Origin of the sequence: Klebsiella sp. 1SOBk10mer, assembly GCF_046602535.1 — a bacterium.
Taxonomy (GTDB): Bacteria; Pseudomonadota; Gammaproteobacteria; order Enterobacterales; family Enterobacteriaceae; genus Klebsiella; species Klebsiella quasipneumoniae.
Genome location: NZ_JBKIUP010000002.1, coordinates 1 through 57,671, shown reverse-complemented (window position 1 = coordinate 57,671; position 57,671 = coordinate 1). Strand labels below are relative to the sequence as shown.

The 57,671-nt window shown below is 57.1% G+C and carries 48 protein-coding genes, 1 tRNA gene and 2 pseudogenes; 28 read left to right on the top strand and 23 right to left on the bottom strand.

Features of this window, described 5'->3' with window-relative positions:
- The first annotated feature begins 78 nt into the window (after positions 1-78).
- From cmoM to ACLH1I_RS06035, 7 genes are all read left to right on the top strand, one after another.
- Positions 79-879 (top strand): tRNA uridine 5-oxyacetic acid(34) methyltransferase CmoM, encoded by an 801-nt coding sequence (gene cmoM, locus ACLH1I_RS06065; RefSeq protein WP_017899447.1) that lies wholly within the window; start codon positions 79-81, stop codon positions 877-879.
- On the top strand, positions 876-2,198 hold the full coding sequence (mukF, locus tag ACLH1I_RS06060) for a chromosome partition protein MukF (protein ID WP_002898189.1): 1,323 nt from the start codon (positions 876-878) through the stop codon (positions 2,196-2,198). The genes cmoM and mukF overlap by 4 nt, the downstream gene beginning before the upstream one ends.
- On the top strand, positions 2,179-2,883 hold the full coding sequence (gene mukE / locus ACLH1I_RS06055) for a chromosome partition protein MukE (RefSeq protein WP_004150840.1): 705 nt from the start codon (positions 2,179-2,181) through the stop codon (positions 2,881-2,883). Before mukF ends, mukE begins: the two co-directional genes overlap by 20 nt.
- Positions 2,883-7,331 (top strand): chromosome partition protein MukB, encoded by a 4,449-nt coding sequence (mukB, locus tag ACLH1I_RS06050; protein WP_023320073.1) that lies wholly within the window; start codon positions 2,883-2,885, stop codon positions 7,329-7,331. Before mukE ends, mukB begins: the two co-directional genes overlap by 1 nt.
- A 200-nt stretch (positions 7,332-7,531) precedes the next feature.
- On the top strand, positions 7,532-9,322 hold the full coding sequence (ldtD, locus tag ACLH1I_RS06045; RefSeq protein WP_064794439.1) for a L,D-transpeptidase: 1,791 nt from the start codon (positions 7,532-7,534) through the stop codon (positions 9,320-9,322).
- A gap of 303 nt (positions 9,323-9,625) precedes the next feature.
- Positions 9,626-10,177 carry a YcbK family protein gene (locus tag ACLH1I_RS06040; protein WP_004201403.1) on the top strand — a complete coding sequence of 184 codons (552 nt, stop codon included), beginning with the start codon at positions 9,626-9,628 and terminating at the stop codon, positions 10,175-10,177.
- A 13-nt stretch (positions 10,178-10,190) separates the two neighbouring features.
- Positions 10,191-10,838: an MBL fold metallo-hydrolase gene (locus tag ACLH1I_RS06035; RefSeq protein ID WP_004201404.1), complete on the top strand. Its 648-nt coding sequence runs from the start codon at positions 10,191-10,193 to the stop codon at positions 10,836-10,838.
- 66 nt (positions 10,839-10,904) lie between these two features.
- On the opposite strand, the gene ACLH1I_RS06030 is transcribed toward ACLH1I_RS06035, so the two are convergent.
- The 4 genes from ACLH1I_RS06030 to pncB form a co-directional block, all read right to left on the bottom strand.
- Entirely contained in the window at positions 10,905-12,095 is a 1,191-nt protein-coding gene (locus tag ACLH1I_RS06030; protein ID WP_004201405.1) for an amino acid aminotransferase, read from the bottom strand.
- A gap of 187 nt (positions 12,096-12,282) precedes the next feature.
- Positions 12,283-13,365 carry a porin OmpK35 gene (gene ompK35 / locus ACLH1I_RS06025; RefSeq protein WP_004201406.1) on the bottom strand — a complete coding sequence of 361 codons (1,083 nt, stop codon included), beginning with the start codon at positions 13,363-13,365 and terminating at the stop codon, positions 12,283-12,285.
- Positions 13,366-13,956: 591 nt separating this feature from the next.
- Positions 13,957-15,357 (bottom strand): asparagine--tRNA ligase, encoded by a 1,401-nt coding sequence (gene asnS / locus ACLH1I_RS06020; protein WP_017899452.1) that lies wholly within the window; start codon positions 15,355-15,357, stop codon positions 13,957-13,959.
- A 165-nt stretch (positions 15,358-15,522) separates the two neighbouring features.
- Positions 15,523-16,725, bottom strand: coding sequence for a nicotinate phosphoribosyltransferase (gene pncB / locus ACLH1I_RS06015; RefSeq protein WP_004201408.1), 1,203 nt, complete (start codon positions 16,723-16,725; stop codon positions 15,523-15,525).
- A gap of 326 nt (positions 16,726-17,051) precedes the next feature.
- On the opposite strand from pncB, the gene pepN reads away from it, so the two are divergent.
- Positions 17,052-19,667, top strand: coding sequence for an aminopeptidase N (gene pepN / locus ACLH1I_RS06010; protein WP_017899454.1), 2,616 nt, complete (start codon positions 17,052-17,054; stop codon positions 19,665-19,667).
- 204 nt (positions 19,668-19,871) lie between these two features.
- Here pepN and ssuB read toward each other — a convergent pair whose 3' ends face one another.
- From ssuB to ssuE, 5 genes are read right to left on the bottom strand one after another with little or no spacing between them, the layout of a single operon-like run.
- Positions 19,872-20,645: an aliphatic sulfonates ABC transporter ATP-binding protein gene (gene ssuB / locus ACLH1I_RS06005; RefSeq protein ID WP_004201411.1), complete on the bottom strand. Its 774-nt coding sequence runs from the start codon at positions 20,643-20,645 to the stop codon at positions 19,872-19,874.
- Positions 20,642-21,433 carry an aliphatic sulfonate ABC transporter permease SsuC gene (gene ssuC / locus ACLH1I_RS06000; protein ID WP_004201413.1) on the bottom strand — a complete coding sequence of 264 codons (792 nt, stop codon included), beginning with the start codon at positions 21,431-21,433 and terminating at the stop codon, positions 20,642-20,644. Before ssuC ends, ssuB begins: the two co-directional genes overlap by 4 nt.
- A gap of 10 nt (positions 21,434-21,443) precedes the next feature.
- Positions 21,444-22,589 (bottom strand): FMNH2-dependent alkanesulfonate monooxygenase, encoded by a 1,146-nt coding sequence (gene ssuD, locus ACLH1I_RS05995; protein WP_004201414.1) that lies wholly within the window; start codon positions 22,587-22,589, stop codon positions 21,444-21,446.
- Entirely contained in the window at positions 22,586-23,548 is a 963-nt protein-coding gene (locus tag ACLH1I_RS05990; protein WP_198080167.1) for a sulfonate ABC transporter substrate-binding protein, read from the bottom strand. Before ACLH1I_RS05990 ends, ssuD begins: the two co-directional genes overlap by 4 nt.
- Positions 23,541-24,116 (bottom strand): NADPH-dependent FMN reductase, encoded by a 576-nt coding sequence (gene ssuE, locus ACLH1I_RS05985; protein ID WP_004201416.1) that lies wholly within the window; start codon positions 24,114-24,116, stop codon positions 23,541-23,543. Before ssuE ends, ACLH1I_RS05990 begins: the two co-directional genes overlap by 8 nt.
- A gap of 248 nt (positions 24,117-24,364) precedes the next feature.
- Here ssuE and pyrD point away from each other — a divergent pair, with 248 nt between their 5' ends.
- Both pyrD and zapC read left to right on the top strand, forming a co-directional pair.
- Complete coding sequence (pyrD, locus tag ACLH1I_RS05980; RefSeq protein ID WP_004201417.1) at positions 24,365-25,375, top strand: quinone-dependent dihydroorotate dehydrogenase; 1,011 nt, start codon at positions 24,365-24,367, stop codon at positions 25,373-25,375.
- Positions 25,376-25,544: 169 nt separating this feature from the next.
- On the top strand, positions 25,545-26,087 hold the full coding sequence (gene zapC / locus ACLH1I_RS05975) for a cell division protein ZapC (RefSeq protein WP_002898308.1): 543 nt from the start codon (positions 25,545-25,547) through the stop codon (positions 26,085-26,087).
- Here zapC and ACLH1I_RS05970 read toward each other — a convergent pair.
- Positions 26,084-27,193 (bottom strand): YcbX family protein, encoded by a 1,110-nt coding sequence (locus tag ACLH1I_RS05970; RefSeq protein ID WP_064794438.1) that lies wholly within the window; start codon positions 27,191-27,193, stop codon positions 26,084-26,086. The genes zapC and ACLH1I_RS05970 overlap by 4 nt on opposite strands.
- 99 nt (positions 27,194-27,292) lie before the next feature.
- Between ACLH1I_RS05970 and rlmKL the strand changes: the two genes are divergently transcribed.
- The 6 genes from rlmKL to rmf all read left to right on the top strand — a co-directional run bounded on the left by rlmKL (position 27,293) and on the right by rmf (position 35,211).
- On the top strand, positions 27,293-29,398 hold the full coding sequence (gene rlmKL, locus ACLH1I_RS05965) for a bifunctional 23S rRNA (guanine(2069)-N(7))-methyltransferase RlmK/23S rRNA (guanine(2445)-N(2))-methyltransferase RlmL (RefSeq protein WP_049092771.1): 2,106 nt from the start codon (positions 27,293-27,295) through the stop codon (positions 29,396-29,398).
- Between the two features lie 12 nt (positions 29,399-29,410).
- Entirely contained in the window at positions 29,411-31,318 is a 1,908-nt protein-coding gene (locus ACLH1I_RS05960) for an ABC transporter ATP-binding protein (protein WP_032455795.1), read from the top strand.
- A gap of 14 nt (positions 31,319-31,332) precedes the next feature.
- The gene (pqiA, locus tag ACLH1I_RS05955) at positions 31,333-32,601 is read left to right on the top strand and encodes a membrane integrity-associated transporter subunit PqiA (protein ID WP_004201422.1); all 1,269 of its coding nucleotides are present in this window, start codon (positions 31,333-31,335) and stop codon (positions 32,599-32,601) included.
- Positions 32,591-34,228 (top strand): intermembrane transport protein PqiB, encoded by a 1,638-nt coding sequence (gene pqiB, locus ACLH1I_RS05950; RefSeq protein ID WP_004201423.1) that lies wholly within the window; start codon positions 32,591-32,593, stop codon positions 34,226-34,228. Before pqiA ends, pqiB begins: the two co-directional genes overlap by 11 nt.
- Positions 34,228-34,791 carry a membrane integrity-associated transporter subunit PqiC gene (gene pqiC / locus ACLH1I_RS05945; RefSeq protein WP_004201425.1) on the top strand — a complete coding sequence of 188 codons (564 nt, stop codon included), beginning with the start codon at positions 34,228-34,230 and terminating at the stop codon, positions 34,789-34,791. Before pqiB ends, pqiC begins: the two co-directional genes overlap by 1 nt.
- 252 nt (positions 34,792-35,043) lie before the next feature.
- The gene (rmf, locus tag ACLH1I_RS05940; protein ID WP_002898396.1) at positions 35,044-35,211 is read left to right on the top strand and encodes a ribosome modulation factor; all 168 of its coding nucleotides are present in this window, start codon (positions 35,044-35,046) and stop codon (positions 35,209-35,211) included.
- A 68-nt stretch (positions 35,212-35,279) separates the two neighbouring features.
- Here rmf and fabA read toward each other — a convergent pair whose 3' ends face one another.
- Both fabA and ACLH1I_RS05930 read right to left on the bottom strand, forming a co-directional pair.
- Positions 35,280-35,798, bottom strand: a complete 519-nt coding sequence (gene fabA, locus ACLH1I_RS05935) for a bifunctional 3-hydroxydecanoyl-ACP dehydratase/trans-2-decenoyl-ACP isomerase (RefSeq protein WP_004201428.1) — start codon at positions 35,796-35,798, stop codon at positions 35,280-35,282.
- 69 nt (positions 35,799-35,867) lie between these two features.
- On the bottom strand, positions 35,868-37,625 hold the full coding sequence (locus ACLH1I_RS05930; protein ID WP_048323579.1) for a Lon protease family protein: 1,758 nt from the start codon (positions 37,623-37,625) through the stop codon (positions 35,868-35,870).
- Between the two features lie 185 nt (positions 37,626-37,810).
- Between ACLH1I_RS05930 and matP the strand changes: the two genes are divergently transcribed.
- Positions 37,811-38,263 (top strand): macrodomain Ter protein MatP, encoded by a 453-nt coding sequence (matP, locus tag ACLH1I_RS05925; RefSeq protein WP_002898404.1) that lies wholly within the window; start codon positions 37,811-37,813, stop codon positions 38,261-38,263.
- A 183-nt stretch (positions 38,264-38,446) separates the two neighbouring features.
- On the opposite strand, the gene ompA is transcribed toward matP, so the two are convergent.
- The gene (gene ompA, locus ACLH1I_RS05920) at positions 38,447-39,517 is read right to left on the bottom strand and encodes a porin OmpA (RefSeq protein ID WP_004201430.1); all 1,071 of its coding nucleotides are present in this window, start codon (positions 39,515-39,517) and stop codon (positions 38,447-38,449) included.
- Positions 39,518-39,869: 352 nt separating this feature from the next.
- Positions 39,870-40,379, bottom strand: coding sequence for an SOS-induced cell division inhibitor SulA (gene sulA, locus ACLH1I_RS05915; RefSeq protein WP_017899460.1), 510 nt, complete (start codon positions 40,377-40,379; stop codon positions 39,870-39,872).
- 25 nt (positions 40,380-40,404) lie between these two features.
- On the opposite strand from sulA, the gene ACLH1I_RS05910 reads away from it, so the two are divergent.
- Together ACLH1I_RS05910 and ACLH1I_RS05905 are read left to right on the top strand one after the other, a co-directional pair.
- A complete protein-coding gene (locus ACLH1I_RS05910) occupies positions 40,405-40,710 on the top strand; it encodes a hypothetical protein (protein ID WP_158238036.1) in 306 nt (101 codons plus the stop codon).
- A gap of 70 nt (positions 40,711-40,780) precedes the next feature.
- Complete coding sequence (locus tag ACLH1I_RS05905; RefSeq protein WP_198080176.1) at positions 40,781-41,323, top strand: TfoX/Sxy family DNA transformation protein; 543 nt, start codon at positions 40,781-40,783, stop codon at positions 41,321-41,323.
- A gap of 10 nt (positions 41,324-41,333) precedes the next feature.
- Here ACLH1I_RS05905 and yccS read toward each other — a convergent pair whose 3' ends face one another.
- Together yccS and ACLH1I_RS05895 are read right to left on the bottom strand one after the other, a co-directional pair.
- Positions 41,334-43,469, bottom strand: a complete 2,136-nt coding sequence (gene yccS / locus ACLH1I_RS05900) for a YccS family putative transporter (protein ID WP_004201435.1) — start codon at positions 43,467-43,469, stop codon at positions 41,334-41,336.
- Positions 43,470-43,486: 17 nt separating this feature from the next.
- Positions 43,487-43,933 (bottom strand): YccF domain-containing protein, encoded by a 447-nt coding sequence (locus ACLH1I_RS05895; protein WP_004201437.1) that lies wholly within the window; start codon positions 43,931-43,933, stop codon positions 43,487-43,489.
- Positions 43,934-44,057: 124 nt separating this feature from the next.
- Between ACLH1I_RS05895 and helD the strand changes: the two genes are divergently transcribed.
- Entirely contained in the window at positions 44,058-46,112 is a 2,055-nt protein-coding gene (gene helD / locus ACLH1I_RS05890) for a DNA helicase IV (protein WP_048323587.1), read from the top strand.
- 11 nt (positions 46,113-46,123) lie between these two features.
- Here helD and mgsA read toward each other — a convergent pair whose 3' ends face one another.
- Positions 46,124-46,582 carry a methylglyoxal synthase gene (mgsA, locus tag ACLH1I_RS05885; RefSeq protein WP_004201439.1) on the bottom strand — a complete coding sequence of 153 codons (459 nt, stop codon included), beginning with the start codon at positions 46,580-46,582 and terminating at the stop codon, positions 46,124-46,126.
- 154 nt (positions 46,583-46,736) lie between these two features.
- Here mgsA and ACLH1I_RS05880 point away from each other — a divergent pair, with 154 nt between their 5' ends.
- On the top strand, positions 46,737-47,150 hold the full coding sequence (locus tag ACLH1I_RS05880) for a CoA-binding protein (RefSeq protein ID WP_004201441.1): 414 nt from the start codon (positions 46,737-46,739) through the stop codon (positions 47,148-47,150).
- A 28-nt stretch (positions 47,151-47,178) separates the two neighbouring features.
- Here the strand turns inward: ACLH1I_RS05880 and hspQ are convergent, their stop codons facing one another.
- Both hspQ and rlmI read right to left on the bottom strand, forming a co-directional pair.
- On the bottom strand, positions 47,179-47,496 hold the full coding sequence (gene hspQ, locus ACLH1I_RS05875) for a heat shock protein HspQ (RefSeq protein WP_198080170.1): 318 nt from the start codon (positions 47,494-47,496) through the stop codon (positions 47,179-47,181).
- Between the two features lie 59 nt (positions 47,497-47,555).
- Positions 47,556-48,731: a 23S rRNA (cytosine(1962)-C(5))-methyltransferase RlmI gene (rlmI, locus tag ACLH1I_RS05870; RefSeq protein ID WP_072140415.1), complete on the bottom strand. Its 1,176-nt coding sequence runs from the start codon at positions 48,729-48,731 to the stop codon at positions 47,556-47,558.
- Positions 48,732-48,948: 217 nt separating this feature from the next.
- Here rlmI and ACLH1I_RS05865 point away from each other — a divergent pair, with 217 nt between their 5' ends.
- From ACLH1I_RS05865 to yccX, 3 genes are read left to right on the top strand one after another with little or no spacing between them, the layout of a single operon-like run.
- Positions 48,949-49,503, top strand: a complete 555-nt coding sequence (locus tag ACLH1I_RS05865) for a YbhB/YbcL family Raf kinase inhibitor-like protein (RefSeq protein ID WP_048295781.1) — start codon at positions 48,949-48,951, stop codon at positions 49,501-49,503.
- Positions 49,504-49,520: 17 nt separating this feature from the next.
- The gene (locus ACLH1I_RS05860) at positions 49,521-50,309 is read left to right on the top strand and encodes an AraC family transcriptional regulator (protein ID WP_198080174.1); all 789 of its coding nucleotides are present in this window, start codon (positions 49,521-49,523) and stop codon (positions 50,307-50,309) included.
- 48 nt (positions 50,310-50,357) lie between these two features.
- Positions 50,358-50,639 (top strand): acylphosphatase, encoded by a 282-nt coding sequence (gene yccX, locus ACLH1I_RS05855; protein WP_004201446.1) that lies wholly within the window; start codon positions 50,358-50,360, stop codon positions 50,637-50,639.
- Here the strand turns inward: yccX and tusE are convergent.
- Both tusE and yccA read right to left on the bottom strand, forming a co-directional pair.
- Positions 50,636-50,965, bottom strand: a complete 330-nt coding sequence (gene tusE / locus ACLH1I_RS05850; protein ID WP_004201447.1) for a sulfurtransferase TusE — start codon at positions 50,963-50,965, stop codon at positions 50,636-50,638. The two genes, yccX and tusE, sit on opposite strands and share 4 nt — an antisense overlap.
- Positions 50,966-51,052: 87 nt before the next feature.
- Positions 51,053-51,712: an FtsH protease modulator YccA gene (yccA, locus tag ACLH1I_RS05845; RefSeq protein ID WP_002898458.1), complete on the bottom strand. Its 660-nt coding sequence runs from the start codon at positions 51,710-51,712 to the stop codon at positions 51,053-51,055.
- Between the two features lie 268 nt (positions 51,713-51,980).
- Between yccA and ACLH1I_RS05840 the strand changes: the two genes are divergently transcribed.
- From ACLH1I_RS05840 to ACLH1I_RS05825, 4 genes are all read left to right on the top strand, one after another.
- Positions 51,981-53,633: an ABC transporter substrate-binding protein gene (locus ACLH1I_RS05840; protein WP_048323594.1), complete on the top strand. Its 1,653-nt coding sequence runs from the start codon at positions 51,981-51,983 to the stop codon at positions 53,631-53,633.
- Positions 53,634-53,752: 119 nt separating this feature from the next.
- Positions 53,753-53,840 (top strand) — tRNA-Ser (locus ACLH1I_RS05835).
- Positions 53,841-54,141: 301 nt separating this feature from the next.
- A complete protein-coding gene (locus tag ACLH1I_RS05830) occupies positions 54,142-56,568 on the top strand; it encodes a glycogen/starch/alpha-glucan phosphorylase (protein ID WP_198080175.1) in 2,427 nt (808 codons plus the stop codon).
- Positions 56,569-56,632: 64 nt separating this feature from the next.
- Positions 56,633-56,974 (top strand): STAS domain-containing protein, encoded by a 342-nt coding sequence (locus tag ACLH1I_RS05825; RefSeq protein ID WP_004201450.1) that lies wholly within the window; start codon positions 56,633-56,635, stop codon positions 56,972-56,974.
- Between the two features lie 43 nt (positions 56,975-57,017).
- Here the strand turns inward: ACLH1I_RS05825 and ACLH1I_RS05820 are convergent.
- Together ACLH1I_RS05820 and ACLH1I_RS05815 are read right to left on the bottom strand one after the other, a co-directional pair.
- Positions 57,018-57,506: pseudogene (locus tag ACLH1I_RS05820) on the bottom strand (EAL domain-containing protein); the annotation flags it as partial.
- A gap of 16 nt (positions 57,507-57,522) precedes the next feature.
- Positions 57,523-57,671 (bottom strand): annotated as a pseudogene (locus ACLH1I_RS05815) (IS5/IS1182 family transposase); the annotation flags it as partial.

Genomic DNA, 57,671 nt, shown 5'->3' with positions numbered 1-57,671 from the left:
GGATCTTATAACAGATCGCTTCATTCTCGGCGTGGGTATGACAAAATAGCGGTTTTGTGTTGGCTTGTGGAGTCGCCCGTGCAGGATCGCAATTTCGATGACATTGCTGAAAAGTTTTCGCGCAATATTTACGGCACCACAAAAGGCCAGCTGCGCCAGGCGATCCTCTGGCAGGATCTGGAGCCGCTGCTGGCGCAGCTGGGGCCGGGGCCGCTGAGGGTACTGGATGCCGGCGGCGGCGAAGGGCAAACGGCCATTAAAGTGGCGCAACTGGGCCATCACGTGACGCTGTGCGATCTCTCCGCTGAAATGGTGGCCCGCGCCCGCCAGGCTGCTGTCGATAAAGGTGTGATCGACAACATGCATTTTGTACAATGCGCGGCTCAGGATATTGCGCAGCACTTGGAAAGCCCGGTCGATCTGGTACTGTTTCATGCGGTGCTGGAGTGGGTGGCGGAGCCCCAGGCGGTGCTGCGTACCCTGTGGTCGACGCTGCGTCCTGGCGGCGGCTTGTCGTTGATGTTCTACAATGCTAACGGCCTGCTGATGCACAATATGGTTGCCGGTAATTTCGATTACGTACAACTGGGCATGCCAAAAAAGAAAAAACGCACGCTGTCGCCGGACTATCCGCGTGAGCCGCAGCAGGTTTATCACTGGCTGGAAGAGATTGGCTGGCAGATTGTCAGCAAAACCGGCGTGCGGGTGTTTCATGATTATCTGCGTGAAAAACGCCAACAGCATGACAGCTATGCGGCGCTGCTGGAGCTGGAGACGCGCTACTGTCGTCAGGAGCCGTACCTCAGCCTGGGCCGTTATATTCATGTCACCGCGCTTAAGAGCCAGGCTCATAGCCGCAGATGCAAGGATAAAGTATGAGTGAATTTTCCCAGACAGTCCCCGAACTGGTTGCCTGGGCCAGGAAAAATGATTTTTCTATCTCGCTGCCGGTCGACAGACTCTCTTTCCTGCTGGCGATCGCCACCCTGAATGGCGAACGGCTGGAAGGGGAAATGAGCGAGGGAGAACTGGTGGATGCGTTCCGCCACGTGAGTGATGCGTTTGAGCAGACCAGCGAAACCATCAGCCAGCGCGCCAATAACGCCATCAACGATTTGGTGCGCCAGCGTCTGCTGAACCGCTTTACCAGCGAAATTACCGAAGGCAATGCAATCTATCGTCTGACGCCGTTGGGGATCGGGATCACCGATTATTATATCCGGCAGCGCGAATTTTCGACGCTGCGTCTCTCGATGCAGTTGTCGATCGTCGCCGGCGAGCTGAAGCGCGCGGCGGATGCTGCGGAAGAGGGCGGCGATGAGTTTCACTGGCATCGCAACGTTTTTGCCCCGCTGAAGTATTCGGTAGCGGAAATTTTCGACAGCATCGACCTGACGCAGCGCATCATGGATGAGCAGCAGCAGCTGGTGAAAGACGATATCGCGCAGCTGTTGAACAAAGACTGGCGCGCGGCGATTTCCAGCTGTGAACTGTTGCTGTCGGAAACCTCCGGCACCCTGCGTGAACTGCAGGATACGCTGGATGCGGCGGGGGATAAGCTGCAGGCGAATCTGTTGCGCATTCAGGATTCGACCATGGCGCGCGATGATCTCCATTTTGTCGACCGGCTGGTGTTCGACCTGCAAAGCAAGCTGGACCGCATCGTCAGCTGGGGCCAACAGGCGATTGACCTGTGGATCGGCTATGACCGCCACGTGCACAAGTTTATCCGTACCGCTATCGATATGGATAAGAACCGCGTCTTCGCCCAGCGTCTGCGCCAGTCGGTACAGACCTATTTTGATGAGCCGTGGGCGCTGACTTACGCCAACGCCGACCGTCTGCTGGATATGCGCGACGAGGAGATGGCCCTGCGCGATGAAGAGGTCACCGGCGAGCTACCGGCGGACCTCGAATTTGAAGAGTTTAACGAAATTCGCGAGCAGCTGGCGGCGCTGATCGAAGCGCAGCTGGCGGTCTATAAAGAGAAAGGAATACCGCTGGATCTCGGCCTGGTGGCGCGGGAGTTCCTGGCGCAGTATCCGCGCGGGCGTCACTTCGACGTGGCGCGGATCGTCGTGGATCAGGCGGTACAGCTGGGCGTCGCCCAGGCAGATTTCACCGGACTGCCAGCCAAATGGCAGCCGATTAATGATTACGGAGCCAAGGTACAGGCGCATGTCATTGACAAATATTGAACAAGTGATGCCGGTTAAGTTGGCGCAGGCGTTAGCCAATCCGTTATTTCCGGCGCTGGACAGCGCCTTGCGCGCGGGCCGACATATCGGCCTCGACGAGCTGGATAATCACGCATTTTTGATGGACTTCCAGGATTATCTGGAAGAGTTTTACGCTCGCTATAACGTCGAGCTGATCCGCGCGCCGGAGGGGTTTTTCTACCTGCGCCCGCGTTCCACAACCCTGATTTCACGCTCGGTGCTGTCCGAACTGGATATGATGGTGGGCAAAATTCTTTGCTATCTCTATCTCAGCCCGGAGCGCCTGGCAAACGAAGGAATTTTCACCCAGCAGGAGCTGTATGACGAGCTGCTGACCCTGGCGGATGAATCCAGGCTGCTGAAGCTGGTCAACAACCGTTCCACCGGTTCGGATCTGGACCGTCAGAAGCTGCAGGAAAAAATGCGCGCGTCGCTAAACCGCCTGCGCCGTCTGGGGATGGTGTGGTTTATGGGCCACGACAGCAGTAAGTTCCGCATTACCGAATCGGTATTCCGCTTTGGCGCCGATGTACGCGCCGGCGACGACCCGCGCGAGGCGCAGCGCCGCCTGATCCGCGACGGGGAAGCGATGGCCCTGGAAAATCACCTGCAGCTCAATGATGAGAATGAAGAGAACCAGCCGGATAGCGGGGAGGAAGAGTAATGATTGAACGCGGTAAGTTTCGCTCGCTGACGCTGGTTAACTGGAACGGCTTCTTTGCCCGGACCTTTGATCTTGATGAACTGGTCACCACCCTCTCCGGGGGGAACGGCGCCGGTAAGTCGACGACCATGGCGGCCTTCGTCACGGCGCTGATCCCCGATTTAACCCTGCTGCACTTCCGTAACACCACCGAAGCGGGGGCCACCAGCGGCTCACGCGATAAAGGCCTGCACGGTAAGCTGCGCGCCGGCGTCTGTTACTCAGTGCTCGACGTTATCAACTCCCGCCATCAGCGCGTGGTGGTCGGCGTGCGCCTGCAGCAGGTTGCCGGGCGCGATCGCAAAGTCGATATCAAGCCTTTCGCCATTCAGGGGCTGCCCACCTCTATCCTGCCGACCCAGCTGCTAACCGAAACGCTGAACGATCGCCAGGCGCGCGTAGTCAGTCTCAATGAGCTGAAAGACAAGCTCGAGGCGATGGAAGGGGTCCAGTTTAAGCAGTTCAACTCGATCACCGAGTATCATTCGCTGATGTTCGATCTGGGCGTGGTGGCGCGCCGTCTGCGTTCCGCCTCCGATCGAAGTAAATATTATCGCCTGATCGAGGCCTCGCTGTACGGCGGGATCTCCAGCACCATTACCCGCTCGCTGCGCGACTACCTGTTGCCGGAAAACAGCGGCGTGCGTAAGGCATTCCAGGATATGGAAGCGGCGCTGCGGGAAAACCGCATGACTCTCGAGGCGATCCGCGTCACCCAGTCCGATCGCGATCTGTTCAAACATCTGATTAGCGAAGCCACCAACTACGTGGCGGCGGACTATATGCGTCACGCCAACGAGCGGCGTATTCATCTTGATAAGGCGCTGGAGTATCGTCGCGATCTCTTTACCTCGCGTTCGCAACTGGCGGCGGAGCAGTATAAGCACGTCGACATGGCGCGCGAGCTGCAGGAGCATAACGGCGCAGAAGGCGATCTGGAAGCGGATTACCAGGCCGCCAGCGATCACCTGAACCTGGTGCAGACCGCGCTGCGTCAGCAGGAAAAAATCGAGCGCTACGAAGCGGATCTCGACGAGCTGCAGATCCGTCTGGAAGAGCAGAACGAAGTGGTGGCGGAAGCCATCGATCGCCAGGAAGAGAACGAAGCCCGCGCCGAGGCCGCCGAGCTGGAAGTGGATGAGCTGAAAAACCAGCTCGCCGACTATCAGCAGGCGCTTGACGTGCAGCAGACCCGAGCCATTCAGTATCACCAGGCGCTGCAGGCGCTGGAGCGCGCGAAGGCGCTGTGCCATCTGCCGGACCTGACGCCGGAGAGCGCCGACGAGTGGCTGGAAACCTTCCAGGCGAAAGAGCAGGAAGCGACGGAGAAAATGCTGTCGCTGGAACAGAAAATGAGCGTGGCGCAAACCGCGCACAGCCAGTTTGAACAGGCCTACCAGCTGGTGGCGGCGATTAACGGCCCGCTGGCGCGCAATGAAGCCTGGGACGTGGCGCGCGAATTGCTGCGCGACGGCGTGAACCAGCGCCACCAGGCCGAGCAGGCGCAGGGGCTGCGCAGCCGCCTCAACGAGCTGGAGCAGCGCCTGCGCGAGCAGCAGGACGCCGAGCGCCAGCTGGCTGAGTTCTGCAAACGCCAGGGCAAACGCTACGATATCGACGATCTGGAAACGCTGCATCAGGAGCTGGAAGCGCGCATCGCTTCGCTGGCCGACAGCGTTTCTAACGCTCAGGAACAGCGCATGACCCTGCGCCAGGAGCTGGAGCAGCTGCAGTCGCGCACTCAGACGCTGATGCGCCGGGCGCCGGTCTGGCTGGCGGCGCAGAATAGCCTTAACCAGCTGTGCGAGCAGAGCGGCGAGCAGTTTGAGTCCGGCCAGGAGGTTACCGAATACCTGCAGCAGCTGCTGGAGCGCGAGCGCGAAGCTATCGTTGAACGTGACGAGGTCGGCGCCCGCAAGCGCGCCATCGACGAAGAAATCGAGCGTCTCAGCCAGCCGGGCGGTTCGGAAGATCCGCGCCTCAACGCGCTGGCGGAACGGTTCGGCGGCGTTCTGCTGTCCGAGATCTACGATGATGTTAGCCTTGACGATGCGCCGTACTTCTCCGCGCTGTACGGTCCGTCGCGCCATGCCATCGTGGTGCCGGATCTGTCGCAGGTAGCCGAGCAGCTTGAAGGGCTGGAAGATTGTCCCGAAGATCTCTATCTGATCGAAGGCGATCCGCAGTCCTTTGACGATAGCGTATTCAGCGTGGACGAGCTGGAAAAAGCGGTGGTGGTGAAGATTGCCGACCGCCAGTGGCGTTATTCGCGCTTCCCGTCGCTGCCGCTGTTTGGCCGCGCCGCGCGTGAAAACCGCATTGAAACCCTGCATGCCGAGCGTGAATCGCTGTCCGAGCGTTTTGCGACCCTGTCGTTTGACGTGCAGAAAACACAGCGTTTGCATCAGGCTTTTAGCCGCTTCATTGGCAGCCATCTGGCGGTGGCCTTCGAGGACGATCCGGAAGAAGAGATCCGCAAACTCAACAGCCGCCGCGGCGAGCTGGAGCGCGCGCTGAGCGCCCATGAAAGCGATAACCAACAGAACCGCGTGCAGTATGAGCAGGCGAAAGAGGGCGTGTCGGCGCTTAACCGCCTGCTGCCGCGCCTGAATCTGCTGGCGGATGATACGCTGGCCGACCGCGTGGACGAGATCCAGGAACGTCTGGATGAAGCGCAGGAGGCCGCGCGCTTTATTCAGCAGCACGGCAATCAGTTGGCGAAGCTGGAGCCTATTGTTTCGGTGCTGCAGAGCGATCCGGAGCAGTTTGAGCAGCTGAAAGAAGATTACGCCTATGCGCAGCAGACCCAGCGCGATGCGCGCCAGCAGGCTTTTGCCCTGGCGGAGGTCGTCCAGCGCCGGGCCCACTTCAGTTACTCCGATTCGGCGGAAATGCTCAGCGGCAACAGCGATCTCAACGAGAAGCTGCGCCAGCGTCTGGAGCAGGCGGAAACCGAACGCAGCCGCGCGCGCGACGCGATGCGTGCCCATGCGGCGCAGCTTAGCCAGTACAATCAGGTGTTGGCCTCGCTGAAGAGCTCGTATGACACCAAGAAAGAGCTGCTTAACGATCTGTATAAAGAGCTGCAGGACATTGGCGTACGCGCCGATGCCGGCGCGGAAGAGCGGGCCCGTGCGCGTCGCGATGAGCTGCACATGCAGCTGAGCAATAACCGCTCCCGTCGCAATCAGCTGGAGAAAGCGTTGACCTTCTGCGAAGCGGAAATGGACAACCTGACCCGCAAACTGCGCAAGTTAGAGCGCGATTATTGCGAAATGCGCGAGCAGGTGGTGACCGCTAAGGCGGGCTGGTGCGCGGTGATGCGCCTGGTGAAAGACAACGGCGTCGAGCGTCGTCTGCACCGCCGCGAGCTGGCCTATCTTTCCGCCGACGAGCTGCGCTCCATGTCGGATAAGGCGCTCGGTGCGCTGCGTCTGGCTGTCGCTGATAACGAACATCTGCGCGACGTGCTGCGTATCTCGGAAGATCCGAAGCGTCCGGAGCGCAAAATTCAGTTCTTCGTTGCCGTTTACCAGCATCTGCGCGAGCGTATCCGCCAGGATATTATCCGCACCGATGATCCGGTGGAAGCGATCGAGCAGATGGAGATTGAGCTCAGCCGCCTGACCGAAGAGCTAACAAACCGCGAACAGAAGCTGGCCATCAGCTCCCGCAGCGTGGCCAACATTATTCGCAAAACCATTCAGCGCGAGCAGAATCGTATCCGGATGCTCAATCAGGGATTGCAGAGCGTCTCCTTCGGCCAGGTCAATAGCGTGCGTCTGAACGTCAATGTGCGTGAGACCCATTCGATGCTGCTCGATGTGCTCTCCGAGCAGCATGAACAGCATCAGGATCTCTTCAACAGCAACCGCCTGACCTTCTCGGAAGCGCTGGCTAAGCTCTATCAGCGCCTGAATCCGCAGATCGACATGGGGCAGCGCACGCCGCAAACCATCGGTGAAGAGCTGCTCGACTACCGCAACTATCTGGAGATGGAAGTGGAAGTTAACCGCGGCTCCGACGGCTGGCTACGCGCGGAGTCCGGCGCGCTGTCCACCGGGGAAGCGATCGGTACCGGGATGTCGATTCTGGTGATGGTCGTCCAGAGCTGGGAAGATGAATCCCGCCGGCTGCGCGGCAAGGATATCTCGCCTTGCCGTCTGCTGTTCCTCGATGAAGCGGCGCGTCTCGATGCCCGCTCCATCGCCACGCTGTTCGAGCTGTGCGAACGTCTGGAGATGCAGCTGATTATCGCGGCGCCGGAGAACATCAGTCCGGAGAAAGGCACCACCTATAAACTGGTGCGTAAAGTGTTCAATAATCACGAACACGTCCACGTGGTGGGGCTGCGCGGGTTTGCCGCGCCGCTGCCGGAAGCGCTGCCGGGAACGGCCGACGCCTCCTGAGGCTGCGGCTACATTCTGGCGGTTAAGCGGTGAAGAGGGCAACGTTAAGTTGCCCTTTTTTTCTATCCAGCCCGGCATGTCAGGGTGGTATAATCTTTAAACTTCTTTACATTAGGTAAGGCAAAAGTCTTTTCGTCTTTATATACTGAAAAAGAGCCCCAATTTTGTGGGCTGCAATGTGTGACAACAGGGGGCAAGGGATGTTGCTAAAGAAACGGTATGGTCGTCCATTGTCAGCGCTCAGCCTGAGCCTGGCACTGGCATTTGCTCCGCTGTTCAATGTCCAGGCCGAAGAGCCTGAAGTCGTACCCGGCGACAGTTCCGCGACGCCCGCTGAGGTCTCTGTCGCGCTGGCGCAAAGCGATGGGCAATCGCCGGCGGTCGCGAAGCTGGCCGGTGAGCAGCCGCTGTCGATGGCGACGGCGGCAAACAGTCGCGCCCAGATCGAGGCGCTGTTGCCGGCAGGGTATAAACCCGTCTTTATGAATCCGCTGGTGTCGCTGTACGCCGCCAGGGATATGAAACCGATGTGGGAAAACCGCGAGGCGGTGCAGGCGTTCCAGCAGCAGCTGGCGGAGATCGCCATCGCCGGTTTTCAGCCGCAGTTTACCACCTGGGTCAGTCTGCTGACCGATCCCGCCGTCAGCGGCATGGCGCGCGATGTGGTGCTGTCGGACGCCATGATGGGCTATCTGCACTTTATCAGCGGCATCCCCACCCAGGGGACCCGCTGGTTGTACAGTTCAACGCCGTACAAGATGGCGACCCCGCCGCTGTCGGTGATTAACCAGTGGCAGCTGGCGCTGGACAATGGCTCCCTGCCGGCGTTTATCGCCGGCCTGGCGCCGCATCATCCGCAGTATGAAGCCATGCATCAGTCGCTGCTGGCGCTGGTGGCTGATTCTCGCCCGTGGCCGCAGATGACCGGCAGCGGCTCGCTGCGCCCCGGCGAATGGAGCAATGATATCGGTGCCCTGCGCGAGATCCTCCAGCGTACCGGGATGCTGGACAATACCGCCAATATCGTTCTGCCTGGCGATGTGGTGAGCCCGTCGGCGAAGAAAAAGAGCAAACCCGCGGCGCGCGGCGTGTACGATCGCCAGCTGGTGGAGGGGGTTAAGCGCTTCCAGGCGATGCAGGGGCTGGGGGCGGATGGCGTCATCGGCCAGTCGACTCGCGACTGGCTCAACGTCTCTTCCGCGCAGCGCGCAGGGGTGCTGGCCCTGAATATTCAGCGTTTACGCTTACTGCCGGGCAAACTATCCACCGGCATTATGGTCAATATTCCGGCGTTCTCGCTGGTCTATTACCAGGACGGCAGCCAGGTGCTGGCCTCGCGGGTGATTGTGGGGCGTCCGGACCGCAAAACGCCAATGATGAGCAGCGCGCTGAATAACGTGGTGGTCAATCCGCCGTGGAACGTGCCGCCAACCCTGGCGCGCAAAGATATCCTGCCGAAGGTGCGTAACAATCCAGGCTATCTGGAGCAGCATGGCTACACCGTGATGCGCGGCTGGAACAGTAAAGAGACCATCGATCCTTATCGGGTTGACTGGTCGACCATCACCGAGAACAACTTACCGTTCCGCTTCCAGCAGGCGCCCGGGGCGCGTAACTCGCTCGGACGCTACAAGTTCAATATGCCGAGCTCCGATGCCATCTACCTGCACGATACGCCGAACCATAATCTGTTCCAGAAGGATGTTCGTGCGCTCAGTTCCGGCTGTGTGAGGGTGAATAAGGCTTCGGAGCTGGCCAATATGCTGCTGCAGGATGCGGGCTGGAATGACTCGCGTATTTCTGATGCCCTGAAGCAAGGGGACACGCGCTATGTCAATATTCGGCAAAATATACCGGTGAATTTATATTACTTAACGGCGTTTGTGGACGCTGATGGACATACACAATATCGAACAGATATTTACAATTACGATATCACTGCGCGATCCAGCGCACAAATTCTGACGAAAGCTGAACAATTAATCAGGTAAATGAAGTAGTTCAATGGATTTTGTTGTCCTAGCACTGGGTAAAAAAGGGCGCTGCTCCTCTGCAGCGCCCGATTTTCCTGGGGTGAGGCTGCCTTGACGTTGGCAATAATGCCCGGTAAGGTGCCTTTCGTGCGCCAGAAGTGCATATACATATCATTCCGCTCAATGCGTAGCGCGGTCAGCGCGAACGCTCTCTTTTGCCGGGCTGCATCAAGGCTGTGGCGAGCGATGGCGTGCTGAGGTTCTGCATCGCGCAAGGCGGAAAAAGTATATAACGATTCATTGACTGTAGACCTGATTATCATGGACAAATTTGACGCTAATCGCCGCAGATTGCTGGCGTTGGGTGGTGCTGCGCTGGGTGCTGCCGCCATTCTCCCTGCGCCGGCATTTGCCACCCTCTCGACCCCCCGTCCGCGTATTTTGACGCTGAATAACCTGCATACTGGTGAATCACTCAAGGCGGAGTTTTTCGATGGCAGAGGCTATATTCAGGATGAATTAGCAAGACTTAACCATTTTTTCCGTGATTACCGCGCGAATAAAATTAAGTCCATCGATCCAAATCTGTTCGATCATCTTTATCGGTTGCAGGGACTACTTGGCACCAACAAACCTGTCCAGCTTATCTCTGGCTATCGTTCCCTCGATACCAATGATGAGCTTCGCGCACGAAGCCGTGGTGTAGCAAAACACAGCTATCACACCAAGGGGCAGGCAATGGATTTCCATATTGAAGGTATTTCGTTAAGCAATATTCGCAAAGCGGCGTTATCTATGCGCGCAGGTGGTGTAGGATATTACCCACGTAGTAACTTTGTGCATATTGATACCGGTCCCGTAAGGCACTGGTAACGAAAGGAGCGTCATGAACTATCGTATTATTCCGGTTACCGCGTTCGCGCAGAACTGTTCTCTTATCTGGTGCGAACAAACCCGGCTGGCGGCGCTGGTCGATCCTGGCGGCGATGCTGAACGTATCAAAGCGGTGGTGACGGAGGCTGGCGTCACGCTGATGCAGATTCTGCTGACGCATGGCCACCTCGATCACGTCGGCGCCGCTGCGGAACTGGCGGAGCATTATGGCGTGCCGGTTATTGGTCCGGAAAAAGAAGATGAGTTCTGGCTGGAAGGCTTACCGGCGCAAAGCCGGATGTTCGGCCTGGAGGATTGCCAGCCGCTGCGTCCGGATCGCTGGCTTAATGAAGGCGACGTGGTTAATGTGGGGAATGTGGCGCTGCGGGTGCTGCACTGCCCAGGCCATACTCCTGGTCATGTGGTCTTCTTTGATGACGCTTCCCGACTGCTTATTTCCGGGGATGTGATTTTCAAAGGCGGAGTGGGGCGCAGTGATTTTCCACGCGGCGACCATGGGCAGCTGATCGCGGCCATTAAGGATAAGCTGTTGCCGTTGGGCGATGACGTGACCTTTATTCCCGGCCATGGTCCGCTGTCGACGCTGGGTGAGGAACGCCGCAACAACCCGTTCCTGCAGGATGAGATGCCGGTCTGGTAACCCACCTGACGCGAACATAAAAAAGGCCGCATTCGCGGCCTTTTTCTTGATATCGAATAATATTGCTTACAGCACGGCGACGATGGCTTCGCACAGCGGCGCCATGTTGTCAGGCGTCATGCCGGCCACGTTGATACGGCCGGACGCGACCGCATAAATGGCGAACTCTTCACGCAGACGCAGCACCTGCTCTTTCGTCAGGCCGCTGAACGAGAACATACCGTTCTGTTTGCTGATAAAGCTGAAGTCGCGGCTCGCGCCTTTCTCCTGCAGGGTGTTGACGAACAGCAGTCGCATGCGCTGAATGCGCTGGCGCATATCGGTCAGCTCCTGCTCCCAGATCGCCCTCAGCGCATCGTTGCTCAGAATGGTCGCCACCACGGACGCGCCGTGCGCAGGCGGGTTGGAGTAGTTAGCGCGGATCACCGACTTCATCTGGCTGAATGCGCGGTCTACAGTCTCCTGATCGGCGGCGACCAGAGTGCAGGCGCCGACGCGCTCGTTGTACAGGCCAAAGTTTTTCGAGTAGGAGCTGGCGACCAGCAGCTCTTTATGCAGAGCAGCAAAGGCGCGCAACCCTTCAGCATCTTCTTCCAGGCCGCGGGCGAAGCCCTGATAGGCGAAATCGAACAGCGGCAGCCAGCCTTTCTCGACCGACAGCTGCGCCAGCGTCTGCCACTGATCGAGCGTGGGATCGATACCGGTCGGGTTGTGGCAGCAGCCGTGGAACAGTACCACGTCGCCCGCCTGGGCTTCGTTCAGGCTGGCAAGCAGACCATCAAAGTCCAGCGCGTGGTTAGCCGCGTCGTAGTAGGCATATTCACGCACTTCCAGCCCGGCGGAGGTAAACACACTCTTATGGTTTGGCCAGCTCGGGTTGCTTACCCACACGCGTTTCACGTCGGTGTTTTCGGCGAGGAAGTCTGCGGCGACGCGCAGTGCACCGGTACCGCCCGGGGTCTGCGCGGTGCGGGCGCGTTTATCGGCGATAATCGCATTGCCTTTACCGAACAGCAGCTCCTGGGTGCAGCGACCAAATTCAGGAATACCATCGATGCCCAGATAGTTTTTAGTCGTTTCATTTTCCAGCAGGTACTGCTCTGCTTTTTTGACGCTGGTCAGAACGGGGGTTTTACCAGTTTCATCCTTGTAAACACCAATTCCGAGGTTAATCTTTTCAGGGCGGTCATCGGCACGAAACAGATCGGCCAGACCTAAAATCGGGTCGGCTGGGGCGGCGGTAATGTTCTCAAACATGACGAGGTTCCATTGTGATTACTGAAGGGAAATCCGCTATCAGGTTAACGGGAGAACAACGAATTGCCAACCGTTTGCGACAAAAAGCGCGAAGGTTTTCGAAAGATACGATCTTTGCCTCACGAATAGAGAAAAGCAGGACCGAAGTCCTGCTCTGAAGGCATATCACGAAGGGGTGTACTGCAAATTAGAACTGGTAAACGATACCCACGGCCGCCTGGTCGTCGGTCGCTACGCCAGCTTCACGCGTATAAGCGTTGTCGTCCAGTTGGTTGAACTTGTACGCCGCATAGACGTTCATGTTCTTGTTGAAGTAGTACCAGGTACCCACTTCGACGTATTTAACCAGATCCGCATCGCCGCCGGAGAAGCCGCCGCGCGCCTGCAGGTCTTTGCCTTTGGTCTGTACGTAGCCGATGGACGGACGCAGGCCGAAGTCGAACTGATACTGTACAACGGCTTCGAAGTTCTGGGTTTTGCCAGCGAAGTAGTTACCCTGGTTTTCCGGGGTCATGTTGTAAGTCTGGGAGTACATGACGGCCGCGTAAACGTTGTTGGCGTCATATTTTGCAGAGGTTGCCCAGGCTTCGGCTTTGTCGCCATTGCCGTCAGCTTTCTGATCTACGCTACGGTTGGAACCGGAGTAGCCAGCAGACAGCGCAATACCGTTGTCGAACGCGTAGGTCGCCGCGGTGCTGAAGCCGTCGCCATTCTGCTTGTGAATCGAACGGTCGTGGTCGTTTTTACCCTGGTACTGCAGCGCGAAGCTCAGGCCGTCAACCAGACCGAAGAAGTCAGAGTTACGGTAGGTTGCCACGCCGTTGGTACGGCCGGTCATGTAGTTGTCGGTGTAGTTCCAGCCGTCGCCGCCCCATTCAACCAGCATATCGGTTGCTGCTTCGACGTCGTAGATTGCGCCGTAGTTACGGCCGTAGTCGAATGAACCATACTCGCCCGCTTTCAGACCTGCGAACGCCAGACGGGTTTTGGTCGGCTGGGAACCTTCAACATTGGAGGCGTCCATGTTGTATTCCCACTGACCGTAGCCGGTCAGCTGATCGTTGATCTGAGTTTCGCCTTTCAGGCCGATACGGGCGTAGGTGGTATCGTCGCTGCTGGTGTCGCCATTGGTGGTCCAGACGTGCTCGCCGACCATTTTTCCATAGAAGTCCAGTTTGTTGCCGTTTTTGTTATAGATTTCTGCAGCGTTAGCTGCACCGGCTACCAGCAGGGCAGGGATCACCACTGCCAGAATATTGCGCTTCATCATTATTTATTACCCTCATTAATATTTTTTATATGAACACGTGCCACTGCCGTCAATAAGTTCTGTCAATAAAAACTTACAGAACCATTGATGAGAGTTTGGTGTCTGAAGGCATCTTTCCATCCGCGACAACGTTTCGCTAGCCGGAAAATGCTACTAATATCTCATATGAGTAACAAAACGAAAAAACATGTAACTAAATATGTATTTTGGGGAACTTTGTGAACTTAATCAAAATTCCGTTCCACATGGTGAGGTAAATCGCCCTTCCATATCTATCTATATGAAATATTTATGATTAATTTGGATAAAGGTAAATTTGCTCATTTTATGTGTTGAATTCGCCTTCTTTTTATTCAGCCTTTGTCTTGGCAAGATGTGCGGCGTATGGTTAAAAAATGAGCAAATTAATCAGGGGTTTTGCTCTGTTATGAACAAAAAGTGCGATCTGTATCACCAGGATGCACCGAAACAGTGCGTAACATAAATGTGAATTCGAGGCCTTGATGTTTAAGTTTGTTGAATTTTGATAACAGTAATTGACATAAAAAAAGGCCAGCTTGCGCTGGCCTTTCAGGTTTATGTCAGAAAAATTTAGAATGTCGCGTTGCGCGGGGTCCGCGGGAACGGAATGACATCGCGGACGTTCTGCACGCCGGTCACGTAGGCGATCAGACGCTCGAAGCCCAGGCCAAAGCCGGAGTGTGGAACGGTGCCATAGCGGCGCAGATCGCGATACCACCAGTAGTCTTCTTTATTCAGGCCCATCTCGGCCATACGCGCGTCAAGCACGTCGAGGCGCTCTTCACGTTGGGAACCACCGATGATCTCGCCAATACCCGGCGCCAGGACGTCCATTGCCGCGACGGTTTTACCGTCTTCGTTAAGGCGCATGTAGAACGCCTTAATATCTTTCGGGTAGTTTTTCACCACCACCGGCGCTTTGAAGTGTTCTTCAGCCAGGTAACGTTCGTGCTCGGAGGAGAGATCCACGCCCCAGTACACCGGATTCTCGAATTGCTTGCCGCAGTTTTCCAGAATGGTGACGGCGTCGGTATAATCCACCTGCGCAAAATCAGCGGTGATAAAGCGCTGCAGACGGTCGATAGCGTCTTTATCAACGCGCTCGGCGAAGAACTGCATGTCGTCCGCGCGCTCTTCCAGTACCGCTTTAAAGACGTACTTGAGCATCGCTTCCGCCAGGCCGGCAACATCGTTCAGATTGGCGAAGGCCACTTCCGGCTCCAGCATCCAGAACTCCGCCAGGTGGCGGCTGGTGTTGGAGTTTTCCGCGCGGAAGGTCGGGCCGAAGGTGTAAATCTTCGACAGCGCGCAGGCATAGGTCTCGCCATTCAGCTGGCCGGAAACGGTCAGGAACGACTCTTTACCGAAGAAGTCTTTGTCGAAATCGACTTTGCCCTGATCGTTACGCGGCAGGTTTTCCAGATCCAGCGTCGACACGCGGAACATTTCGCCAGCGCCTTCGGTATCGGAGGCGGTGATCAGCGGGGTGGAGACCCAGAAGAAGCCCTGCTCATCAAAGAAGCGATGCAGCGCCTGCGCCAGGGTGTGACGCACGCGGGCAACCGCGCCGATCAGGTTGGTGCGCGGACGCAGGTGGGCCACTTCACGCAGATACTCGATGCTGTGGCGCTTGGCCGCCATCGGATAAGTGTCCGGGTCTTCCACCCAGCCGGTCACTTCCACGTTGGTCGCCTGGATCTCAAAGCTCTGACCCTGGCCCTGGGAAGCCACGACTTTACCGGTGACAATCACCGAGCAACCGGTGGTCAGACGCAGCACTTCCTGATTGTAATTGGGCAGAGAATTATTAATAACGGCCTGTACAGGATCAAAGCAGGAACCGTCATAGACGGCGAGGAATGAAAAGCCAGCTTTTGAATCTCGGCGGGTACGCACCCATCCGCGGACCGTGACTTCGCTGTCAACGGCAACGCGGCCCTGGAGTACGTCGGCTACAGGCACAACGCTCATAATAATCTCTCTATATAGTCCAATAAAAAAGTCTCTTCCCCCTACAGCGGGGGGATATCTATGTTACCTGTCATCTTCCATCAGACAAGTAGATTTCGCATCATAAGCGGATAATTCGGCAATAAATAATAAAGAAAAAGGAGCCTGAAAGGCTCCTTAAGAAAATTAGCTCGCTTTTTTAATCGGCGGCAGGTCGAACGCTTCGCGCAGGGCGCGGACGAAGGCCTTATCGTGGCAGATGGTTTTCCCCGGGCTGTCGGAGAGTTTCGCCACCGGCTTGCCGTTACATTCCACCAGCTTAATCACGATATTGAGCGGTTTAACCTGCGGCAGATCGCAGGTTAAACGGGTGCCGATCCCAAAGCTCAGCTTCACCCGCGAGGCGAAGTGGCGATACAGGTCGACGGCTTTCGCCAGATCGAGATTATCGGAGAAGACCAGCACTTTGCTCAGCGGATCGATGCCCAGCTTCTGATAATGGGCGATGGCTTTTTCACCCCATTCCACCGGGTCGCCGGAGTCGTGGCGCAAACCCTGATAGCGGGTGGCGAACTCCGGACCGAAATCGCGCAGGAACGCATCCATGGTGATGCAGTCGGTCAGTGCGATGCCCAGTTGGTCAGGATACTCTTCCAGCCAGGCGGCGAGGGCCGCCCGCTGGCTGCTGGCCAGGTTCGGGCTGATCTGCTGATGAGCCTGGAACCACTCATGGGCCTGGGTGCCCATCGGGGTTAAGTTGAGACGGCGCGCCAGATCGTAGTTGCTGGTGCCAACAAACCATGGCTCCTGCTGCAGGCGTTGCACAATGGCTTCCTGCACCTCGCGTGAAAAACGACGGCGGGTGCCGAAATCCATCAGGCGGAAGGCGCTCATATCGAGGTCAGCGGTCATGGTGGCGAAGTCGCCTAGCTTATGTTCAAGCGCGTTTAGCGCTTGTTCCACGCCCGTCTCGGGTGAACGGTAGCGATGGACCAGCTCGCTTATCACCGCCAGCAGGGGGACTTCCCACATGATGGCTTCCCGCCACGGGCCGGTGAGGCGAATGTTCAGCTTGCCGTTGTCATTGGTGACCGTGACCTGGCGTGGGTCATAGCGAAAATCGCGCAGCCAGTCGAGGTAATCCTGGCGAAAAAAAGGAAGGGTGGACAGCCAGCGATATTCATCATCCCGCAGCCTCAGGTCGCGCATGGACTCCACCTGCTCGCGGATCGCGTCGGCATAGATGCCGAGCAGGTCGTCTCCGCGGCAGCGAAACTCCGCCGCCACATGTACATCGCCGTAGCGGTGGAAGACAGCCTGCTGCATGTGCAGCTTGTAGGCATCCGTATCAAGCAGCGAGTGCAGTACAGGAGAAGTGAATTGTGTCATGGTGCGCAGTAGCATCCTCTCACTGGAGCGTTCCATCGAAACCAACGCGGAAAAAGGAGGCGGAGTATACCTTTATTACCCGGCTCTGTCCCGCGATGGCGAGCAATGGCGACGCTGACGGTCATTTGCGAGGCCTAGTTTAATATATTGAACATGGATCACACCACAAGCTTTGCGTCGGGTCGAGGGCATTTCGTGCCGCGAGTGTTAACAAAATGTAGCGATTTCCGTGTTTCACGTTGAAAAGATGAAGATTCTGCATAGCGCGATTGACACAACGGGAATAGACTGGGACGACACTTTACCGAAGATGCGAAAGGTTTTTTATGACACAACAGCCCCAAGCCAAATACCGCCACGACTATCGTGCGCCGGAGTATCTGATTAGCGATATCGATTTGACCTTTGACCTGGATGCCGCAAAAACCGTTGTTACGGCCGAGAGCAAGGTCTCCCGCCACGCGGCAGCGTCTGATGTGCCATTGCGCCTGGACGGCGAAGATCTGACTCTGATTTCGCTGCAGGTGAACGGACAGCCGTGGAGCGACTATAAAGAAGAAAACAATCAGCTGGTGATCGGCGGCCTGCCGGAGCATTTCACCCTGACCATCGTCAATGAGATCAGCCCGGCGGCGAACACCGCGCTGGAAGGCCTGTATCAGTCAGGCGAAGCGCTGTGCACCCAGTGTGAAGCGGAAGGTTTCCGCCACATCACCTGGTATCTGGACCGTCCGGACGTGCTGGCGCGCTTTACCACCAAAATTATAGCCGATAAAGCCAAATATCCGTTCCTGCTCTCCAACGGCAACCGTATGGCGGAAGGGGAACTGGAGAACGGTCGTCACTGGGTACAGTGGCAGGATCCATTCCCGAAACCGTGCTACCTGTTTGCGCTGGTGGCCGGTGATTTCGACGTCCTGCGCGACACTTTTACCACCCGCTCCGGGCGTGAAGTGGCGCTGGAGCTGTACGTCGATCGCGGCAATCTCGACCGCGCGCCGTGGGCGATGACCTCGCTGAAAAACTCCATGAAATGGGATGAGGAGCGCTTTGGCCTCGAGTATGACCTCGACATCTATATGATTGTCGCCGTCGACTTCTTTAATATGGGTGCCATGGAGAACAAAGGGCTGAACGTCTTTAACTCCAAATATGTTCTGGCCCGTACCGATACCGCCACCGATAAAGACTACCTCGATATTGAGCGCGTGATTGGTCATGAATATTTCCATAACTGGACCGGCAACCGCGTCACCTGCCGCGACTGGTTCCAGCTCAGCCTGAAAGAGGGGCTGACCGTGTTCCGCGATCAGGAGTTCAGCTCCGACCTCGGCTCGCGGGCGGTGAACCGCATCAACAACGTGCGCACTATGCGCGGGCTGCAGTTTGCCGAAGACGCCAGCCCGATGGCGCACCCGATCCGTCCGGATATGGTTATCGAGATGAACAACTTCTATACCCTGACGGTCTATGAAAAGGGGGCCGAAGTGATCCGCATGCTGCACACCCTGCTGGGTGAAGAAAACTTCCAGAAAGGGATGCAGCTCTATTTTGAACGTCATGACGGCAGCGCCGCCACCTGCGACGATTTCGTCCAGGCGATGGAAGATGCCTCGAACGTCGATCTGTCGCACTTCCGCCGCTGGTACAGCCAGTCCGGTACGCCGATTGTCACCGTCCATGACGACTATAATCCGGAGACCGAGCAGTATACGTTGACCATCAGCCAGCGTACGCCGCCGACCGCCGAGCAGGCCGAGAAGCAGCCGCTGCATATCCCGTTTGCCATCGAGCTGTACGATAACGAAGGTAAGGTGATCCCCCTGCAGAAGGGCGGCCATCCGCTGCACCCGGTGCTTAATGTGACTCAGGCTGAGCAGACCTTCGTCTTTGATAATGTCTATTTCCAGCCGGTACCGGCCCTGCTGTGCGAGTTTTCAGCACCGGTGAAACTGGAATACAAGTGGAGCGATCAGCAGCTCACCTTCCTGATGCGCCATGCGCGGAATGATTTCTCGCGCTGGGATGCGGCGCAGAGTCTGCTGGCGACCTACATCAAGCTGAACGTTAACCGTCATCAGCAGGGACAGCCGCTGTCGCTGCCGGTGCACGTGGCGGACGCCTTCCGCGCGATTCTGCTCGACGAGAAGATTGACCCGGCGCTGGCCGCCGAGATCTTAACCCTGCCGTCGGCCAACGAAATCGCCGAGATGTTCGCCATTATCGATCCTATCGCCATCGCCACTGTGCGCGAGGCGCTCACCCGCACCCTGGCGAACGAGCTGGCGGACGAATTCCTCGCGGTATATAACGCCAATAAGCTCGACAGCTACCGGGTGGAGCATGCCGATATCGGTAAGCGCGCCCTGCGCAATACCTGCCTGCGCTATCTGGCATTCGCAGAACCGACGCTGGGCGATAAGCTGGTGGCGGCGCAGTATCACCAGGCGGATAACATGACCGACGCGCTGGCCGCGCTGTCGGCGGCGGTTGCCGCTGAGCTGCCGTGCCGCGATGCGCTGATGCAGGAGTATGACGACAAATGGCATCAGGACGGCCTGGTGATGGACAAGTGGTTTATCCTGCAGTCCACCAGCCCGGCGGCCAATGTGGTCGAAACGGTACGCGGTCTGCTGAACCATCGTTCGTTCAGCATGAGCAACCCGAACCGCGTGCGGTCGCTCATCGGCGCTTTCGCCAGCAGCAACCCGGCGGCGTTCCATGCGGAAGACGGCAGCGGCTACCAGTTCCTGGTGGAGATGCTGACCGAGCTTAACCAGCGCAACCCGCAGGTCGCATCGCGACTGATTGAGCCGTTGATTCGCCTGAAGCGTTACGATGAGAAACGCCAGGCGCTGATGCGCGCCGCGCTGGAGCAGCTGAAGGGTCTGAAGGATCTCTCAGGCGATCTGTACGAGAAAATCAGTAAGGCGCTGGCGTAACCGTGGCGTAAACCCGGATTGCGGCGCACATTGCGCCCTGTCCGGGTTACCTGGTGCCGCAGTGATGTTGTCGGGTGGCGCGATGCTTACCCGGTCTGGAATACGCGGCAGATTTGTCGTTGGTCGCCCGGCTGAGCAAAGCGCGAGCCGGGGACATGTCGGATGACGATATGCCCCCGTTCTGACAGCAGACCGTTACTCCGGTCAGCCATGACTAAATAAACGCGGCACGCTCTCGCTCTTGCCGCGCTTCATCACCCGATCCAGTACCTCCGCCTCCAGCTCGGCCAGCTTCGCCGAACCGGTGCGCCGCGGTCGCGGAATATCCACGTTCAAATCGAGACCGATCTTCTTCTCTTCAATTAACAGCACCCGGTCGGCCATCGCCACCGCTTCGCTGACGTCGTGGGTCACCAGCAGGACCGTAAAGCCATGCTCCTGCCACAGGGAGACGATCAGCTCCTGCATCTCCAGACGGGTGAGGGCGTCCAGCGCCCCCAGCGGCTCGTCCAGCAATAGCAGGCGCGGGCGATGGATCAGGGCGCGGGCCAGCGCAACGCGCTGCTTTTGCCCGCCCGACAGCGCCGCCGGCCACTCCTGGGCGCGGCTCTCGAGTCCGACGCTGGCCAGTGCCTGCAGGGCGGCTTCGCGCCAGGCGCCTTTTAACCCCAGCCCCACGTTATCAATCACCGTTTTCCACGGCAGCAGGCGTGCATCCTGAAACATCATCCGGGTGTCGTCCTGGATCGCCGCCAGCGGCGTTGCGCCCGCCAGCAGCTCGCCAGCGTTCGGGGTTTCCAGGCCCGCCAGCAGGCGCAGCAGGGTACTTTTGCCGCCGCCGCTGCGGCCCACCACCGCCACAAACTGGCCGCTGGGGATATGCAGATCCAGCTCGTTAAGAATGGTGTTGTCGCCATAGCGTTTAGTCACCCCGTTCAGCAGCAGCGGGATACCTGGGTTTAGACGGGCAGTGTTCATGCGTTCGCCTCCTGAAGATGATACGCCGGGTTCCAGCGCAGCCAGAGCCGCTCCAGCAGCTGGGCGCTGACGTCGGCCAGTTTGCCAAGAATGGCGTAAAGAATGATGGCGACCACCACCACGTCGGTTTGCAGAAATTCACGCGCATTCATCGCCAGGTAGCCGATACCGGCGTTCGCCGAGATGGTTTCGGCGACAATAAGCGTCAGCCACATCAGACCGAGGGCGAAACGCACGCCGACCATAATCGAGGGTAGGGCGCCGGGCAAAATCACGTGACGGAAAAGAGCAAAGCCGGATAAACCATAGCTGCGCGCCATCTCCACCAGTCCACGGTCGATATTGCGGATCCCGTGCCAGGTGTTGATATAGATCGGGAACAGGGTGCCCAGCGATACGAGGAAGATCTTGGCGGTCTCATCGATGCCGAACCACAAGATCACCAGCGGGATCAGCGCCAGATGCGGCACATTGCGCAGCATCTGGATCGACGTGTCCAGCAGGCGCTCGCCCCAGCGTGACAGACCGCTGATCAGGCCTAGCACCAGCCCTATGGAGCCGCCGATGGCGAAGCCGACCAGCGCCCGCCACGAGCTAATGGCCAGATGCTGCCACAGCTCACCGCTGGCCGAGAGGGTCCAGAACGCTTTCAATACGCCCTCCGGCGAGGGCAGCACCCGCGTCGACAGCCAGCCGACGGACGAGGCCAGCTGCCAGACAATGACCGTTCCCACCGGCAGCAGCCAGGGGGCGAGGCGTAATAACAGGGGATGGGTTGATTTTGCCATCACGACCTCCTCAGCTCTGCGCCACTTTACGCGGGATAAACTCGTTAGCGACGGCTTCTCCCTGCAGGCGCAGGCTTTGCGGCTGCGGGACAGACGGCACCGCGACGTCGAGCAGCGGGAACAGCAGCTCGCCGACCCGATACGCCTCTTCCAGATGCGGATAACCGGAGAAGATAAAGCTATCGATACCCAGCGCGGCGTACTCATTGATCCGTTCGGCCACGGTGGCGGCATCGCCCACCAGCGCGGTCCCGGCGCCGCCGCGCGCTAAACCGACGCCAGCCCACAGGTTGGGGCTGATTTCCAGCTTATCGCGTCGGCCATTGTGCAGGGCCGCCATCCGCTGCTGGCCGACGGAGTCGGTTCTGGCGAAGGCTGCCTGGGCGCGGGCGATAGTCTCATCATCAAGATGAGAGATAAGGCTGTCCGCTGCCTGCCAGGCTTCCTCATTGGTTTCCCGCACGATCACATGCAGGCGGATGCCGAAACGCACCCGGCGACCGTGCCGGGCGGCTTTCTCCCGCACCTGAGCAATTTTCTCTGCCACCTGGGCCGGTGGTTCCCCCCATGTAAGATAGAGATCGACCTGCTCAGCGGCCAGATCCTGCGCCACCTCAGACGAGCCGCCGAAATAGAGCGGCGGACGCGGCTGCTGGAGCGGCGGAAACAGCAGTTTAGCGTCGCGAACGCGCTGATGCTTACCGTTAAAGGTGACAGTTTCCCCTTCCATCAGCTTGCGCCAGATGTGGGTAAATTCAGCCGAGGCCTCATAGCGCTCGGTGTGGTCGAGGAAGACACCGTCGCCAGCCAGCTCGGCGGGATCGCTGCCGGTGACCAGATTGAACAGCGCCCGGCCGTTTGACAGTCGGTCCAGGGTCGCCGCCTGGCGCGCGGCCACCGTCGGCGACACCACGCTTGGCCTGAGGGCGACAAGAAATTTCAGCCGCTGCGTTACCGGGATCATCGAGGCCGCAACCAGCCAGGCATCTTCACATGAGCGCCCGGTCGGGATCAGCACGCCGGTGAACCCCAGCCGATCCGCCGTCTGCGCGATTTGCTGCAGATAGCCATAATCGACCGGACGGGCTCCCTCTTCGGTACCCAGATAACGACCATCACCATGGGTCGGTAAAAACCAGAACATATTCAGACTCATGATTTCGCTCCTTGTGCGGCGGCGGGCTGCCAGATGCGGGCCCGGATATCAACTTTTTTCGGCACCAGCTTGTTCTCATAGAACAGGTCGGCCGTCTGCTGCTGGCGAGCGGCGGTTTCGACGCTCACCGGGGTAACCGAGGTGGGGGGACGATGGTCCAGGTAGCTGGCGATCACCGCCTCCGGTAACCCCATCGTTTTCGCCAGCAGCGTAATGCTTTGCGCGCGCTGGCTATGGGTCAGGGCATCGGCCTGCGTAAAGGTATCGAGTACACCCTCAATAAAGGCGCCATTGCGTTCAGCGTAAGGGCGGGAAGCGAGATAGAAGGATCCTGTCTGTTTCAGGTCGGTTCCGTCGGTTAGCACCAGGGCGCCGCCCTGCAGCAGCGCGGCGGAGTAATACGGATCCCAGATCGCCCAGGCGTCGACATTGCCCTGCTGGAAGGCGGCGCGCGCATCGGCGGGGGCGAGATAGACCGGCTGAATGTCGCTAAACTTCAAACCTGCCAGCTGCAGGGCGCGCAGCAGCAGATTGTGGGAGCTGGAGCCTTTCTGAAAAGCGACCTTTTTTCCTTTCAGCTCAGCAACGTTATGAATCGGGCTGCCCTGCGCCACCAGAATCACTTCCGCTTTGGGCTTGGGCGGTTCCGAACCGATATACACCAGATCGGCGCCCGCCGCCTGCGCAAAGATAGGCGGAATGTCGCCAGTGCTGCCGATATCGATGCTGCCAACGTTCAGCGCCTCCAGCATCTGCGGACCGGCCGGGAATTCTATCCACGAGATATGGGTCTTTGGGTAGCGCTGCTCCAGCAGCTGATGGCTTTTCGCCAGCACCATGCTGACGCTGCCTTTCTGATAACCGATGCGCAGGGCGTCAGGCGCCGCCGGGGCGGCGTGGCCCAGGGTGGAAAAGAGCAGCAGTCCGCCGAGGGTCAGAGCGCGGAGAGGATTAAGCATGTTCCACCCCACGCAGAGACGTTAATGACGGCGCGCGGCTGCTGGGGCGGTGCAGCGCCTGCCAGAAGGTCTCGAGGGCTTCATCGAGGCGCCGCTGCAGGTTCGGGGTAAACTGCGGCTTGTGCTGGTAATCGGTCACCTGGCTGTCGTCGGCGAAGACGCCGTGGAGGATCTCCTGAGCCTTGAGGGCATTCAGCACCGGCTTCAGGGCGTAGTCCACCGCCAGCATGTGGGCGATGGTGCCGCCGGTGGCCAGCGGCAGTACGATTTTGCCCTCCAGCGCCCGCTCAGGAAGCAGGTCGAGCAGCGTTTTCAGGGCGCCGGAAAACGAGGCTTTATACACCGGCGTGGCGATGATCAAGCCGTCAGCCCCGGCCAGCTGCTCATTGAGCGTCTGCAGCGCCGGGTTGTCAAAGCGAGCGTAGAGAAGGTCTTCCGGGGCAAAGTTCTGCAGATGCCAGTGGCAGACTTCGATATCGGCGGCGGTGAGCGTCTCTCTGGCATATTCCAGCAGGGCGCTGGAACGGGAAGGGTAACGCGGGCTGCCCGCAAGCGTAATGACGCGCATCTCTCTCTCCTTATAACTAAATGTTTGCATTTATCTATAATTGATAACATTTATAGTGAGTGTGACAGAGGGCCATTATTTCCCTAAATGATTTATCCACCGTTAGATAGCCGAAAAGCGCATAACGGCGCGCGGGGAGGTAATCGTTTGCGCTGATGGGGGATTTTTTGTCGCAGGTCAATTCCCTTTCCGCAACAGATCGCACATAATACGCCCCCGGTTTGCACACCGGGAATCCAGGAGAGTTCATGTACTACCCCTTCGTTCGTAAAGCCCTTTTTCAGCTCGATCCTGAGCGCGCTCATGAAGTTACTTTTCAACAATTACGCCGTGTCACCGGGACGCCGCTGGAAATCCTGGTTCGCCAGAAGGTGCCGGCCAGGCCTGTCACCTGCATGGGGTTGACCTTTAAAAACCCGCTGGGTCTGGCGGCCGGGCTGGATAAAAACGGGGAATGCATTGACGCGCTGGGCGCGATGGGTTTTGGCTCCATTGAGATCGGCACCGTGACGCCGCGTCCGCAACCGGGCAACGATAAGCCAAGGATCTTCCGTCTGGTGGATGCTGAGGGGTTGATCAACCGCATGGGCTTTAATAACCATGGCGTCGATAACCTGGTCGAGAACGTGAAAAAGGCGCATTTTGACGGCGTGCTGGGCATCAATATCGGTAAAAATAAAGATACGCCGGTTGAGCACGGGAAAGATGATTACCTGATTTGTATGGAAAAAGTCTATCCCTACGCTGGCTATATCGCCATTAATATCTCCTCGCCGAACACCCCGGGGCTGCGCACGCTGCAATACGGCGAAGCGCTCGACGATTTACTCTCCGGTATTAAAAATAAGCAGCTTGAGCTGCAGCAGAAGCATCAAAAATATGTTCCGGTCGCCGTGAAGATCGCGCCGGATCTTTTGCCTGAGGAATTGATCCAGGTTGCCGATAGCCTCGTGCGTCATAATATTGATGGGGTGATTGCCACCAATACTACTCTCGATCGTTCTCTGGTCCAGGGAATGAAACATTGCGATGAGACCGGCGGGCTTAGCGGTCGTCCATTACAATTAAAGAGTACCGAAATTATTCGCATGCTCTCCGCAGAGTTGAATGGCCGTTTGCCTATCATTGGCGTGGGCGGTATTGATTCCGTGATTGCCGCGCGGGAAAAGATGGCCGCTGGGGCATCGCTGGTGCAGATTTATTCCGGATTTATTTTTAAAGGTCCGCCGCTGATTAAAGAAATTGTTACCCACATCTAATCTTTTCCCCCTTTGAATCCCACCCAGGGCTTTATTTCCGGCCCTGGTGGTTTTATATTTCCTCACTGTTGCTTATTTAAACATTTTAGACTTTTCTTAATTTTAGAAAATATTCTGCGGTAAGTCGCAACAGCTTTGCAGAGGCGTATGAAAGGGGACAGGGGGAAAAATGCGGATTAAACCTGACGATAACTGGCGTTGGTATTACGATGAAGAGCACGACCGCATGATGCTCGATCTGGCCAATGGCATGTTATTTCGCTCGCGCTTCGCCCGGCGCATGCTGACGCCGGACGCCTTTGCCCCATCGGGATTCTGCGTTGATGACGCCGCGCTCTATTTCTCTTTTGAAGAAAAATGTCGCGATCTCGAGCTATCGAAAGAGCAGCGTGCGGAATTAGTCCTTAACGCGCTCACCGCCATCCGTTTTCTCAAACCGCAGATGCCGAAAAGCTGGCACTTTATCGCCCATACCCATCACTGGCAGCCGAGCGGCGGCGACGCGGCCTGCGTCTGGCTGAGCGATACCGGCGAGCAGGTGAATTTACTGGTGGTGGAGCCGGGCGATAATGCCGCGCTCTGTCTGTTGGCTCAGCCGGGTCTTACGCTTGCCGGCCGGGTTATGCAGCTGGGCGATGTCATTAAAATCATGAACGACAGGCTGCAGCCGGCGCAGAGCGCGGTCAGCTACAGCCTGGGGCAGGCGGTTTAAGGCGCCAGGCGCAGCGCCGTTTTCGGCACGCAGCTGCAGGCGAGAATGGTGCCATCTCCGGCGACCGCGTTTTTCTTTAACGGACTCACTTCCCCCTCTTCAAGACGGATGCGGCAGCTGCCGCAGATCCCCGCCCGACACGAGTAGGGTACGCGAATGCCCTGTTGCTCCAGTTGTTCCAGCAGCACCTGCTGGTTATTGCCGGTAAATTGTTGACCCTGCCATTCAATGGCAACCGTGGCCTGCTGCTGCGCCTCGGGAGCCGGGGTATCGTCGCTTTCGCCGGCGCCGTAGGCTTTCGCCGGGCCGCGGGCGAGGATTTCCACTTCATCCCCCACCCGGATCACGCCGCTGTTACGGGCAATCAGGTTCTGACCAAAGTCGACATCGCCATTATCCTGCGCGGTGCGGAAGCGCTTTAAGGTTTCCAGCGGCTCTCCGCTGGGATGCTTCTGCCCGCGCTCCGGACTGACGGTGGTAAAAATGCAGCGGCTGCACGGTTTGGCGACGTCAAATACCACCTCGCCGACGCGGATCACTTTCCAGCTGTCTTCATCCCAGGCCGCCGCGCCGGTGACCACGAGATTAGGGCGAAACTGTTCTATGCATACGCTGGCCGGGCAGCGCTGCTGCAGATCGCGCAGGGAGGCCTCGTTCGCCAGCAGGTAAGGGTAGCCGTCGGCGAAGGAGAGCGGTACCGCATCGTGGCGCTTCACCCGGCGGGTTAACTGTGGCCCCAGCCAGCGCAGCTGGACGTCGCGATTGAAAAAGCCGCTGAGCCACTGATTAACCGCTGCGGGCGCTATAAGGGCGGTAAAATGGTTGCCCCAGACTTCTGTCGGTTCGGCCTGAGGGGCGAAATCGTTAAAACGCACCACGGCGCTGCTGCCGTCCGGTGCGGTCAGGTGAAGGCCATCATGCAGCGGCGCCGGAATAAATTTCACCATTTGCGGAAACTGACGGGCGGTAATAAAGGTGCCGTCGGTTTCGGTGACCATAAACAGGCGATCGAAGGCCAGGCCGCTGATATCGGCAAAGGCGTGGGTCAGGCCCATGCCGCGCATGGATTTAACGGGATGAATAAAAAGACGCGAGAGCGTTACCATACGCTGCCTCCGGGTTCCAAAAATAAGCCTATAACTTTATGACATAGGGCACATATTGGCTATAATGCGCACCAATTTTCTTTAAGTAAAAGTGACGATATGAATTCTCTGTTTGCCAGTACGGCTCGTGGGCTGGAAGAGCTGTTAAAAACTGAACTGGAAGGGCTTGGCGCGACGGACTGCCAGGTAGTCCAGGGCGGGGTCCATTTTCAGGGGGATACGCGCCTGCTGTATCAGAGCCTGATGTGGAGCCGGCTGGCTTCGCGCATCATGCTGCCGCTGGGCGAGTGTCGCGTATACAGCGATCTGGATCTGTACCTCGGCGTACAGGCCATTCCGTGGACGGAGATGTTCAACCCTGGCGCCACCTTCGCGGTGCATTTTAGCGGTCTCAATGAGGAGATCCGCAACAGCCAGTACGGCGCGCTGAAGGTCAAAGACGCTATTGTCGACAGCTTCACCCGTAAGAATCTGCCGCGCCCGAACGTCGATCGTGAGTCGCCCGATCTGCGGATCAACGTCTGGCTGAACAAAGAGACGGCGCACATCTCGCTGGATCTGAGCGGCGAAGGCCTGCACCTGCGCGGCTACCGCGATGGCACCGGTATGGCGCCGATCAAAGAAAACCTCGCGGCGGCGATCGTGATGCGCTCCGGCTGGGTGCCGGGCACCCCGCTGCTCGATCCGATGTGCGGCTCCGGTACCCTGCTGATTGAGGCGGCGATGCTGGCGACCGACCGCGCGCCGGGCCTGCACCGCGGCCACTGGGGCTTTGGCGGCTGGGCGCAGCACGACGACGCCATCTGGAAAGAGGTCAAAGCGGAAGCGCAAACCCGCGCCCGTCAGGGGCTGGCGGCATATGGGTCACGCTTCTATGGCTCCGATGTCGACGCACGCGTCATTGACCGCGCCCGCCGCAACGCCCGTCGGGCCGGCATCGGCGAGCTGATCGATTTTGAAGTCAAAGACGTCGCCCAACTGAATAATCCGCTGCCGAAAGGCCCGTACGGCACCGTGATCAGCAACCCGCCGTACGGCGAGCGTCTGGAAAGCGAGCCGGCGCTGATCGCCCTGCACAGCTTGCTGGGCCGGATCATGAAAAGTCAGTTTGGCGGCTGGAACCTGTCGGTGTTCAGCGCCTCGCCGGAGCTGTTAAGCTGCCTGCAGCTGCGCGCCGACAAACAGTTTAAAGCCAAGAACGGCCCGCTGGACTGCGTGCAGAAGAATTATCACCTGGCGGAGAGCGAAGGCGGCAAGCCGGCGATGCTGGCGGAAGATTTTGCTAACCGTCTGCGTAAGAACCTGAAGAAGTTTGAAAAATGGGCCCGTCAGGAAGGCATTGAATGCTATCGCCTGTACGATGCTGACCTGCCGGAATACAACGTGGCCATCGATCGCTACGCCGACTGGGTGGTGGTTCAGGAGTACGCCCCGCCGAAAACTGTCGACGCGCATAAAGCGCGCCAGCGCCTGTTCGATATTATCGCCGCGACTATCGCGGTGTTAGGAATCGCGCCGAACAAGCTGGTGCTGAAGACCCGCGAGCGGCAAAAGGGGAAAAATCAGTATCAGAAGATGGCGGAGAAAGGCGACTTTATCGAGGTGCAGGAGTACAACGCGCGTCTGTGGGTCAACCTCACCGACTACCTGGATACCGGTCTGTTCCTCGACCACCGGATCGCCCGCCGTATGCTTGGTCAGATGAGCAAAGGCAAGGATTTCCTCAACCTGTTCTCCTATACCGGCAGCGCCAGCGTCCACGCCGGCCTCGGCGGCGCTCGCTCCACCACCACGGTGGATATGTCGCGCACCTATCTGGAGTGGGCGGAACGCAACCTGCGTCTCAATGGCCTGACCGGCCGCGCGCATCGCCTGATGCAGGCGGACGTCCTGGGCTGGCTGCGGGAGAGCACCGAGCAGTTCGATCTGATCTTTATCGATCCGCCGACCTTCTCCAACTCCAAACGAATGGAAGATGCTTTCGACGTCCAGCGCGATCACATTCGCCTGATGACCGATCTGAAACGTCTGCTGCGTAAAGGCGGCACCATTATGTTCTCGAATAACAAACGCGGTTTCCGTATGGATCATGACGGGCTGGCGGCGCTTGGCCTGAAGGCGCAAGAGATTTCGCAAAAAACGCTGTCGCAGGATTTTGCCCGCAACCGTCAGATCCACAACTGCTGGCTGATTACCGCAGCCTGAAAGGAATAAAGAATGTCACTGATTAGTATGCATGGCGCCTGGCTTTCCTTCAGCGATGCGCCGCTGCTGGATAATGCCGAGCTGCATATCGAAGATAACGAACGCGTCTGCCTCGTCGGACGCAACGGCGCCGGTAAATCGACCCTGATGAAGATCCTCAACCGCGAGCAGGGGCTGGATGACGGGCGCATTATTTATGAACAGGATCTGATTGTGGCGCGTCTGCAGCAGGATCCGCCGCGTAATGTCGCCGGTACGGTGTACGATTTTGTCGCGGAAGGCATCGCCGAGCAGGCGGCCTACCTGAAGGCCTACCATGACGTATCACATCAGGTCATGACCGATCCGAGCGACAAAAATTTAAATGAACTGGCGCGCCTGCAGGAGCAGCTCGATAACCTGGGGCTGTGGCAGCTGGACAGCCGCATTAACGAAGTGATTGAGCAGCTTGGCCTTGATGCCAATGCCCAACTGGCATCCCTGTCCGGCGGCTGGCTGCGTAAAGCGGCGCTGGGCCGCGCGCTGGTCAGCGGGCCGCGCGTGCTGCTGCTCGATGAACCTACCAACCACCTGGATATCGAAACCATCGACTGGCTGGAAGGGTTCCTGAAAACCTTTAAAGGCACCATTATCTTTATTTCGCACGACCGCTCCTTTATCCGCAATATGGCGACGCGCATCGTCGACCTCGATCGCGGCAAGCTGGTGACCTACCCGGGCGATTACGATCAGTATCTGCTGGATAAAGAAGAAGCCCTGCGGGTTGAAGAACTGCAGAATGCGGAATTCGACCGCAAGCTCGCTCAGGAAGAGGTGTGGATCCGTCAGGGGATCAAAGCGCGCCGCACGCGTAACGAAGGCCGCGTTCGCGCCCTGAAGGCGATGCGTCGTGAGCGCGGCGAGCGCCGGGAAGTGATGGGCAGTGCCAGGATGCAGGTTGAAGAGGCTTCGCGCTCCGGCAAAATCGTTTTCGAAATGGAGAACGTCAACTATCAGGTTGATGGCAAAGTGCTGGTGAAAGATTTCTCCGCGCAGATCCAGCGCGGCGACAAGATTGCCCTGATTGGCCCCAACGGCTGTGGGAAAACCACGCTGCTGAAGCTGATGCTTGGCCAGCTGCAGGCCGACAGCGGGCGGATCCACGTCGGTACCAAACTGGAAGTCGCCTACTTCGACCAGCACCGCGCAGAGCTGGATCCGGACCGGACGGTGATGGATAACCTTGCGGAAGGTAAGCAGGAGGTGATGGTTAACGGTAAGCCGCGCCATGTGCTGGGCTATCTGCAGGACTTCCTGTTCCATCCGAAACGGGCGATGACCCCGGTGCGGGCGCTCTCTGGCGGGGAACGTAACCGCCTGCTGCTGGCGCGGCTGTTTTTGAAACCCAGCAACTTGTTGATTCTCGATGAACCGACAAACGACCTGGATGTCGAAACGCTGGAGCTGCTGGAAGAGCTGATCGATGGCTATCAGGGCACCGTGATGCTGGTGAGCCACGATCGTCAGTTCGTGGATAACACCGTAACCGAATGCTGGATCTTCGAAGGCGGCGGTCGCATCGGCCAATATATCGGCGGCTATCACGACGCCCGCGGACAGCAGGCCCAGTCGTTGGCGCAGAAGCAGCCGGCAGCGAAAAAAACGTTGGAAGTCGCTCAGCCAAAAGCAGAAACTGTCAAACGCGGCGGGAACAAACTAAGCTATAACCTGCAGCGCGAGCTGGAACAGCTGCCGCAGAAGCTGGAAGCCCTCGAGGCCGAACTGCAGACGCTGCAGGAGCAGGTGGCCGATCCCGAATTCTTTGGACAACCGCACGATCGCACGCAGCAGGTGCTGGCAAAGCTGGCCGAAGCGGAACAGGCGCTGGAAGCGGCCTTTGAACGCTGGGAATATCTCGAAGGATTAAAGAACGGCGCCTGAGCCGAGGAGTTGTCATGTGCGATCATCATCATGCTGCGCGACATATTTTATGTCCCCAATGTGATTTGCTGGTGGCTTTGCCGCAGCTTGAGCATCGCCAGAAAGCCGCTTGTCCGCGCTGCGGTACAACATTAACCACCACGTGGGACGCGCCTCGCCAGCGTCCCACGGCGTATGCGCTGGTTGCGCTGTTTATGCTGCTGTTGGCCAACCTGTTTCCGTTCATCTATATGAAAGTGGGCGGGATCAGCAGCGAAATAGAGCTACTGGAAATTCCCAATGTGTTATTTACCGAGGATTACGCCAGCCTCGGCACTTTCTTTTTACTCTTTGTGCAGCTGGTACCGGCGTTTTGCCTGGTCACCATTCTGCTGCTGGTCAATCGGGTCAGAATGCCCGCCGGTCTCAAGGCGTTCCTTGCGCGTATTCTGTTCCACCTGAAAACCTGGGGCATGGCGGAGATCTTTCTTGCCGGCGTGCTGGTGAGCTTCGTCAAGCTGATGGCCTACGGCGATATCGGCATCGGTCTGAGTTTTGTGCCGTGGTGTATGTTTTGCCTGCTGCAGTTACGTACTTTTCAGTGCGTCGACCGCCGCTGGCTGTGGGATGATATCGCCCCCATGCCGGCCATTACCCAACCGCTGAAGGTCGGTGTGGCCGGTATCCGCCAGGGGCTGCGCTCCTGCGCGTGCTGCACGGCGGTGTTGCCGGCCGATCTGACGATCTGCCCGCGCTGTCACAGTAAAGGAACGGCGCGGCGTAAAAACAGCCTGCAGTGGACGCTGGCGCTGCTGGTGACCTCATTTATCCTTTATCTTCCTGCCAATATTATGCCGATCATGATCACCGATCTGTTGGGCGATAAAATGCCGTCGACCATTATGGCTGGGGTAGTTTTACTGTGGAGCGAAGGTTCTTATCCGGTGGCGCTGGTGATCTTTATCGCCAGTATTATGGTGCCGACGCTGAAAATGATCGCTATTGCCTGGCTGTGCTGGAACGCCAATGGCAACGGTGAGCGCGATTCGGAACGTATGCATCTGATCTATGAAGTGGTGGAATTTGTTGGCCGCTGGTCAATGATTGATGTTTTTGTCATCGCCGTACTCTCTGCGCTGGTGCGCATGGGAGGGTTGATGAATATCTATCCCGCTATCGGCGCGGTGATGTTTGCGCTGGTGGTGGTGATGACCATGTTTTCAGCCATGACGTTTGATCCCCGTTTACTGTGGGATCGTGAGCCAGATTCAAGCCATGAGGAAATACAACAACATGGAAAATAAGAGCGGAGAAGCGAAAGTGCAGAAGGTGAAGAACTGGTCACCGGTGTGGATCTTTCCTATCGTCACTGCGCTGATCGGGGCGTGGATCCTGTTCTATCATTACAGCCATCAGGGCCCTGAGGTCACGCTGATCACCACCAACGCGGAAGGGATTGAAGGGGGAAAAACCCGCATCAAGAGCCGCAGCGTGGACGTTGGGGTAGTGGAGAGCGCGACGCTGACCGACGATTTAACCCACGTGGAAATCAAAGCCCGCCTCAACTCAGGGATGCAGAAATTACTGCACAACGATTCCGTCTTCTGGGTGGTGAAACCGCAGGTAGGGCGCGAGGGGATCAGCGGTCTTGGGACATTGTTGTCCGGGGCCTATATTGAACTGCAGCCTGGGACGAAAGGTTCGGTGCCAGCGCAGTATCCGCTACTGGATTCTCCGCCGCTGGCCTCGCCGGATGCCAAGGGGATCCGTATTCTGCTGGAAAGCAGCAAGGCGGGGCAGCTGTCGCCGGGCGATCCGGTGCTGTTCCGCGGCTATCGCGTGGGGTCGGTGGAAACCAGCACCTTCGACACCCAGAAACGTCGTATCACTTATCAGTTGTTTATCAATGCGCCCAATGACCGCCTGGTGACCACCAATGTCCGCTTCTGGAAGGACAGCGGCATCGCTGTAGATTTGACTTCGGCGGGGATGCGCGTCGAGATGGGTTCGCTGTCGACGCTGTTTGGCGGCGGCGTGAGCTTCGATATTCCTGAAGGATTGGATCTCGGCGAGCCGGTGGCAAATAAAACGGAATACCATTTATTTGACGATCAGAAGAGCATCCAGGATTCGGTCTTTACCGAGCATATCGATTATGTCATGTTCTTCAAAGACTCGGTTCGCGGCCTGCAGCCGGGCGCGCCGGTGGAGTTCCGCGGCATCCGTCTGGGAACCGTCGGCAAAGTGCCGTTCTTCATTCCCGGTCTGAAGCAGCGTTTGAACGACGATTATCGCATTCCGGTGGAAGTGCGGGTGGAACCGCAACGTCTGATTAACCAGCTGGGCGGCGATCCGAATATTCGTGCCCATATTGACGATCTGATCAACCGCGGACTGCGCGGCTCGCTGAAAACCGGTAACCTGGTGACCGGCGCGCTGTATATCGATCTCGACTTCTATCCGAAGGCGCCGCCGCGCGGGAAAATTCAGGAGTTTAACGGCTATCCGATTATCCCGACCATCAGCGGTGGTCTGGCGCAGATCCAGCAGCGTCTGATGGATGCGCTGGATAAGATTAATAACCTGCCGCTCAATCCGTTACTGGAGCAGGCGACCAGCACCCTGGCGCAGAGCGAGAAGACCATGCAGCACGTGCAGACCACGCTGGATAGTCTGAATAAGATCACCTCCAGCCAGTCGATGCAGCAGTTACCTGCTGATATGCAGACGACGCTGCGCGAGCTGAACCGCAGCATGCAGGGCTTCCAGCCGGGCTCCGCGGCCTACAATAAGATGGTGGCCGATATGCAGCGTCTGGATCAGGTGCTGCGTGAATTGCAGCCGGTCCTGAAAACGCTCAATGATAAGAGCAATGCGCTGGTATTTGAGGCGAAGGATAAAAAAGACCCACAGCCGAAGGGAGCGAAATAATGAAAAAATGGTTACTGGCGGCAGCCGTATGCGTGCTGACGGCGTGCAGTAGCGGCGGCGAAAGCAAAACATATTACCAGCTGCCGGTGGCGCAGGGCGGCGCACAGAGCGCCGCCAGCCAGGGGGCGCGTCTGCTGTGGGTTGAGCAGGTCAGCATCCCGGATTACCTGGCGGGTAACGGGGTGGTCTATCAGACCACCGACGTGCAGTATGTGATCGCCAATAATAATCTGTGGGCCAGCCCACTGGACCAGCAGCTGCGCACCACGCTGGTGGCGAACCTGAGCCAACAGCTGCCGGGCTGGGTGGTGTCATCCCAGCCGCTGGGTAGCGAGCAGGATACGCTCAACGTCGCGGTCAATGGCTTTCACGGACGCTACGACGGACGGGTTATCGTCAGCGGTGAGTGGCTGCTGAAGCATCAGGGACAGCTGATCAAGCGCCCGTTCAACATCGTGCTTAAGCAGGATCAGGATGGTTATGACGCGATGGTCAAGACCCTGGCGCAGGCGTGGAGCCAGGAGGCGGCGGCCATTGCCAGCGAGCTTAACCGTCTGCCATAAGTAAAATTCATCACGCTGATCTGCCGTGCGGTTCATCTGAGCCGCACGGCTTTTTTTTGTCAGGTCAGTTCGTTACCGGCCGGTGTGTCAGATGAACAAAAAATGAACTCTTATATAGGTCACAAATATGACAATGGCGTGAATTTTGCGCATTGACGTTGCCTTCATTTCGCGGTATTCGTAACCCGTGGCTGCATAATTTGCGACCACTGTTTTCTTTTCCACCAGATCAAAGAATGAGGGAAACGAGGCATGAAGAGACAAAAACGAGATCGCCTGGAACGGGCACATCAACGCGGATATCAGGCGGGTATCGCAGGAAGATCGAAAGAAATGTGTCCATACCAGAGCCTGAATCAACGCTCATGGTGGCTGGGAGGCTGGCGAGAAGCCATGGAGGACAGGGTACTAACGGCCTGACACTGTCTCTTTAAAAAAGAAGCCTCCGCATAGCGGGGGCTTCGCCTTTTAATCGCTGCTGAACGTTATCAGAAAGCGGAAGTATCCTGGAACAGACCCACTTTCAGATCGCTTGCGGTGTAGATCAGGCGATCGTCAACCAGCACTTCACCATCCGCAAGGCCCATAATCAGACGACGGTTAACGATGCGCTTGAAGTGGATGCGGTAGGTCACTTTTTTCGCGGTCGGCAGAACCTGACCCGTGAATTTCACTTCGCCAACGCCCAGCGCGCGGCCTTTGCCTTCGCCACCGAGCCAGCCGAGATAGAAACCCACCAGCTGCCACATGGCATCCAGGCCCAGGCAGCCCGGCATCACCGGATCGCCGATAAAGTGGCAACCGAAGAACCACAGGTCCGGGTTGATGTCGAGTTCGGCCTCAACATAACCTTTGTCGTAGTTACCACCGGTTTCGGTCATTTTGATGACGCGGTCCATCATCAGCATGTTTGGCGCCGGCAACTGCGGGCCTTTCGCACCGAACAGTTCACCACGACCAGAGGCAAGAAGATCTTCTTTTGTATAGGATTCGCGTTTATCTACCATGTTTTCAGTAAGCCTTATTTTAAGTTCGGGACGCAGGATAGCTAACACGTGTAAGCTGAACAAGTCCGATCAGTTAGAACTTGTCCCACCTAACCAGCGTAGCGGCCACGGAAAACGATGGCGAGTCTCCTGCTGGGTCGCCTGCGCTATCCGCTCCTGAATGGTTTGTCGCAGCGTCTGCCCTTCACCGTCCCACATCAGCTGGGTCAACATCGGCAGCGCTTCGCTAATATCGTCTATTGCCCAGATAGCAAACTGGTTGTCGGCAACGGCCTGACGTAGCTCGTGGCTCAGGCTAAGATGGCGAACGTTGGCGGCAGGGATAATCACTCCCTGTTTGCCGGTTAAACCGCGCTGCTGGCAGATAGTGAAGAAGCCTTCAATTTTCTCGTTCAGACCGCCGACCGGCTGCACACGACCAAACTGGTCGACAGAGCCGGTGATCGCGATGCTTTGATTAATCGGCACGTTGGCCAGAGCGCTGATTAAGGCGCAGAGTTCAGCCATGGAGGCGCTGTCGCCATCCACTTCACTGTAGGACTGCTCAAAGGTCAGCGAAGCGGAGAAGGGGAGTTGTTGCTCCAGCTCCAGCTCGGACATCAGAAAAGCCTGCATGATCATCATGCCTTTCGCATGAATGTTGCCGCCCAGCTCGGCTTTACGCTCGACGTCGATAAACTCGCCGTCGCCAATGTGCACGACGCAGCTGATGCGCGAAGGTTCGCCGAAGGCGCGTGGATGACCGGGGAATTCAATGACCGAGAGGGCGTTAATCTGCCCGACGCATTCGCCTTCGGTTTCAATCAGGATCTGTTCCTGCAGGATTTCATCCTGCATACGCTCCGCCAGGTAGCCCTCACGCCACTCACGGCGCGCCAGCATCGTCTGCATCGCTTCGCCGGTAATCTCTTCGCCTTCGCAGAAGGCGGCAGACTCACGCAGCTGGCGGGCTATCCATAGCGGGCTGAGCGGCAGGGTCTCCTGGTCGCCGGTGTAGCGCGTTCCTTCATCGATCAGCAGTGGCCAGGCATCGCTCGCCGGGCCCGGTAATTCCAGCTGCTGTGCATTCTGCCATACCCACTGGCACCAGGCCTTCAGCGTATCGGCGTCTGCAAACTGCAGGGTGTCTTCATACTCACTATAGATGGCCTGGGCAGAGAGCTCTGGCTCCATTTCCTGGAAATCGGCCAGAGATTCGCGTTCGCCCACCAGCATGACTTTCAGGCTCAGCGGCATGGAAGGGATGCTGACCGGCAGCGGCCGTGATTCATCGATGGAGAGCCAGTCAAAGCGTTGACGGGTCACCATATTTTTCAGGCGCACCCACAGTAGCGGTTGTGCCAGTAGTGTGCGTAGTGAAAGCACCAGCACGCCGCCGTTGGCCTGATGGACCAGGCCGGGCTGAAGTGTGATTTCACCGTTAAACTGGCGTACGCAGCCAAACAGCTGTTCCGCCTCCAGCCAATCAGCCGCCACGACCGGAGCGGTACTGGCAAAATTATCTTCAGCGCGTTGCGCCGGCGCGAGCGTCACGTGAGCGCCGTTAACCTCATAGCGGACTCCGTGAAGCGGTGCGGCAGGTTCGTGCAGCGTACGAGTTTCAGCCGCCAGCCATTGCAGATATTCCGGCTCCTCAGGGGCTTTCACCAGCATGAAGGAGGAGACTGCCGGGGTGCACAGCAGCTGCTCAAGCGCATAGAACAAACGCGGCTGCAGATCGCCCGAGAGGGAGGGGGCCGGATGAGAGAGTTCAGCTTGAGCAAACAGCGCCTGGTAAGGTTCCAGATCAGGCGCAAGGTCGGTTCGGGTCAGTTTCGTAATGGTCAAAGTCGCTGTTTTTTAGTTAGATGTAAAGCGCGCAATTATACCTGATGCCGCGTCAGAGCACACGGAGGATTATGAGTACCCCGATGATTACCCGGCCATCCACATCACGAATAATGATTTATATTCAGCACATCAGGAAAAAACTGATATCCTGAAATGAGTTACACGGTCACATTGAGATCGCAATGAAATATCAACAACTGGAAAATCTTGAAAGCGGCTGGAAATGGAAATATCTGGTAAAGAAGCACCGGGAAGGTGAGCTGATTACCCGCTACATTGAGGCCAGCGCTGCGCAAGCTGCGGTAGATGACTTGCTGACGCTCGAGAATGAACCTGTGCTGGTGCATGCCTGGATTGAGCAGCATATGAATCCGGCGCTGATGAACCGCATGAAGCAGACTATCCGCGCGCGACGGAAACGCCATTTTAACGCCGAGCATCAGCATACGCGTAAGAAGTCGATCGACCTTGAGTTTGTCGTCTGGCAGCGCCTTGCCGGTCTGGCGCAGCGGCGGGGGAAAACCTTGTCCGAAACCATTGTTCAGCTGATTGAGGATGCTGAGCATAAAGAGAAATATGCCAGTAAAATGTCGAGCCTGAAGCACGATCTGCAGGTACTGCTGGGTAAAGAGTAACCGGCATGCCCGATTAGCGGTTGCTAAGGCGCAGGTCGCAGCGCACGGTCGACAATGCACAATCCATCGCTCACGGTCTTTCAGCTATCAGCTATCAGCCTTCAGCCTTCAGCCCTCAGCCGCTAAAGCGAGCGAGAAGGCATAAAAAAACCCGCCGAAGCGGGTTTTTTCATCAGTGATAACTTAAGCCGCAGGCTGAGTTACAACTTCTTTGTAGCCTTTAACTTCGATCTCTACACGACGATCCGGAGCCAGGCAATCGATCAGGGCAGCGCGAGCTTTCACGTTGTCACAGGTGTTGCCAGTAACCGGGTTGGATTTACCCATGCCGCGAGCGGAGATTTTGCCAGCCGGGATGCCTTTAGCAACCAGGTAGTCAACAACGGACTGAGCACGTTTCTCAGACAGCTGCTGGTTGTAAGCTTCGGAACCGATACGGTCGGTGAAGCCCATAACAACTGCGGAACCGTCTTTCGGATCCATGTTGCTCAGCTGGGTGTACAGCTGATCCAGAGCCTGCTGACCTTCCGGTTTCAGGGTCGCTTTGTTGAAGTTGAACAGTACGTCAGACTTCAGGGTGAAGTGCTTGGTAGCCACTTCCGGAGCCGGAGCCGGAGCCGGAGCTACAACCGGTGCAGCATCTTCCTGACCGAAACGGTAGGAAACACCCAGGCTCAGCATGCCGTTATCAGGACGGGTACCAACAGTGCCAGCGTCGCCGATGTTGTTAACCCACTGGTATTCCAGACGGGTAGCGATGTCACGAGTAACAGCCCACTCTACGCCGCCAGCAAATACTGGGGAAACGCCAGTGTCGTGTTCGCTACGGGAAACGCCGGTGGAAGCGTAGTTGCCTTTGGAGTCAGCGCGCCAAACCATGCCGCCCAGACGGGTGTAGATATCCAGATCGTCAGTGATCGGGTAACCCAGTTTAGCGGTCAGCTGAACGCCCTGAGCTTTGAAAGCACCGTTATCAACGCTGCCTTTATATGCCATACGGCCCAGCCAGTCATAACCCATTTCGAAACCGAGGTACGGGTTAACCTGGTAACCACCGAACGCACCAGCACCAAGCTGATCGTTACGGGTCGGACCATTGTTGTTCTGGAAACCGTTACCGTAGAAACCGGTGTCGTGATACTGGGACCAACCCAGTTTACCACCTGCATACCAGGTGTTATCTTTCGGAGCGGCCTGCGCTACGGTAGCGAAGCCAGCCAGTGCCACTGCAATCGCGATAGCTGTCTTTTTCATTTTTTGCGCCTCATTATCATCCAAAATTCGCCATGAAGTTACAAAAGACCTCACGGTTAAATCCTTCACCGGGGGCGTGACTTGTTGTTAACTATGCTGATACATGCAGCGTAAGCCGATCACCCCTGGCGATGTAAAGTCTACAACTTAGTTCAAAACTTACAAGTGTGAACTCTGTCAGGCATATGAAAAAAAAGGGTTGTGTACACAATATTTAACAAATATGGTTGATTTTCGTACACGAAAAAAAGGCACAAATCCCCGTGTGGCAGGCATTCCGCGAAAAAGACCCTAAAAAACACAACGCCTTTACCACCGGTAAAAAAAATTCCAGGAATAATCCTAATTTCACTCAATGATACAAATTTGAGTGAATTTTTAGCCCGCTGAGTTGTCTGCCGAGCGTGCCCTGATTTCGGACCGGGCGCATGATGAACCCCATCGCGCAGCCTTCCTGGGCGGCATTGACCAGACGCTCATGTTCGTCAGCGGTTAACTCCTCCGCCAGCCAGCAGATAACCACACTATAATTACCGGTGCGCAGGGCGCGGATCATAGAGTCTACGGTATGGCAAGGAGAGAGCTGACTAATTTGCATGACTTTAGACAGCGGCAGACCGGCAGACTGAACCCACTCGCGGCTAAGCTTTTGTTGCGGCGTAAGCCACAGCTGCCAGCGAGACTGTTGACCCAGCTGCTGTAATAAAGGTAGCAACAACAACTGTGTCATCATGGGTTGATCTTCACGATAGACAATTTCACTGATCAGCCCATTGGCGGCCTGTTCGCCAGAACGATGAGCGTAGTGGCCTGCCGGAGCAGAAGCCTGTGCTGAACGGTTTGCGTGAGCTGAAGTAAACATAGTCTATCCCGCCTGTAGTTACTGTATGCATATACAGTATATCCACCAGGGGAAAAGATCAACCGCAATTTGTCATTTTACTGATGGAAATTTAATCACTTTCAGCCACCCTGACTATCCGGCTTTGCGGCTGACCTCAACACTATCCTTAACGCCGGCTAATCCTTTCTCTCCTGTCTTCCAGTTGCAGCAACAGCTGCAATTTTCTGAAAGCGTCTCGCAAAACCGCACTCTGGTGGAAAAGCAGGCAAAAATCATCTTGCTGCTGTCAGGGAAGTCCCTTATGTTTTCTCTTAGCGGATCCGTTAACAACTTAAGTTTAATTACATGATTCACAAAGGAATGATCATGAAAAACTTGTATGTCCGCGGCTCCCGCAATTTCAGGCCTGCGTCTCACCGCTGGGTCAACTTCATTCTCGCCCCCTGTTTGGCGGCTACAGCCTGGCTATCGAAGATACCGTGTTTGCGATGGTGGCAGAGGGAAATATTTATCTGAAAGCCTGCGAGCAGAGCGCTGCCTATCGGGTAGAACACCATAATCCTTTATTGATGCTGCGCCGACATGGGCGCATCGTGCCGCTAAAGTATTATCAAATTGACGATGCCTTGTGGCGCGATGAGAAACAGCTTTTCCGCTTATCGCTGATGTCGTGGCAGAGCGCCCAGCGTGAAAAATGTCGCCGCCGGTCGTCGGGACGCCTGAAGGATTTACCTAATATCAGCTTTCATATGGAATTGCAGCTGATTCACTCGGGCATACCCGATGTGTTAGCACTACGGGAGGTGGGCGCCCGCCAGGCCTGGCTAAAGCTGCGTGAGAATAATGCTTCCCTATCACACAACGTCTTGCTGGCGCTGGAGGGGGCTATCGTTGGCGTTCACGCCGCCGCGCTCCCGACGCCACGGCGTCAGGAGCTTCTGGAATGGGCGGCTGCCCGCTAGCGGACAACGGTTATTCCGTTTGAGCGTGTACCCGCTGCTGCAGGCGGCAGATTTCAGGCAACAGCGCCAGCAGCAGGCCAATCTGTTGTAACACAAGGGGCTCTTTACTGTCCGCGCGCGGCTCCAGATGGTGGATCCGGTCTTGCAGGCTGGCCAACGCCTTCTGCACTCGCTGTTCATCCGCTGGGGTATGATGTAAGGCATCATCCACATAGCAGACCGCATCATCCAGCAGGGCGAGGATGTCCGGCGTGGACAGTTTTTCCCGATGTGCGCCGAGGGCGGAGATGTAGCTGGTGAAGGTATGATTGAGACACAGCAGGCGAAAGGCGGTCTCGCGCTGTGCGGCATCCGCCCGTGGTTCCGTCGACAAGTTCGAGACGACGGAAGCCAGCTCAGCATCGCGGTTGTAGGCGTCACGGCGTGCGACACGGTAGGCCAGCCGGTTGTCGCGGCCCTGGTGGTACTGCTCCAGGATGGCATCCAGATAACGGCAGTTCGCGTTCATCGCGCGATCCAACACCCGTGGCAGGTTGCGGAATTTCCAGTCCGGCCAGATGAAGCTCACTGCCGCCCAGGCGATGGCGCAGCCGATCAGCGTATCAATGATGCGCGGCAGGGCGACTTCAAAACCTTCGCCAAGCAAGTTAAAGCACAGCAGCACCAGCAGCGTAATAAACATCGTGGCATGGGCGTACTGCACGTTACGGAAGGCAAAGAACAGCACGCCGGTGAGAACGATCAGCAGCAGCTGTCCTTCAACCGACGGTACCAGCAGGAGGACCGGCAGGCCGATCGCCACCCCGACCAGGGTGCCGATGATCCGCAACGCCAGGCGATGGCGGGTGGCGTTATAGTTCGGCTGACAGACGAACAAGCTGGTCAGCAGGATCCAGTAGCCGTGCTGAAGCCCGGTAAACTGGATAAAAGCGTAGCCGGCGCAAAGCACCAGCGACATACGCACCGCGTGGCGAAAGAGGGCTGACTCTGGCGACATATTGCGCTGCAGGCGCAGCCAGATATCGTTCAGCCCGCCGAGCCTGTCGTCGGCCAGCAGCGTCTCGGTATTACTCCCGGCGGGCGCCGTGGTTTGCACCGATTCAATGGTGGCCAGTTGCGCATCAATGGCGCGCAGGTTATTGAGTAAATAGCCGAGGGCGTTGAGCTGCTCGTCGGATGCGCCGCCGGCGCGCACGCGCTCGAGTGCTGCATCGAGATGCATAAACGCCCGTTCGAAATGGGCATCATGCTGATAGGGTTCGCGTAGCAGAATCGCCCGCGAGAGTTTCTGACAGGCCTGCGCCTGCATCGACAGCATGCGCTGGAAACGGAACATCACATCGCTGTAGCGGAATTGATCGCGCAGAGTCTGATATTGGATATGCGATGAGCTGGCGCGTTCATGAATATCCTGGGCCACAAAGTAATACTGCAGCGTGCGACGAGTACCGCGCTGCCCACGGTCGCCTCGTAGACGGGTCAACAGTGAAACCTTGGTTTGGTTAAGGGTCGCCACCAGCTGGCCGTTGGCGAGGGCCAGATCGTACAGCGGCGCCTGGCTCTCATCCTCAAGGTCTGGATCAAACAGCCGTGATTTGAGCTCCAGATAGCGGGCCAGTTGCTCATAGCTACGTGCCAGGTTGTCCTGCAGTGGACGAATCGGAAAGATCAGGTGGCCGGACAGCGTCAGCAGGTTGTACCACACGGCACCCGCCAGCAGGAACAACGGCTGCAGATACCAGTGATCGTACAGCGTAACGCCAAGCATGGTGTAGATGGCGATAAGCAGGGCGCCGAAGGCAATGGTCGCATAGCGCTGGCCGAGGCCGCCGAGCAAAATAAAGCCGATCGTAGACACGGTCAGACCAAGGGCAAACAGCGGCGGCCACGGAAACAGCAGCTCCACAGAGGCGGAGGCGATGAAAAAGCAAACCAGAGTAATGGCGAGGTTGCGCAGACGGCCCGCCAGACGGTCGTCAAGGTCGGTCAGCGCCGCGGCCACGACGCCGAGGGTGAGGGGGATGGTCAGTTTGACTTCGCCGATCCACCAGGGAAACAGCGTCGTGCCGCAGAGCGCGATAAAAATGCGTACGTTATAAAGCCAGGCGCTGTTCCAGGTGTAGCGGCGTAGCAAGGGGCTAATCATGTCCGTGTTCCGTTCGGTTACTGAAAGCGACGACGCGCATTGGCTTCACGCGCGGCGCGCGCGGTTTCCACAGAGACGACCCGGCGCCCCACTGGCCAGAGGGCGATGGCGGCGATTTTAAAATTAGCGATCCCCACCGGGATGCCTATGATAGTCAGGCACTGGGCGATGCCGCTGAAAATATGCATCAGGCACAACCACCAGCCGAAAAAAATAAACCACAAAATGTTCAGGATGGTGCCGCCGGCGTTCAGCAGACTGTTTTGTCGACCAGGCTCGAGCTCATCAACATGAATCGCCTCGTTACCGTAGGGGAATAACGAAAGGCGAGTGATTTCCCAGCAGGAACGAGTCAGCGGCAGCGTGACGATCAGCATAATGCTGACCAGGGTGGCGAGCAGCCAGCCTAAAGTGGTGGCGAAACCGCCAAGAATAAAGTTCAGAATATTCAGAATGGTACGCATAAACCCTCGGTTTTGCCCTGTGGATAAGAAGACCTGACAATTGTAACGTTTTTTTGCGCTGGAGCACCTGGTCCGGGGCGGTTAAACTGAAAAACAATCCACCCTGATTGAAAATCGATATTATATGGAACTTAAAGCGACAACATTGGGCAAACGCATGGCTCAGCATCCTTATGACAGGGTGCAGTTACTGAACGCCGGGGTAAAGGTTTCCGGCGATCGTCATGAGTATCTTATCCCTTTCAATCAGTTATTGTCAGTGCATTGTAAGCGCGGTCTGGTCTGGGGCGAGCTGGAGTTTGTGCTGCCGGACGATAAAGTCGTGCGTTTGCACGGTACCGAATGGAGCGAAACGCAGCGCTTTTATCACCATTTACATACGCTCTGGCAGCAGTGGAGCACGGAAATGAGCGATATCGCCGCCGGGGTGCTGAAGCAGCAGCTGGCAGCCATCGAACGCACCCGGGCAGAAGGTAAGTGGCTGACGCGTCAGCAGGTAGCGGACGTTCAGGATAATATTCGCCATGCGTTAACCGGGCTGCCGATGCCCACCAGCCGGCTTGACGCCTTTGATAACTGCCGGGAACTGTGGCGGGAGTGTCAGCGCTGGTTAGGGGATATTGAAGCGGCGCGTCAGGCCCATAACCAGGCCTTTACCGAGGCGATGCTGGAGCAGTATCGCGGCTTTTTTGACGGCGTGGAATCCTCCCCGCTCAACCCGTCGCAGGCGCGGGCGGTGGTGAACGGCGAGCGCTCCCTGCTGGTGCTGGCGGGAGCGGGCAGTGGTAAAACTTCGGTGCTGGTGGCGCGAGCGGGCTGGCTGTTGGCGCGGGGAGAAGCGGCGGCAGAGCAAATTCTGCTGCTGGCGTTCGGCCGCCAGGCGGCGCAGGAGATGGATGAGCGGATCCGCGAGCGTCTGGCTTCAGACGATATTACCGCCCGCACCTTCCACTCGCTGGCGCTGCATATTATCCAGCAGGGCAGCAAAAAAGTGCCCACCATCAGTAAGCTGGAAAGCGATACTGCGGCCCGCCACGCATTGCTGCTGAAAAGCTGGCAAAAGCAGTGCCAGGAGAAAAAAGCGCAGGCGAAAGGCTGGCGTCTGTGGCTGGAAGAGGAGATGGGCTGGCAACTGCCGGAGGGGGACTTCTGGCAGGATAAAAAAGTGCAGCGGCGGATGGCCAGCCGGCTTGACCGCTGGATCAGCCTGATGCGCATGCACGGCGGCTCCCAGGCGGAGATGATCGCCGGCGCGCCGGAAACGGTACGCGATCTGTTCAGTAAACGGGTGAAGCTGATGTCGCCGCTACTGAAAGAGTGGAAAGCGGCGCTGAAGGCGGAGAATGCGGTCGATTTTTCCGGCCTGATCCATCAGGCGGTCAATATTCTCGATAAAGGCCGCTTTGTCAGCCCGTGGAAACACATTCTGGTGGATGAATTTCAGGATATTTCGCCGCAGCGAGCCTTGCTGCTGGCCGCGCTACGCCGGCAAAATAGCCAAACTACGCTCTTTGCCGTTGGCGATGACTGGCAGGCGATTTATCGGTTCAGCGGGGCGCAGCTCTCCCTGACCACCGCGTTCAACCATTACTTTGGCGAAGGGGACTGCTGTGCGCTGGATACCACCTATCGTTTTAACGGGCGTATCGGCGAAATAGCCAATGGTTTTATCCAGCAGAATCCGCATCAGTTAAGCAAACCGCTGAACAGCCTGACGGCGGGAGATAAAAAGGCCGTCACGCTGTTAGCCGACGATAAGCTGGACGATCTTCTGGATAAGCTGAGCGGTTACGTTAAGCCCGAGCAGCGGATCCTGCTGCTTGCCCGCTATCACCATCTTAAGCCCGAGGCGCTCGATAAGGCGGCGACGCGTTGGCCGCACCTGCAGCTTGATTTTATGACCATTCATGCCAGTAAAGGTCAGCAGGCCGACTATGTCATTGTGCTGGGACTGCAGGAGGGCGTGGATGCGTTTCCGGCCCCGGCGCGCGAGTCGATCATCGAGGAGGCGCTCCTGCCGCAGCCGGAAGATTTTCCGGATGCGGAGGAGCGTCGACTGCTGTACGTGGCCATAACCCGCGCCCGTCACCGGGTGTGGCTGTTATTTAACAAGGCGCAACCGTCGCCGTTTGTTGAGATCCTGCAGGCGCTGGATGTGCCTGTGGCCAGGAAGCCGTAATCGCGGCTCGATTATTTCAGGCGCTCGGCAAGATAGCGTGGATAATCCGGGATCAGAATATCGAGCGGTTGAGCGAAGTGCGGCGACTGGATAATAAAGTCAGCGGTGGAGACGTTAGTGGCGACCGGAATGTTCCAGACCGTGGCCAGGCGCAGCAAGGCTTTGACATCCGGGTCGTGAGGAACCGCGTTCAGCGGATCCCAGAAGAAGATCAGCACGTCGATTTTGCCTTCTGAAATGAGAGCGCCCACCTGCTGGTCGCCGCCCATCGGGCCGCTCAGCATGGCATTGACCTCCAGCCCGGTAGCCCGGGAGACCAGGTTGCCGGTAGTGCCGGTGGCGTACAAAACATGTTGCGCCAGCAGCGCCTGATGGCGAGCAACCCATTTCATCAGCATATCTTTGCAGTGATCGTGAGCCACCAGCGCGATATGTTTTTGCGCGGGCAGGGTACGTGTTGTCAGTTCCATATTTTCATTCCACATTTTGACCTGTTGACAGATTACTGAATGTGGCTGTCGCTGCAAGCATCGCGGATGAAAATTTTGCTGGATCTGTGGGTTAGCCTGGATGGCCCCCTGCTGCGGATTAGCATACACTTAGGTGAAATAGCAGGAGGAAACCATGAAAGAGAATGATATTGCTGACATCCTGACCTCGACACGGACGATTGCGCTGGTCGGAGCCAGCGACAAACCTGACCGTCCGAGCTACCGGGTCATGAAGTATCTGCTGGATCAGGGGTATCACGTTATCCCGGTTTCGCCGAAGGTGGCGGGCAAGACGCTGCTGGGGCAGCAGGGATATGGAACGCTTGCCGATGTTCCGGAAAAGGTCGACATGGTTGATGTCTTCCGTAATTCAGAAGCGGCATGGGGCGTGGCGCAGGAGGCGATTGCTATCGGCGCGAAAACGCTGTGGCTGCAGCTGGGAGTGATCAATGAGCAGGCCGCAGTGCTGGCCAGAGAAGCCGGGTTAAACGTGGTGATGGATCGCTGCCCGGCCATAGAGCTGCCGAGACTGGGATTAGCAAAATAACAAAAAACCCCGCCAGGCGGGGTTTTGTTTAGTTGCGAAGGCGCGGAGCCTGCAGCTGCTGGCGAATCGTTTTGGCCAGCTCGTCAAGGGACGGCTGTTCCGGGTGTTCGTCGCGGGTTTCGCTGCTCAGCTGCGCTTCTGCCAGATAGGTGTGGATCGGCTGACCGTCATCATCTTCCATCACTACATGGTACCAGGGCGCCGCACGCAGTTCGTCATTGGCGACAATTTCATCCTCTTCCGGCTCCGCGAGCGAGTACTCGGGATCGACATCGACGATGACGCCCAGGTAGCCCAAGAGCGTATGGCGGACCTGTTGGCCGATACCGAATTTGCTGGCTATCATAGGCACCTCCTGGGAAACATGAATACTCCCTATATGAGGCTCATGTTTCGTTTTTCAAGTTACATGACGCGACAGGCAAACCCCTTCAGATACAGCCCTTCCGGGTAGGTTGCGATCACCGGGTGGTCGGCAGCCTGACGGAACTGTTCTATAAATTGTACATCACGCCCGGCATCAATTGCGGCATCTGCGATGATTTTCTGAAATAAATCGGTGGTCATCAGGCCGGAACAGGAGAAGGTCAGCAGCACGCCGCCGGGGTTCAGCAGCTGGATCGCCAGCATATTGATGTCTTTATAGCCGCGGCATGCGCCCATCAGCTGGCTTTTGTTTTCCACGAACTTCGGCGGATCCATCACGATGACGTCGAATTTCTCTCCCTGATCCCGGTACTTACGCAGCAGTTTGAATACGTCGTCGCGCACAAACTCCGCTTTGGACAGATCCAGCCCGTTGAGCTCCACGTTCTGGCGCGCAACGTCGAGCGCCTCCTGCGAGGTATCCACGCTGGTGACCTTGCGGCAGCCGCCCATCAGCGCCGACACCGCAAAGCCGCCGGTGTAGGAGAAGCAGTTCAATACCCGTTTGTCCGCCACGTAGCGACGGGTCGCCAGGCGACTGTCGCGCTGGTCGAGGTAGTAGCCGGTTTTGTGCCCGCCCTGAATATCAACCAACAGCTTCATACCGTGCTCGGTAATCGGCAGCAGCGCTGGCGGCAGTTCTCCCACCACCGGCCCCTGGGCCAGCTCCAGACCCTCTTTTTTACGCACCGCGACATCGCTGCGGTCGTAAATGGCGCAGTCCGGGAACAGGGTCTGCAGGGCGCTGATGATGGCGGCGCGCTGGTATTCGGCGCCTGCGCTGAGGAGCTGCAGCACGAAAAAGTTGCCAAAGCGGTCGATCGTCACGCCCGGCAGCCCATCGGACTCGCCGGCGATCAGACGGTAGCTGTCGAGGCCATCGCGCTCGGCCAGCCAGGCACGCCAGGTTTGCGCTTGCTGCAGGCGGCGTTCAAAGAAGGCGTTATCGATGGCTTCGTTGCGGTCGAATGTCCACACGCGGGCACGGATCTGTGACGAGGGCGAGTAAGCGCCGCGGGCCAGCCATTTTCCCTGATGGTCAACGATATCGATGGTTTCACCGCTGCGGGCTTTACCTTCCATACGGGCGACGCCGCCGGAGAAAATCCACGGATGGCGACGCAGCAGGGATTTCTCGCGTCCTTTGGCTAACATTAAGCGGGGGAATAGGGAATCTGTCATGGAGCTACCTTTAAGCAACGGGAATGTCGGCACCGAAAAATGGCGCGTAGATTAGCACACCTGGCGCACGCAAGCATCTTTCCTCCGGCAGGCGCAGGTGAGCGTTTCGGCACAAAACGCAGGCGCATCGGCACATTCACCGTGCATGGGCTGTCATACCCTGTCTTCTCACCCCCAGGAGGAGAAGACGATGAAAACAGGAATGCGGATGGCCGTGGCGATGGTCGCGGCAGTGAGCAGTGGCGCGATGGCCGCGCCGTTTAGCGTGAGCAGCGATGATATGCATGACGGGCAAGCGCTGGCCCAGCAGCACTGGTTTGCCGGTTTCGGCTGTACCGGAGGCAATGTCTCTCCGCAGCTGGCATGGAAAAATGCCCCGGCGGGGACGCGCAGCTTCGCGGTCACCGTCCGGGATCCTGATGCGCCTACCGGCAGCGGCTGGTGGCACTGGACGGTGGTCAATATCGCCAGCAGCGTCTTTTCGTTACCCGCTGGTGCGGGAGATAAAAACAGCGCTACACTGCCGGACGGAGCGGTGCAGGGGCGCAATGATTTTGGCTATGCCGGCTTCGGCGGCGCCTGCCCGCCGGCGGGAGATAAACCGCACCGCTACCGTTTTACGGTGTGGGCGCTGGATGTCCCCACGCTGCCGGTGAATGCCGAGGCCAGCGGGGCGCTGGTCGGGTATCTGTTACACAGCCATGCTCTCGCCAGCGCGCAATTGACGGCGACGGCCGGGCGCTAAAACAAAAGGGTGGTCGGATGGAGAGTATCCATTTTCAGCATAACGCCCTGACCGCCGCGGAGATTACCACCCGACGGCTGTGCAGGCTGCACCGCGTGCGTCTGTTTTCCCCGGCGCTCTGTCGGGTGAAACGCGGCAGCAAAGTGATTGTGCAAGGGGAGAGCCGTGTGCTGGCGACACCGCAACAGCTGATTGTGTTGCCGGCTGACGTTGAGCTGGAAGTGATTAACCAGCCGGACAACGGCCTCTTTTGCTCCGATCTGCTGTCGCTGACGCCTGAGCTGCTGACGGCGTTTAAGACCCGCTATCTCAGCGAAAAACCACCGGGGCGTCTGACTTCGCTCTGCGCCCCGGTGACCAGTGAGCTGGCTTTTATGTGGCAAAGCGTTCTCCAGGCGGTGCGGGAAGGATTATCCACTGCTTTGCAGCAGCACCAGACCATGGGCCTGCTGCTGGCGCTCCACGAGGCGGGGTATGCCGGCCCGCTGCTCGTCGAGCGGCAGCAGGATCTGTCGGCGCAGGTTCGGCAGCTGGTCATGCTATCGCCGGCGCAGGCATGGAGCGTGTCGCGGGTGGCGAAAATGCTCTTTCTCGGAGAGTCCACGCTGCGCCGTCGTCTGCAGCAGGAATCGCAGAGTTTTCGCCAGATCGTCGAGGAGGTGCGGATGGCCCACGCCCTGGGACGGCTGCAGACCACCTCGCGGCCAATAGGCGAAATCGCGCAGAACAGCGGATATCAGTCGGGATCGCGCTTTACCGCGCGCTTTCGCCAGCACTATGGTTTACTACCAAAGCACGTACGCTGAGCGAATTTGCTATCCTCAGCGTAAAGGGTAAGTCAAAAGGAGAGGTTAATGGCCAGTATCTGCACCATGGCATGGGTATACGGTTCCGTTCAGGGCGTAGGGTTTCGCTATTCCACGCAGCGGGAAGCGCTGCAGCTGGGGTTGACCGGCTATGCCCGTAATCTGGACGACGGCGGCGTAGAAGTCCTTGCCTGCGGCGAGGCGGAGCAGGTGGAGAAACTCATCGCCTGGCTGAAAGCCGGCGGGCCGCGCAGCGCGCGGGTTGACCGGGTGTTGACTGAACCCCATCAACCCACCCGCAGCTGGGACAAATTCGCGATCCTCTATTAGATGCACTTTACCGGCTTCGGCAGCCCGGCGATTTTGGTCGCCTGTTTGGCGGGGCCTTTCGGGAACAGGCGATAGAGATAGCGGCTGTTGCCTTTCTCTTCACCAAACTTGTTGGCCATCGCCTTGACCAGCATGCGGATCGCCGGTGATGTGTTGAATTCAAGGTAAAACTCGCGCACAAAGCGCACCACTTCCCAGTGTTCAACGGCGAGCGTTATCCCTTCCTGCGCGGCGATAACGTCGGCCATCGCCTCGCTCCACTGGGTAGTATCCTTCAGATAGCCTTCGCTATCCGTCTCAATTTCGTTGCCTTCAAAAATAAACATAATTTTTCACATACCGCCTGAAACTGGCCGCAGTGTAGCAAAAAAAAAGGCCCCGCATAAGCGAGGCCTCTGGTAGCAGGGGAGCGGTTAGTCCCGGCTGGCGAAACCCAGGATGCTCAGCAGGCTGACAAAGATGTTGTACAGCGAGACATACAGGCTGACCGTGGCGCGAATGTAGTTGGTTTCACCACCGCGGATGATGTTGCTGGTCTCGAACAGGATGGCGCCCGAAGAGATCAGGATGAACACCGCGCTAATCGCCAGGTGCAGCGCCGGCAGCTGCAGGAACAGGTTAGCGACCATACCAATCAGCACCACTACCACGCCGGCCATCAGCATCCCGCCGAGGAAAGACATATCTTTGCGCGTCGTCAGCACGTAGGCCGAGCAGCAGAAGAAGACCAGCGCCGTACCGCCCAGCGCCAGGCCGATTAAATCACCCATGCCGGCAGAAAGGTACGCGTTCAGCATCGGCCCAAGGATATAGCCGAGGAACCCGGTGAAGGCGAAAGCGGAAATAATCCCGGTGGGCTTATTCGCCGTTTTATAGGTCAGGAACATCAGACCGTACATCCCCACGAGGGTCAAAATCAGCCCCGGGGAAGGCAGCATCAGCACCGTGCTGGCGGTAGCGGTGATGGCGGAAAACGCCAGCGTCAGGCTGAGCAGGAAGTAAGTGTTACGCAGAACCTTGTGCGTGCTGAGCAGCGAGGAACGGTCACGCGATGATGTAATTATGCGATCCATGAGTCACTCTCTTATGACAGATGTAATTAGGGATAAAGAATAAGAAAAACAAGCGTGAAGCCCTAATGCTTTTACCCATCTTTACTTAGTTTTTGCCGCGTTTGACTAGCATAAAATTCTACATGGATTGGAAAAAGCGATATGTTTTCGCGTTTCGCTTCGGTGAGCCGATCGAAATCTTATAGGTTGCTGAAAAATATTGCTTTATTGAAATTCTGCGACTAAGTGTGGAAGGGGGAATAACTCCGTACGTTAAAGGCAAAGGGAAATGACATTACATAAAAACAATCACATCACGCGAACGCTCCTGGCCGTAAGTATGATAGCAATGTTCGGCGGGGCGCAGGCGGCGCAGGTGCCGCCGGGGACTCAGCTGGCAGAAAAGCAGGAACTGGTCAGAAATAACGGCAGTGAACCTGCCTCACTCGATCCGCATAAAGTCGAGAGCGACATTGAATTCAACATCATTAGCGATCTCTTTGAAGGGCTGGTCAGCGTGACGCCTGCGGGGGCGATCCAGCCCCGACTGGCGGAACGCTGGGAAAACAAGGACAACCTGTTATGGACCTTCCATTTACGCCCTGGTCTGACCTGGTCCGACGGCACGGCCATCACGGCGCAGGATATCGTCTGGAGCTGGCAACGGCTGGTCTCGCCAACCACCGCCTCCCCCTATGCGAGCTATCCCGGCAATATGCATATCGCCAACGCCCGTGAAATTGCCCTGGGGCAAAAGGGACCGGAGACGCTGGGGGTGAAAGCGCTGGACGACACCACGCTGCAGGTCACTCTGAACCAGCCGAATGCCGCCTTCCTGGCGATGCTGGCGCACCCTTCGCTGGTACCGATCGACAAAGTGCTGGTGGAGCGTTTTACCGATAAATGGACCCGCCCAGAGCATATCGTTACCAGCGGCCCGTATAAGCTGACCCAATGGGTGGTGAATGAGCGGTTGGTGGCTGAACGTAATGCGAAGTACTGGGATAATGCGCACACCGTTATTAATAAAGTGACTTACCTGCCCATCTCTTCCGAGGCTGCCGATGTCAACCGCTACAAAGCGGGGGAGATCGATATTGTTTATACGGTGCCGATCAATCAGTTTGCGCAGTTGCAGAAAACCATGGGCGACCAGCTGGACGTTTCGCCGCAGCTGGCGACCTATTACTACGAATTCAATACTACCCGGCCGCCGTTTAACGACGCCCGAGTGCGTCGCGCGCTGAATATGGCGCTTGATAAAGATATCATTGCCGGAAAAGTACTTGGCCAGGGGCAGCGCCCGGCCTGGGTGATCAGCCAGCCGGATATCGGCGGTGTGACGCTGCACAACCCGGATTACGCCAGCTGGCCGCGCGAGAAGCGGATTGCCGAGGCGAAAAAACTGCTGGCGCAGGCGGGGTATGATGACAGTCACCCATTGGTCTTTACCCTGCTGTATAACACCTATGAGTCGCACCAGCGTATCGCCATCGCCGCCAGCTCTATGTGGAAGAAAAACCTCGGCGTCGAGGTGAAGCTGCAGAACCAGGAGTGGAAGACGATGCTGGATACCATGCATACGCATAACTTTGACGCTGTCCGCTATGCCTGGACCGCCGACTACGACGATGCCGCCACCTTCCTCAACACTTTCCGTACCGGGGATAGCGAGAACACCAGTCAGTACAGCAACCCGACTTACGATGAGGCGCTGCGCAATGCGGCGAAAGCCTCCGACGTGGCGAGCCGGGGCAAATACTATCAACAGGCGGAAGATCTGCTGGCGCAGGATGTTCCCGCCATTCCGGTCTATCACTATGTGCGTACCCATTTAGTGAAACCCTGGGTGGGAGGCTTCACGCCGGATAAGCTGGGGTATTACTACACCAAAGACATGTACATTAAAAAACACCCATCCGCTAGCGGCGACGGGCGCTGATTTTCTGCGCGAACTGCCTGAAATTCAGACGAATAACACAAAATTGTTTGTTTTTAAGGCAGTTGAACAAAATGGTGCTTTACAGCATCCGCCGAGGTGTTTATAGTGCGCCTCACACCGGAAGTGTGGCCGAGCGGTTGAAGGCACCGGTCTTGAAAACCGGCGACCCGAAAGGGTTCCAGAGTTCGAATCTCTGCGCTTCCGCCATATAAAAGAAGGGGTTACCGAAAGGTAACCCCTTTTTACTTTTCCCCTGGCCGTTCTGACGGCGCGTCATCTTCACGTCACGACTGCGCAAACCCACCCTGCCTGCAGCGTTATCGCTGGTGAAAATGTGACGATTAATCCATTTCAAATTGTTGTTATTTTAATTATTCAGTCTCACATTATAAACGGAAATGGTGCTCAGGAATAAAAAACCTGGTGCAAAATATCTTCGTCTATACTTGGAAAACGATGATTTACCTGCCATGGTGCTTTCGCAGAAACAGAGACCAGTGAGGTCAGCATGCCTGTCATTAACCCGCAAGATATCAAAGCATTACGGGCGTTGGTTGAACAGAAATTAAAATACACGCTGTGTGTTAACTTAAATAAAGCGACACATGGCGATATTTTTAACGCGGTGGCGCTAGCCATTCGTCATTTTCAGCAGGACCATTTTCTGACGAGCCAGGCGCGGCAGCGCGAAGAGCGAAAAAAGCGCGTTTACTACCTGTCGATGGAATTTTTACTCGGCCAGTCGCTGCGTAATAACCTGGTGAATATGAATTTACTGGACGAGATGCGCCTGGTGGTCAATGACCTGGGGTTTGATCTTGAACTGATCCTTGACGAGGAGCCTGACGCCGCGCTGGGTAACGGCGGGTTAGGCCGTTTAGCCGCTTGCTTTATCGACTCGATGGCTACCCTTGATATTGCCGCATCCGGGCATGGCATCAAATACGAATATGGGCTTTTTCGCCAGTCCTTTCAAAACGATCAGCAGGTCGAGCATCCTGATGACTGGCACTCCATGCATTCCCCATGGCTGGTGGAGCATCACGCTCAGCAAATTCTGATCCCGCTGGGGGGGTATATTGAGCACAGCGAAGATATTGATGGCAACTACAATCCGATGTGGCTCGGTTGGAAAACCATCATCGGTATTCCCCATGATTATTTTGTTTCCGGCTACCGGGATACATCAACTAACACGCTGCGCCTTTACAGCGCGGTGGCCTCTGACTCCTTTAATATCCATATTTTTAATCGCGGGGATTATATTAAGGCAGTAAGTGAGAAAATCGCCTCGGAGAATATTTCAAAAATACTCTATCCTTCCGATGAGGTCCTGACCGGAAAAGAGCTGCGTCTGACGCAGGAGTATTTTTTGGTGGCCTGTACGCTACGGGATATTTTTCGTGACTATGCCGAGGTTAATGACGACATTACTTTGCTAGCGCAGCATGTGGCTATTCAGCTTAATGACACCCATCCGGCATTAGCGGTGGTGGAGCTGATGCGGATCCTGGTCGATGAATACCGACTGCCATGGGAGCAGGCGTGGGAGATAACGCAAAATACCTGCGCCTATACCAATCATACGCTGATGCCGGAAGCGCTGGAGACCTGGCCGGTGTCGTTGTTTGAGAAACTACTGCCGCGTCATTTGCAGATTATCTTTGAGATTAACCATCGTTTCCTTGAAGAAGTAGCCCGGCGCTGGCCGGATAAACCTCATCTGTTATCTTCACTGTCTTTAATTGACGAGCATCACGATAAGCAAATTCGCATGGCTAATCTGGCCATTGTCGGTAGCCACCGCGTCAACGGAGTAGCGTGGCTGCATTCGGAACTGGTCAAAAAACAGTTGGTGCCCGACTTCTATTTTATGACCCCGGAGAAATTCATTAATCAGACCAACGGCGTCACGCCGCGTCGTTGGGTGCAGCAGGCTAACCCGGGCCTGGCAGAATTTTTACAGCAACAACTGGGGGAAGGGTGGCCAACTGATTTACCCCTGCTTTCCCGCCTGGAAGATCTGGCCAGCGAGCCAGCCGTGATTGAGCGTATCCGGGCCATAAAATTTGCCAATAAAACCGCACTCAGCGAGCTGGTGGCTCAACGCTACGGCATCGCGCTGGATCCGCTGGCGATGTTTGACTGTCAGGTCAAACGTATTCATGAATACAAGCGCCAGTTGCTCAATATTCTGCACGTGATCGCGCTGTATCTGGATATCAAAGAGAACGGGCGTACTATCGCGCCAAAGGTGCATCTGTTTGCGGGTAAAGCGGCGCCAGGCTATCGGATGGCAAAGCTGATTATTCAGTTGATTAATACCGTTGCCCGAAAAATTAACAGTGACCCGCAGGTTGCCGGGCAGCTTAAAGTGGTATTCCTCGAAGATTATAAAGTCTCGCTGGCGGAAAAAATCATTCCCGCCACGGATCTCTCTGAGCAAATTTCCACCGCCGGCACCGAGGCGTCCGGCACCAGCAATATGAAGTTTGCCATGAACGGGGCGTTAACTATTGGCACCTATGATGGGGCGAACATCGAAATCCGCGAGGCGGTGGGGAGCGAGAATTTTTATCTGTTTGGCGCGGTGGCGGAAGAGATTGAAGAGAGCCGACGCCTTGGGCGGCATCATGGGTTCTATCATGACAACCCGGCTATCGCGCGTGTTGTCGATAGCCTGGTATCCGGGCTGTTTTCAGCCGATCGCGAGCTGTTTGCGCCGCTGCATCAGATGCTGACAGGGGCCGATCATTACTGCCATCTGCTGGATTTCGACAGTTATTGTCTGGTGCAACGGCAGGCAATGGCCGATTTTGAACAGCCGGATCAGTGGCACCGCCGGGCCTTGCTCAATATTTGCCGGATGGGGGAATTTTCCAGCGACCGAACCATCCGCGGCTACGCCAGGGATATTTGGGGTATCAGGTGCTAAAGAGAGCACATGCCGAACAGAGCAGGGACGCGTCGACGGTTATCAGCCAACATTGAGGATGAACATGAACGTTGAATTACATACTGAGCAGGGCGTCAAGGTCATTGTGCCCCTGGTTCGCCGGCTGGATGCTTCCGTCGCGTCAGCGTTTAAGCAGCAGGTTCTTGAGGCCCTTGACGGTCAGACGAAAAACCTGGTGCTGGACCTGAGCCACGTCGATTTCATCGACAGTAGCTGCCTGGGTGCCCTGGTATCCATTCTCAAGAGCGTCAGTGGGCAGGGAGAGCTGGTGCTCTGCTCGGTCAATGGGACAATCCAAAACCTGTTCAAGCTCACCCGCATGGATCGCGTCTTTTCGATTAAAGAGACTCGTCAGGATGCACTGAACCTGTTGACTGCGAAATGACGCTCAGGCAGGCCTGGAAGGCCGCGGATTATCGATCGCCCGTTCATTCTTCGATAATCCGCGCCTTTGGTTTGCTCAGCAGAAGCATCACCAGCGCGACGTAGGGCATCGGCTTCCAGAAATAGTAGCCCTGCAACAGATGAATATTTTGCCGGTTGAGATAATCCAGCTGGGCCTGGGTTTCGACCCCCTCGGCAATGATGCGCAGTGACAACGTCCGGGCCATCTCTATCACGCTGTCCAGTAGTTTGCTTTGCGGCGACTCGCCGGTGACGCGGCCGACAAAGCTCTGATCGATTTTGATATAGTCGAAAACCAGCTCATGCAGATAGGAAAGCCCGGAATAGCCGGTGCCAAAGTCGTCCAGCGCGATGGAAAACCCGCGGGAGTGTAACGCGTTGAGCTTGTCGACAACCGCCTCGTTGAGCAACAGCGGCTCCTGTTCGGTGATCTCCAGCATCAGCTTCACCGCTGTGCCCTCAAAGCCGCGCTGAAAGTGCAGGCAGTCATCGATAAACGACGGGGCGTTGATGGCTTTGTTGAATAAATCAGATTTCGGGTAAGTCTCCCCCGTAGCGGGTTGTGTTTTCAGGCATACCTGCTTTCGTCATTTTGTTCAGCGCTCGTACCAGGGCCATAGCCTCTGCAACCTGACCATCGTAGTCACGCAGTGTCAGTGAACCTCCGAACAGCTGTT

Coding starts and splice junctions, on each gene's coding strand:
- mukF (WP_002898189.1), top strand. CDS start 876: ATGAGTGAATTTTCCCAGACAGTCCCCGAACTGGTTGCCTGGGCCAGG.
- mukE (WP_004150840.1), top strand. CDS start 2,179: ATGTCATTGACAAATATTGAACAAGTGATGCCGGTTAAGTTGGCGCAG.
- mukB (WP_023320073.1), top strand. CDS start 2,883: ATGATTGAACGCGGTAAGTTTCGCTCGCTGACGCTGGTTAACTGGAAC.
- ldtD (WP_064794439.1), top strand. CDS start 7,532: ATGTTGCTAAAGAAACGGTATGGTCGTCCATTGTCAGCGCTCAGCCTG.
- ACLH1I_RS06040 (WP_004201403.1), top strand. CDS start 9,626: ATGGACAAATTTGACGCTAATCGCCGCAGATTGCTGGCGTTGGGTGGT.
- ACLH1I_RS06035 (WP_004201404.1), top strand. CDS start 10,191: ATGAACTATCGTATTATTCCGGTTACCGCGTTCGCGCAGAACTGTTCT.
- ACLH1I_RS06030 (WP_004201405.1), bottom strand. CDS start 12,095: ATGTTTGAGAACATTACCGCCGCCCCAGCCGACCCGATTTTAGGTCTG.
- ompK35 (WP_004201406.1), bottom strand. CDS start 13,365: ATGATGAAGCGCAATATTCTGGCAGTGGTGATCCCTGCCCTGCTGGTA.
- asnS (WP_017899452.1), bottom strand. CDS start 15,357: ATGAGCGTTGTGCCTGTAGCCGACGTACTCCAGGGCCGCGTTGCCGTT.
- pncB (WP_004201408.1), bottom strand. CDS start 16,725: ATGACACAATTCACTTCTCCTGTACTGCACTCGCTGCTTGATACGGAT.
- pepN (WP_017899454.1), top strand. CDS start 17,052: ATGACACAACAGCCCCAAGCCAAATACCGCCACGACTATCGTGCGCCG.
- ssuB (WP_004201411.1), bottom strand. CDS start 20,645: ATGAACACTGCCCGTCTAAACCCAGGTATCCCGCTGCTGCTGAACGGG.
- ssuC (WP_004201413.1), bottom strand. CDS start 21,433: ATGGCAAAATCAACCCATCCCCTGTTATTACGCCTCGCCCCCTGGCTG.
- ssuD (WP_004201414.1), bottom strand. CDS start 22,589: ATGAGTCTGAATATGTTCTGGTTTTTACCGACCCATGGTGATGGTCGT.
- ACLH1I_RS05990 (WP_198080167.1), bottom strand. CDS start 23,548: ATGCTTAATCCTCTCCGCGCTCTGACCCTCGGCGGACTGCTGCTCTTT.
- ssuE (WP_004201416.1), bottom strand. CDS start 24,116: ATGCGCGTCATTACGCTTGCGGGCAGCCCGCGTTACCCTTCCCGTTCC.
- pyrD (WP_004201417.1), top strand. CDS start 24,365: ATGTACTACCCCTTCGTTCGTAAAGCCCTTTTTCAGCTCGATCCTGAG.
- zapC (WP_002898308.1), top strand. CDS start 25,545: ATGCGGATTAAACCTGACGATAACTGGCGTTGGTATTACGATGAAGAG.
- ACLH1I_RS05970 (WP_064794438.1), bottom strand. CDS start 27,193: ATGGTAACGCTCTCGCGTCTTTTTATTCATCCCGTTAAATCCATGCGC.
- rlmKL (WP_049092771.1), top strand. CDS start 27,293: ATGAATTCTCTGTTTGCCAGTACGGCTCGTGGGCTGGAAGAGCTGTTA.
- ACLH1I_RS05960 (WP_032455795.1), top strand. CDS start 29,411: ATGTCACTGATTAGTATGCATGGCGCCTGGCTTTCCTTCAGCGATGCG.
- pqiA (WP_004201422.1), top strand. CDS start 31,333: ATGTGCGATCATCATCATGCTGCGCGACATATTTTATGTCCCCAATGT.
- pqiB (WP_004201423.1), top strand. CDS start 32,591: ATGGAAAATAAGAGCGGAGAAGCGAAAGTGCAGAAGGTGAAGAACTGG.
- pqiC (WP_004201425.1), top strand. CDS start 34,228: ATGAAAAAATGGTTACTGGCGGCAGCCGTATGCGTGCTGACGGCGTGC.
- rmf (WP_002898396.1), top strand. CDS start 35,044: ATGAAGAGACAAAAACGAGATCGCCTGGAACGGGCACATCAACGCGGA.
- fabA (WP_004201428.1), bottom strand. CDS start 35,798: ATGGTAGATAAACGCGAATCCTATACAAAAGAAGATCTTCTTGCCTCT.
- matP (WP_002898404.1), top strand. CDS start 37,811: ATGAAATATCAACAACTGGAAAATCTTGAAAGCGGCTGGAAATGGAAA.
- ompA (WP_004201430.1), bottom strand. CDS start 39,517: ATGAAAAAGACAGCTATCGCGATTGCAGTGGCACTGGCTGGCTTCGCT.
- sulA (WP_017899460.1), bottom strand. CDS start 40,379: ATGTTTACTTCAGCTCACGCAAACCGTTCAGCACAGGCTTCTGCTCCG.
- ACLH1I_RS05910 (WP_158238036.1), top strand. CDS start 40,405: ATGCATATACAGTATATCCACCAGGGGAAAAGATCAACCGCAATTTGT.
- yccS (WP_004201435.1), bottom strand. CDS start 43,469: ATGATTAGCCCCTTGCTACGCCGCTACACCTGGAACAGCGCCTGGCTT.
- ACLH1I_RS05895 (WP_004201437.1), bottom strand. CDS start 43,933: ATGCGTACCATTCTGAATATTCTGAACTTTATTCTTGGCGGTTTCGCC.
- helD (WP_048323587.1), top strand. CDS start 44,058: ATGGAACTTAAAGCGACAACATTGGGCAAACGCATGGCTCAGCATCCT.
- mgsA (WP_004201439.1), bottom strand. CDS start 46,582: ATGGAACTGACAACACGTACCCTGCCCGCGCAAAAACATATCGCGCTG.
- ACLH1I_RS05880 (WP_004201441.1), top strand. CDS start 46,737: ATGAAAGAGAATGATATTGCTGACATCCTGACCTCGACACGGACGATT.
- hspQ (WP_198080170.1), bottom strand. CDS start 47,496: ATGATAGCCAGCAAATTCGGTATCGGCCAACAGGTCCGCCATACGCTC.
- rlmI (WP_072140415.1), bottom strand. CDS start 48,731: ATGTTAGCCAAAGGACGCGAGAAATCCCTGCTGCGTCGCCATCCGTGG.
- ACLH1I_RS05865 (WP_048295781.1), top strand. CDS start 48,949: ATGAAAACAGGAATGCGGATGGCCGTGGCGATGGTCGCGGCAGTGAGC.
- ACLH1I_RS05860 (WP_198080174.1), top strand. CDS start 49,521: ATGGAGAGTATCCATTTTCAGCATAACGCCCTGACCGCCGCGGAGATT.
- yccX (WP_004201446.1), top strand. CDS start 50,358: ATGGCCAGTATCTGCACCATGGCATGGGTATACGGTTCCGTTCAGGGC.
- tusE (WP_004201447.1), bottom strand. CDS start 50,965: ATGTTTATTTTTGAAGGCAACGAAATTGAGACGGATAGCGAAGGCTAT.
- yccA (WP_002898458.1), bottom strand. CDS start 51,712: ATGGATCGCATAATTACATCATCGCGTGACCGTTCCTCGCTGCTCAGC.
- ACLH1I_RS05840 (WP_048323594.1), top strand. CDS start 51,981: ATGACATTACATAAAAACAATCACATCACGCGAACGCTCCTGGCCGTA.
- ACLH1I_RS05830 (WP_198080175.1), top strand. CDS start 54,142: ATGCCTGTCATTAACCCGCAAGATATCAAAGCATTACGGGCGTTGGTT.
- ACLH1I_RS05825 (WP_004201450.1), top strand. CDS start 56,633: ATGAACGTTGAATTACATACTGAGCAGGGCGTCAAGGTCATTGTGCCC.